A 57,384-nucleotide genomic window follows, 5' to 3' on the forward strand; every position below is an offset into this window, starting at 1 on the left:
CTCACCGACGACCAACGCGACACCGTCGCGGCCCTGCTCAACACGCACCACGAAACGTCCTGACAACCCATCTCCCTCAGCGACACTGCGGCGGGCGGGCACCCGCCAAACGGGTGCCCGCCCGTCGTGCCTGCTGATCAGGTAGCGGTCTTCCACCACACCCGTTGCTCCGCCGGGTAGCGGTGGCCTTTCGACGGTGACCGGCGAACCCGCAGCTGGCCGCAGGCCCGGGGCGAGAACAGCAACCGCACCAGCTCCCGGCGGGCAGGCATCGGAGCCGCCGTCCACTGCCGGACCACATCGACACCCGGAGTCATGAAATCGCGTAGCGGAGCAGGGGTGGTCAGTTCCGCCTCCCGCGCCTGCGCCGTCTTCAGCCGGGCCAGGATTGCCGGTTCCGCCCGGGCAGCGAGGGTCACCGTGATCTGGCCGGCTCCTACCTGGTCGGCCAGGTCGTCCAGTTCCGCCTGGATCTCGGCGACCTGATCCCGCACGGCCAGCAGCGCGGCATCGTCGTCACCGCCGATGTTCAGCCACGCGAGGTTCTCCGGGCGGGACAGGTAGTCGATGACGGCCGCCTCCGCGAACGTGTTCAGCTCGTCGTAGCTGATCCGGATGCAGCCCTTGCGGTGGCAGACGTACTCGCGGCCCCGGTCACCGGAGCGGGCGGCGATCGGGCTGTCGCAGACATCGCACACGCCGATCATCGACAGCAGATGCACCGCCCGGCCCGGCCTGGTCGTGACCCGCTCCGGTGCGGTCAGCCTGCGCCGCACCGCCAGAAACACGGCTCTGGTCACCAAGGCGGGCCACACTGCCGGAGTGAACGTCGCGTTCGGCGACAGCGTGTGCCCCGATGTCCGTCCCGGGTCGTGGACCCGTTGGCCGCTGTAGGCCGGGTTCATCGCCAGCGACCGCAGGTGCTGCGAGCTGAACACCAGCCCGGTCCGTGTCCGGATACCGCGTTCCCGGAAATCGCGTTCCACCGAGCGGAGAGAGTGCCCGGCGTGTAGCCGCTCGAACAGCTCCCGCACCACCGCCGCCTCCGCGGGCTGTTCGATCTGCTCGACCAGCTTGCGGGTCACCGGGTCATAGCGGCGCTGATAGCCATACGGACAGCGTCCCGCTGGGCGTCCGGCCGCCGCTGTCGCGGCTGCCGCCCGGCGGGTCCGCTTCGACGTCTCCGCCGAGGCCAACTCGCTCTTGACCGCCAACTCCAACAGATCAGCCCGGTCGTACGGGTTGGCCGGATCGAACAGCCGCTCATAGGTGAAGATGAAAATCTTCACCGCGCGGTCCTCACACAACTCGATCAACCGCACCCACTCGTTGGTACGCCGCGAGCCCCGCGACCCCTCCCACAACACCAGCAAGTCTGCGCCGAACCGGCCCGCCTCCAGATCGGCGATCAGCCGGTCGAAACCCTCCCGAGCCTTCGCCGCATACCGCGACGCCGACCCGACATCCCGGTACGGCGCGCCCAGCGTCCAACCCCGTTCGGCCGCGACGCCGAGGTGATCGTGGTGTTGCTCCTCCGGGGACCGCTCACGCCCAGACCTGTCCTGACTGACCCGCAAGTATTCCCGGCCTGTCACCGCCGGGCTGGTGCTGACAGCTGGCATACATCGACCGTACCAACTACGGAAGCACTGGCAACACCGTGCTGCTCTGCCGTCGGCATCACCGGCTTCTCCACCACCCCAGCGGGGAGTGGCAGATCCGCTTCGGCTCCGACCGCCGCCCCGAGTTCATCCCGCCGGTGACGATCGACCCTGCCCAAGTGCCGCGGCGCAATCTCTGCCACGCACCCCCTTAGACGCTGCGGTCTCCGCTGACACGGGCAGCTCTGGCGAGCTGACGTACTGTCCGGTGCGCGGACCCGGGCTCGGGCGCGGTGCTCGGACTCGGGCGCGCTGCGCCGGCGCCTGGGCGAGCAACCTCAGCGCATAGGGCGCGTCGTGTCGCAGATAGCGTCCCGCCAGCCGCCGCGGTTCGGTGCCGAGGCGATGCGCCCACTCCAGCCCCGTGCGCTGCATCCACCGCGGGGCCCGCTCCACATCGCCCGCGACGAAGTTCACCGCCGCCCCGCAGCCGATGAACCACGACTGCGGCAGCTCGGCCCGCAGGCGGGTGATCATGCGCTCCTGCTTCGGGTAGCCCAGCCCGACGAACACGAGGTCCGGGCGGGCGTCGACGATCTTCGCGCAGAAGTCGGCGTACGCCTGGGGATCCTGATCGAAGCCGAACGGGGGGCAGGCCGTCCCGGCGACGCGCAGGCCCGGGCATCGCGCGAGGAGCCGGTCGGCCGCGCGGGTGGCCCCGTCGGCCAGGGCGTCGTCGGCTGACGGGGCACCGCCGAGGACGAAGATCGAACGACCGTCGAGGCCGAGGCCCGCCGAGAGCGACCAGATCAGGCTGCTGCCGGCCACCCGCTCGGGCAGCGGTGTCCCGCGCAGGCGGCTGGCCCAGATCAGGGGCATGCCGTCGGCGACGATCAGGTCGGCGTCGGCCAGGTGGCGGCGACACTCCTCGTCCTGTTGCGCACGTCGCAGAATGTCGATGTTCGGGGTGACGATCCGGCCGCCGCGGCCGCGGGCGAGGGCGTCGCGGACGACGGCCACCACCTCCGCCTCGGTGATCCGATCGATGCCGGTGCCGTCGAGCTGGACCCGGTCGAAAGCCTCGACTGTCACGCAACGCCTCCTTCACGCTTGTTGGCTCGTTATAGGAGCGAAACGAGCGAAGGTGGGCCAAAGTGGCACGTGTGCTATTTCTGGGTGGATTAGGACGAAGCGGGACAACGCTCGTCGAGCGCCTGCTAGGCGAACTACCCGGGGTATGCGCACTGGGAGAGGTCGTCCACCTGTGGCAACGCGACCTCCGCGACGACGAGCGGTGCGGCTGCGGCGCCCGCTTCTCGGCCTGCGCGTTCTGGCGCCGGGTCGGGCAGTACGCGTTCGGCGGCTGGCACAACGTCGACGTCGACCGGGTGCACGCCCTGCGCGACGCCGTCGAGCGCACCCGCCACATCCCACGGCTCGCGACCGCGGTCGAGGCGCCCGACGAGGTGCACGAATACGCACATTTCTACGCCCGGGTCTACACCGCGGCCGCCGAGATCGCCGGCGCGAAGGTCGTGGTCGACTCGTCGAAGCACTCGGCCCTCGCGCACGTGCTGCGTTGGGCCCCCGACATCGACCTGCGCGTGGTGCATGTCGTGCGGGACGCGCGCGGGGTGGCGTACTCGTGGACCAAGACGGTGTCGCGCCCCGAGACCGACGGCGCCGACGAGATGACCCGCTACTCCCCCGGGCGTTCGGCGCTGCTCTGGAACGCTCACAACGCCGCGTTCGGGCTGCTCGCGAAGCGCGGCGTGGCCGTGCACCGCATGCGCTACGAGGAGTTCCTGGCCGATCCCCGGTCGGCACTGCTCGAGCTCGGCGACTTCGCCGGGCTGCGGCTGACCGACCAGGACCTGGACTTCCTCGGCGACGGGTACGCCGACCTGGGCGTCGGGCACAGCGCCGCCGGCAACCCCATGCGCTTCACCGTCGGCCGGCTGCCGCTGCGCCGCGACGACGCCTGGAAACGCTCACTGCCTCGCAACCAGCGGCGCCTGGTCGGAACCGTGTGCGCCCCGATGCTGCGGGCGTACGGATATCCGCTCTCCGTCACGTCCCCCGACTCGCCCCTCGAGGAGAACCGATGAACTGGCCGTCCGTCGGCGTCGTCATTCCCACCCGCAACCGGCCCGAGCTGGTGCGCAAGGCCATCGGCGCGGTCCGTGACCAGCGCTATCCGGGCGAGATCAAGATCCTGGTCGTGTACGACCAGACGGAGCCCGACTATCTGCTGGCGTCCACCGAGGGCGTGCAGGTGCTGGTGCTCACCAACTGGCGGACGTCGGGGCTGGCCGGCGCGCGCAACACCGGCATCCTCGCGCTCGACACCGAGTATGTGGCGTTCTGCGACGACGACGATCAGTGGCAACCCGACAAGTTGCGCCGCCAGGTGGCCGCGCTGCTGGCCGAGCCGGACGCCGAGATGGCGACGTGTGCGATCGAGGTCGAGTACGAGGGCAAGTGCACCCCACGGCTGGCGGGCCGCAGCCGGGTCACGGTCGACGAGCTCGCCCGCTCGCGCCTGGCGATGCTGCACTCGTCGTCGTTCCTGATCCGCCGGTCGGCGCTGGCCGCCGACGCGATCGGGCTGGTCGCCGAGGACGCGCCGGGCAGCCAGAACGAGGACTGGGACCTGCTGCTGCGGGCCGCCCGCCGCGCTCCGATCGTGCACCTCGACGAGCCGCTGGTCCGCGTGCTGTGGGGCCGCACGTCGCACTACGCCTACGAGTACGCCACGAAGATCAGTTCGCTGCGCTGGATGATGCAGCGGCACCCGGAGATCAGCGGCTGCCGGCCGGGCGCGGCCCGCGTCTACGGCCAGTTGGCGTGCTGGTCGGCGGCGACCGGCAACCGCAGTCAGGCGTGGCAGTTCAGCAAGGAGGCGGTGCGCGCGAACTGGAAGGAACCGCGGACCGCGATCGCCCTGGCCGCCATGACCGGCGCGGTGAAGGTTGAGAACGTTCTCTCCGCGCTTCACAAACGCGGGCGAGGTATCTAACTCACCCTTTCGGCCACACCCAATCACAAGGTAGTGTTCGGGCGTGTTCGAATTAGTGCGGTTCCCGGGGACGGTCCACTGATGCTGGCACAGCAGCGGCAGGCCGCCATCCTCGACCGGGTCCGGGCCGCCGGAGGTGTCCGGGTCAGCGAGCTCGCCTCGGAATACGGCGTCTCCGACATGACGATCCGGCGCGACCTCGAGTCCCTGGCCGACCGCGGCCTGCTCGCGAAGGTACACGGCGGCGCGACCACCGTGAGCCCGGGTTCGGCCCACGAGCCCGGCTTCGCGGCCAAGAGCGTGCGTCAGCGTGCGGAAAAGTCGGCCATGGCCATGCGCGCGGCGGCGCTCGTCTCCCCCGGCGACGCCATCGCGCTCTCGGCCGGCACGACGACCGCCGGGCTCGCCCAGCGCCTGGTCGACGTGCCCTCGCTGACCGTGGTGACCAACTCGATCCCGGTCGCCGACATCTTCTACCGCGCCGGGCGCCCCGACCAGACGGTCGTGCTCACCGGCGGGACCCGTACGCCCTCCGATGCCCTGGTCGGCCCGGTCGCGGTCGCCGCGGTCGGCACGCTCCACCTGGACATGCTCTTCCTGGGTGTGCACGGGATGAGCGAACGGGCCGGTTACACGACTCCCAACCTCATGGAAGCCGACGTCAACCGGGCTCTCATCGAGGCGGCCGAACGCCTCGTCGTGCTCGCCGACCACACCAAGTGGGGCACGGTGGGCATTTCCTCGATCGTTCCGCTCGACCGTGCGGACGTTCTGATCACCGACGACGGGCTGGACGAACCGGCCCGCACCCTTCTGTCCGAAACGGTCCGAGATCTTGTAGTGGTGACAGCGCAATGACGTTCAAGACCCGTGAGGCGATCCGCCTCTCCGACGGCCGCGAGTTGATCTATTTCAACGAGGGCGCGACCGACTGGGCGACCTACCCCGATACGCGCGAGCTCCCTCCCCCGCCCCCCACCTCCCAGCTCCGGTACGACCCCCTGCTCGACGAGTGGGTGGCCATCGCCGCGCACCGCCAGACCCGCACGTTCATGCCGCCGCCGGACGCGTGCCCGCTGTGCGCGACCAAGCCGTCGTTCGCCAGCGAGATCCCGGCCCCCGACTACGACGTGGTCGTCTTCGAGAACCAGTTCCCGTCGTTCAGCGACCGGGTCAAGGCCGACGAGGTCTCCGAGATCACCGGCATGGTTCCCGTACGCCCCGGCGTCGGTCGCTGCGAGGTCGTCTGTTTCACCAGCGACCACAACAGCGCGTTCGTCCACCTGCCGCCGTCGCGGGTGCGCACCGTCGTCGACGCGCTCGCCGACCGCACCGCCGAGATGTCCCGCCTGACCGGCGTGGCCCAGGTGTTCCCGTTCGAGAACCGCGGCGTCGAGATCGGCGTGACCCTGCAGCACCCGCACGGGCAGATCTACGCCTTCCCGACCGTGCCGCCGCGCACGAAGCTGATGCTGGCCGCCGCGGCTCGTTATCGCGACCGCACCGGCCGCGACCTCTACACCGACGTGCTGGCCGCCGAGCGCGCCGACGGCGCCCGGGTCATCGGCTCCAACGAGCACTGGACGGCGTACGTGCCGGCCGCCGCCCGCTGGCCGTTCGAGGTGCAGATCGCCCCGCACCGCAAGGTGCCCGACCTGCCCGCCCTGTCCGACGCCGAGCGTGACGCGTTCGGGCCGCTCTACCTCGACGTGCTGCGCCGCTTCGACGGCCTGTTCGGCAAGCCGATGCCCTACATCTCGGCGTGGAACCAGGCGGTCGTGGGTGAGGGCCGCGAGCTGGGCTACCTGCACCTGCAGCTGTTCAGCATCCGGCGCGCGGCCGACAAGCTGAAATACCTGGCCGGTTCCGAGTCGGCGATGGGCTTCTTCGTGAACGACATCGTCCCCGAGAAGGCCGCCCAGATGCTCCGCGACGTCTGAGTTCGTGCTCCGTGGCCGCCCATACTTCAGGGGTGGCCACGGAGAGAACTCGTACGGCGCTGGAACGCTTGCGTGAGCAGTCGCGTTCCGAGATAGCGACCCTCGACGCCGACCTGCACGCCCTGTTCGAGGCCTCGCGCGACGACAACGCCGACGACGAGCACGATCCCGAGGGCGCCACCATCGCGTACGAACGCGCCCAGCTCACGGCCGTCCTCGAAGCCGCCCGGGCCCAGCTCGCGGCCGTCGACGACGCGCTCTCCCGCTTGGACGCGGGCACCTATGGCCGCTGTGATTCCTGCGGCGAGCCCATCGCCGCCGAGCGTCTCGAGATCCGCCCCTTCGCCACGAGGTGCGTGGCCTGCGCCGGAAAGCGGTGACGCGCTCGCACCACTCGTACGTCTGGATGACGGAGAGGGGCGGGGGGCCCGGGACAGAGCCCCCCGCAGGAAGGGACGGCAGGCCCGGCACGCCGCGAGAACCGGCCGGCGCCTGGGACAAGGCAGCCGGACCGATGGGCGACCCCACGACGTCGCGTCCGTCATCCGTTTCTGCCCTGAGAAACGACGCGTTCCAATCAGCGGTTACGGAATCGAACATGCGTTTCGGAGCATGAAAAGGCCGCCGATCAGTTGACCGGCGGCCTTCGTCGAGCGGGAACGTCAGGCGAGCTTGCGCGCCAGGTTCTCGTCGAGCGCGTTCATGAACTCGTCGGTGGACAGCCACGGGGCGTCCCGCGAGATGAGCAGGGCCAGGTCCTTGGTCATCTGGCCGCCCTCGACCGTCTCGACGCAGACCTTCTCGAGCGTCTCGGCGAACTCGGTCACCGCGGGGGTGCCGTCGAGGATGCCGCGGTGCTTGAGGCCACCGGTCCAGGCGAAGATCGACGCGATCGGGTTCGTCGACGTCTTCTCGCCCTTCTGCCACTGGCGGTAGTGCCGGGTGACCGTGCCGTGCGCGGCCTCGGCCTCGACGGTCTTGCCATCCGGGGTCATCAGCACGCTGGTCATCAGGCCGAGCGAGCCGAAGCCCTGAGCCACGGTGTCGGACTGCACGTCACCGTCGTAGTTCTTGCAGGCCCAGACGTAGCCGCCCTCCCACTTCATCGCGGCCGCGACCATGTCGTCGATCAGCCGGTGCTCGTAGGTGAGGCCGGCCGCCTTGAACTGGTCGGCGAACTCGCTCTCGAAGATCTCGGCGAACAGGTCCTTGAACCGGCCGTCGTACGCCTTGAGGATCGTGTTCTTCGTCGACAGGTAGACCGGGTAGTTGCGGGCCAGGCCGTACCGGAACGAGGCGCGCGCGAAGTCGCGGATCGACTCGTCGTAGTTGTACATCGCCATCGCGACGCCGCCGCCCGGGTAGTCGGCGACGTGGAACTCCATCGGCGCCGAGCCGTCCTCGGGGGTGAAGGTGACGGTCAGCTTGCCGGCGCTGGGGACCACGAAGTCGGTCGCCTTGTACTGGTCGCCGTGGGCGTGGCGGCCGATGATGATCGGCTTGGTCCAGCCCGGCACCAGGCGCGGCACGTTCTGCATGATGATCGGCTCGCGGAAGACGACGCCGCCGAGGATGTTGCGGATGGTGCCGTTCGGCGACCGCCACATCTTCTTCAGGCCGAACTCCTCGACGCGGGCCTCGTCGGGGGTGATGGTCGCGCACTTGACGCCGACGCCGTGCCGCTTGATCGCGTTGGCCGCGTCGACGGTGACCTGGTCGTCGGTCTCGTCGCGGTACTGGATCGACAGGTCGTAGTACTCGAGGGGGACGTCGAGGTAGGGCAGGATCAGCTGCTCCCGGATCTGCTTCCAGATGATCCGGGTCATCTCGTCGCCGTCGAGCTCCACCACCGGGTTCGTGACCTTGATTTTCGCCATGCGGCCGGCGCTCCTCTCCCGAAAGCCAATCTTTACAGTACGAGCGTACTGCAGGACTCCTCACGTCCGCCGAGCGGCCCCCGAGCCGCCCCTGAGCTGCCCCGCGCTGCCCCGCGCTGCCCCGCGCTGCCCCGCGCTGCCCCGCGCTGCCCCGCGCTGCCCCGCGCTGCCCCGCGCTGCCCCGCGCTGCCCCGCGCTGCCCCGCGCTGCCCCGACCAGTCTGGCGCGCGACCCGGTCCCGTACACGAAAAAGGCCGGGACCGACGGCCCCGGCCTTTCCCTGGTGCTTTACAGGCTGGCGACGTCCGCCTGCTTGGCGCGGACGGCCTCGGCGGCCTCCTTGAGACCGGCGATCTCGGTGTCGGTGAGCTTGTCCTCGACGACCTTCTTGATGCCCTCGGCGCCGATCTGGGCCTCGACACCCAGGTAGACGCCGGAGATGCCGTACTCGCCGTCGACCCAGGCGCAGACCGGCAGGACCTCGCCGGAGTCTTCGACGACGGCCTTGGCCATACGGGCGGCCGCGGCCGACGGGGCGTAGTAGGCCGAACCGGTTTTGAGCAGCGCGACCACCTCGGCGCCGCCGTTACGGGTGCGGACGACCAGCTCCTCGATCTTCTCGGCGGGCAGCAGGTCGGACAGCGGCTTGCCGTCGACGGTGCAGCGCGACGGGACCGGGACCATGGTGTCGCCGTGCGAGCCGAGGGTCAGCGCCTTGACGCTCTTGACCGGCACCGCGAGGGTCTCGGCGATCGAGTTGGTGAAGCGCGCCGTGTCGAGCACACCGGCCTGGCCGAAGACCCGGTTCTTGGGGAACTGGGTGGCGAGCTGGGCGAGCGCGGTCATCTCGTCGACCGGGTTCGAGACCACGATGACGACGGCGTTGGGGGCGTACTTCGCGATGTTCTCCGCGACCTGACGCACGATCTTGGCGTTGACCTCGAGCAGGTCCATGCGGCTCATGCCCGGCTTGCGGGGCAGGCCGGCGGTCACGACGACGACGTCGGAACCCTCGATGGCCTCGTAGCCCTCACCGTTGGGGCCGGTGGTGACGCCGACGACCTTGGTCTCGAAGCCCTCGATCGGCCGGGACTGGTTCATGTCGAGCGCCAGGCCGGCCGGCTTGCCGTCGATGATGTCGGTGAGCACCACAGTGTCGAAGATGTCGTACTCGGCCAGACGCTGCGCGGTCGTCGACCCGTAGAAACCGGCGCCTACGACGGTTACCTTCTTGCCCATAGCTCTATCCACTCCCAGTCTCCGGGACGTTTTTCCGGACGCTATCAGTCGGTTACCGGCTTATTACCGGCCGGTCGGGTCAACGCGAAGAAGGCCACTCTCCGCCTAGGACACCTTTGCGCCGTACGCGGTCGCGAACAGCACGGCCTGGCCGATGTCTATCGTGGCGCCGGTCAGGTCGACGCCGCGCAGCTCCACCCCGTCGAGGTCGGCGCCGCGCAGGTCGGCGCCCTTGAGGACCACGTCGGTCAGTCGCGCGTTGGACAGGTCGGCGCCGCGCAGGTCGGACCGGCTCAGGTCGGCGCCCATCAGGTCGGCCTCGCGGAGCCGCAGGCCGCCGAGTTTCGTGCCGGCCAGGTTCTGCCCGCGCAGGGACACGAAACCCCAGTCGCCGCCCTCGATCTTCAGGGGGCGCAGCCCGCAGTCGAGGAACTGCGAACCCGTGAGCTTGCAGTCGATCAGGTGGGCGTCGAAGAACGAGCACCGTTGCAGCGTCGACTGCAGAATCGCGACGCGTTCGAGCACGGCCGCGTTGAAGCGGACGTTGCCGAAGGTGCAGTTGGTGAAGACGCAGCCGGTGAGCCGCGCCTCCGACCAGTCGACGTCGTGGAAGGCGCAGTCCTCGTACCGGACGCCGGAGACCTCCTCCAGCGCCCAGTCGCGGCCGCTGAAGGTGGTGTCCTGCACGAGGTCGGTCATGTGCCCGGTGTGCTCAGCCGTGGAAGAAGTGGCGGGTGCCGGTCAGGTAGACGGTCACGCCGGCCTTGGCCGCCGCTTCGATCACCTGGTCGTCGCGGATCGAGCCGCCCGGCTGCACGACCGCCTTGACACCGGCCGCGATGAGCACCTCGAGCCCGTCGGGGAACGGGAAGAACGCGTCGGAGGCGGCCACGCTGCCCTTGGCCCGCTCGGCGCCGGCGCGGTTGACCGCGAGGTGCGCCGAGTCGACCCGGTTGACCTGGCCCATGCCGACGCCGACGGTCGCGCCGTCGCGGGCCAGCAGGATCGCGTTGCTCTTCACGCTGCGGATGGCCCGCCACGCGAACGCCAGGTCGGCCAGTTCGTCGGCCGTGGCCGCCTCGCCGGTCGCCAGGGTCCAGTTGGCCGGGTCGTCGCCGGGGGCGTCGACGCGGTCGGCGAGCTGCACCAGCATGCCGCCGCCGACCTGCTTGACCTCGGCCGGAGCCGGGTCCCAGGCCGGGGCGACCAGCACGCGCAGCTTCTTCTTGGCCCGGAAGATCTCGAGGGCGCCCGCCTCGTAGGAGGGGGCGACGATGACCTCGGTGAAGATGCCGTCGAGCTGCTTGGCCATCGCCTCGGTGACCTCGCGGTTGACCGCGATCACGCCGCCGAACGCCGAGACCGGGTCGCAGTCGTTGGCCTTGCGGTGCGCCTCGGCCACGTCGGCGCCGATCGCGATGCCGCACGGGTTGGCGTGCTTGATGATCGCGACGCAGGGCTGCTCGAAGTCGTTGGCGCTGCGCCAGGCCGCGTCCGCGTCGACGTAGTTGTTGAACGACAGCTCGCCGCCGTGCACCAGCTCGGCCTGCGCGAGACCGACCGGCGCGTTCGGGTCGACGTAGAGAGCGGCGTCCTGGTGGGGGTTCTCGCCGTAGCGCAGGGTGTTCGCCCGCTTGAGGCCGATGCCGGTGAACTCGGGCCACTCGCTCGGCGCGAGAGTCGTGGCGGTCCAGTTGGCGACCGCGATGTCGTATTCGGCGATGTCGGCGAAGGCCCGGGCCGCGAGCGCCCGCCGCTGCGTCAGCGAGAAGCCACCGTTCTTCAAGGCGTCGAAGATCAGCCCGTACGACCCCGGGGCCGTCACCACGGCGACCGAGGGGTGGTTCTTCGCGGCCGCGCGCACCATCGCCGGGCCGCCGATGTCGATCTGCTCGACGCACTCGTCGACGCTCGCGCCCGACGCCACCGTCTCGGTGAACGGGTAGAGGTTGCTGACCAGCAGGTCGAACGGCTCTATGCCGAGCTCGGCGAGCTGCGCGGCGTGGCTCTCGAGCCGCAGGTCGGCGAGCAGACCGGCGTGCACACGCGGGTGCAGGGTCTTGACCCGGCCGTCGAGCGTCTCGGGGAAGCCGGTGAGCTGCTCGACCCGGGTGACCGGCACGCCGGCCGCCTCGACCTGGGCGGCGGTCGAGCCGGTGGAGACGATCTCGACCCCCGCGCCGGCGAGGGCCCGGGCCAGCTCGACGAGGCCGGTCTTGTCGTAAACGCTGAGCAGCGCCCGCTTGATCGGGCGGCGGCCCTCGTCGGAGGTCATGGCTGTCGTACCTTCCTGTTTTCGATGGTCCAGCCGTCGCGCACCAGCCGGCCGACCCACTCGACCAGTTGGGCCCGTTCGGCCACCTTGATGCGCTCGGTCAGCGTCTCTTCCGTGTCGTCGCCGTGCACGGGGACCGCGACCTGGGCGATGATCGGTCCGGTGTCGACGCCGGCGTCGACGAAGAACAGGGTCGCCCCGGCGATCTTGACGCCGTAGGCGAGCGCGTCGCGCGGGCCGTGGATGCCGGGGAACGACGGCAGCAGCGCGTTGTGCGTATTGATGTAGCGGTCGCCGAACGCGGCCAGGAAATGCGGCCCGACGAGCTTGAGGAAGCCGGCCGAGACGATCAGGTCGGGCTTGAACTCGGCGACGTGGGCGGTGAGGGCGGCGTCCCAGTCGTCGCGCGTCTCATAGGCCTTCACCGAGTCGACGAACGTCGGCACACCCACGGCGGCGGCGCGGTCGAGACCGGCGATGCCGTCGCGGTCGGCGCCCACGGCCACGACCTGGGCCCCGTAGGCGGGGTCGGCGGAGGCGTCGAGCAGCGCCTGAAGGTTGCTGCCCGAACCGGAGACGAGGACGACCAGGCGGGCGGGCGCAGGGTCGGTCACCCGGCAACCCTACCCGCGCGCCCCGGCCCGTACGTCAGCCGGGTTTGCCGCTCGTGCCGAAGAGAACTGCCCGGTTTCTGGGTTACGCTGCCGTTTCTTCGATCTCTCGCCAGCCCCGCCCTCACTTCGCAGAGGAAGAGCACTCGTGACCACTCCACCCCCTCCGCCCCCGCCGCCTCCCTATTACGGTCCGCCGGCCGGCCAGCCCGCCCAGCAGAACACCCAGGGCCTGGTCGGCATGATCGTCGGCATCCTGTCCATCCCGCTGGCCTGCTGCGGCTTCGCCGGAGTGCTCGGCATCGTCCTCGGCATCGTCGGCGGCGTCTTCAGTTGGCTCGGCCTGCAGAAGTCGAAGCAGGGGCTGGCCAGCAACCGCGGTCAGGCGCTGGCCGGTCTGATCTGCTCGGCGGTCGGCGTCGCGTTCGGCATCATCGCGATCATCCTGGTCGTCGCGTTCCGCGACTTCGATGTGCAGAACTGGATCGACCAGAACAGCAACAACTAGGCGGACAGACGTCGCTGGCGCCTCGGCGCCGGCACGTCAGCGCCCGCCGGTCAGCTTTTCGGCTTGGGCGCGAACCCCCGCGCGGCGGCGGCGCCGATGGCCGCCGAGACGCCGAGAACCGCTGCCGCGACCAGGGCCACCTGCCACGGGTCGGGGCCGACCGTGGCCAGCCGGCCGTCGCCCAGCGGGCCGCCCGAGAAGCGGGCCATCAGGCCCAGCGCGATGCCGGCCACCGGGCCGGCGATCAGGCCGCCGCCGAGCACCAGCGACCAGGGCGGCCGTGGTGTCGTCTCCGCCTCCCGCGCCTCACGGGTCAGGCGCAGGGTGAGCAGCCAGCCCGCGGCCAGGCCCGCAAGCACGGGCAGCGCCATCAGCAGGGCGCCGGCCACGCCCATCGGGCCGTTGGGCAGCCCGGCCAGCAGCGGCAGGGTCGGCAACGGGCCGACGGTCACCTCGGTGAGCCGCACGATCGAGCCGGTGCCGAGCGCGAAGCCGGGGCCGAGCAGATAGGCCGAGGCCCAGACGGCGCCGTTCACGCCGTAGGCCAGGCTGACGAGCGTGATGCCCGCCTGGCCGGCCACTCCGGTGCGGTAGGCCGAGATCATGTCGGCGGCCTGGCCGCCACCGAGCGCGACCGACAGTCCGGTCACCGCGGCCCCGGCCGCGAGCACCAGGAACGCGGCGATCACGCCGGTGCGTACGCCGTGGCGCAGCGGGGCGGGCAGTCGCCGGGCCCAGGAGCTGAGCGCGTCGGTGCCGCGCAGCGAGCCGATCAGCGCGCCCGCACCGCCGATGAGGAAGAAGTCGAGCGCGGCCCGGCCCGCGATGATCTCGGTCCCGCGGCCGTCGACGAGCACCGCGACGACCGAGCCGAGCAGCGAGTAGCTGAGGGCGATCGAGAACGCCACCGACAGCGCGCGGACGGTCGACCCCGAGCGGCGGGCGCCCACGGCCCGGGTGACGTGCAGGCCGGCCCGGTTGAGCCGCCAGACGATGAGGATGCTGAGCAGCAGCGGGGTGAGCCCGAGCGAGCCGATCGAGGTGCCGATCGGCACGCCGTGGCCGAGCAGCCAGCCGGCCGCGCCCGCGTGGGCGGCGCCGGCGAGTCCGCCGCTGCCCTCGAGGCTGCGGGCCAGGCCGATGACGGCCGCGACGGGCAGGTAGGACATGAGGGCGGCCCAGATCGTGGCGAACGCGACGGCCACCGGCAGCGGGGCGCGGCTGCGGGGGCGGGATTGCGCGGGCGGGCGGCGCTGGCTGGGCAGCCGGATCGTCTCGCGGTCGGCGAGCACCTTGTCGTCGACGAGGACGGTGCGCTGCTCCACCGCTTCGGTGGGGCGTTCGGCGGTGACCGGCTCGGTGGCGCGTTGCACCGGTTCGGAGGCGCGCTGCGCCGGCTCGGGGGCGGCGACCTGCGCCGCCTCGACGATCGCGAAGGCGTCGTCCGAGTCGTCGGGCCGGTCGGGTGTGCTGGGCATCGCCGCCTACCTTTCCACGCTCGGGCCGGGTGGGCGACGCAGATACGACGGCGCGCCGCCATTCAGGTCGCATTGACCCGGACGACGGCGCGCCGATCGGGGATTACTTGCTCATGACCTCGCGCATGAGCCGGGCGGTCTCGCTCGGCGTCTTGCCGACCTTGACGCCCGCGGCCTCGAGGGCTTCCTTCTTGGCGTCCGCGGTGCCCGCGGAACCCGAGATGATCGCGCCGGCGTGACCCATGGTCTTGCCGGGCGGGGCGGTGAAGCCGGCGATGTAGCCGACGACCGGCTTGGTGACGTTCGCCTTGATGAACTCGGCGGCCCGCTCCTCGGCGTCGCCGCCGATCTCACCGATCATGACGATCGCGTCGGTGTCCGGGTCGTCCTGGAACGCCTTCAGCGCGTCGATGTGCGTGGTGCCGATGATCGGGTCGCCGCCGATGCCGACGGCGGTCGAGAAGCCGAAGTCGCGCAGCTCGTACATGAGCTGGTAGGTCAGCGTGCCGCTCTTGCTGACCAGCCCGATGCGGCCGCCCGGGGTGATGTCGGCCGGGATGATGCCGGCGTTGCTGGCGCCCGGCGACGCGATGCCCGGGCAGTTCGGGCCGATGATCCGGGTCTTCTGACCGCGGTCCACGTTGTAGGCCCAGAAGGCGGCCGAGTCCTGCACCGGCACGCCCTCGGTGATCACCACGGCGAGCGGGATCTCGGCGTCGATCGCCTCGACGACCGCGCTCTTGGTGAACGCCGGCGGCACGAAGATGACCGACACGTCGGCGCCGGTCTCCTTGATGGCCTCGGCCACGGTCGCGAAGACCGGCAGCTCGGTGCCGTCGAAGTCGACGGTCGTGCCCGCCTTGCGCGGGTTGACGCCGCCGACGACGTTGGTGCCCGCGGCGAGCATCCGGCGGGTGTGCTTCGAGCCCTCCGAGCCGGTGATGCCCTGGACGATGACCTTGGAGTCTTTTGTCAGCCAGATAGCCATTGGTTCACTTCCCCGCAGCCGCGAGCTCGGCGGCGCGCTCGGCCGCTCCGTCCATCGTGTCCACCCGCTCGACCAGCGGGTTGTTCGCTCCGTCGAGGATGGCCCGGCCGGCCTCGGCGTTGTTGCCGTCGAGGCGTACCACGAGCGGCTTGGTGACCGACTCGCCGCGCTCGGCGAGCAGGGCGAGGGCCTGGATGATGCCGTTGGCCACCGCGTCACAGGCCGTGATGCCGCCGAAGACGTTCACGAAGACCGACTTGACGGCGGGGTCGCCGAGCACGATCTCGAGGCCGTTCGCCATCACCTGGGCGCTGGCGCCGCCGCCGATGTCGAGGAAGTTGGCCGGCTTGACGTTGCCGTGCCGCTCGCCGGCGTAGGCCACCACGTCGAGAGTGGACATGACCAGGCCGGCGCCGTTGCCGATGATGCCGACCTCGCCGTCCAGCTTGACGTAGTTGAGGTTCTTGGCCTTGGCCGCCTGCTCCAGCGGGTCGACCGCGGACTGGTCGACCAGCGCCTCGTGGTCGGGGTGCCGGAACGCCGCGTTCTCGTCCAGCGTGATCTTGGCGTCGAGCAGGAGCACCCGGCCGTCGCCGACCTTCGCGAGGGGGTTGACCTCGACCAGGGTGGCGTCCTCGGCCACGAAGGCCTGCCAGAGCTTCACGGCGATGTCGACGATCTGGTCGGCGACCTCGGCCGGGTACTGCGCCGCGGCGACGATCTCGCGGGCCTTCGCCTCGTCGACACCCTTGCTGGCGTCGATGGCGATCTTGGCGACCCGGTCGGGCTGCTCCTCGGCCACCGTCTCGATCTCCATGCCGCCGGCGACGCTGGCGATGCACAGGAACGTGCGGTTGGCCCGGTCGAGCAGGTAGGAGAAGTAGTACTCCTCCTTGATGTCGGCCGTCTCGGCCAGCATCACCTTGTGGACCGTGTGGCCCTTGATGTCCATGCCCAGGATGTCCGTCGCGCGGGCCTCGGCCTCGTCGGCACCGTCGGCCAGCTTGACGCCGCCCGCCTTGCCTCGGCCGCCGACCTTGACCTGCGCCTTGACGACGACCTTGCCGCCGAGGCGCTCGGCGATGGCCCGGGCCTCCTGCGGGGTCTCGGCGACGCCACCGCCCAGCACGGGCAGCCCGTGCCGTTCGAAGAGGTCGCGCCCCTGATACTCGAACAGGTCCACGTGTCTCCTTTCGCTCGCGACGCCAAGCGCCGGCAAGCCGTACCGTTGCGTCCCGACCTAACGTGCGCGGCGGCCCTGACGGCGTCGCCGGCGTGAAGAATGTCCGGCCCTGCGGGCCTTCATTCGCAGACTAGCGACCGGGGCTACCGTCCCGTAGGCGCGGGTGCACGGTGTGCAAGACCGCACACCAGACGTACGTGCAGAAACTCCCGTACTTCGCGTAACCCCGTTCCGGGGGTCTCGTTGATTGTGATGTCGGAGCGCTGAGAAGCGCCGGCATGCAGGCGGCCGATGCCCTGTCGGTCGAGGGGTGGCGGCGGGGCATCGTGCATAGAGAGGCCGGACGTGTGAGGGGTGCGTCCGGCCTCTCCCCCTGCCGTTCAGCCGGTAATTCGCTGGTCAGGCCACCGGTGATGCGACATTGGCGCGAACCCATTCGATGATGGACGCGGTAGTCGCTCCCGGCGTGAAAATGCGCGCGACCCCGAGCTTTTCCAATTCGGCGATGTCGTCGGCCGGGATGATGCCTCCGCCGAATACGACGATGTCGGCCGCGTCACGTTCCGCGAGCAGTTCGACAACGCGCCGGAACAATGTCATGTGCGCGCCGGACAGAACGGACAAACCGATTGCGTTCGCGTCTTCCTGGATGGCCGTCTCGACGATCTGCTCCGGCGTCTGATGCAGGCCCGTGTAGACGACCTCCATACCGGCGTCGCGCAGCGCCCTGGCGACCACCTTGGCTCCCCGGTCGTGGCCGTCCAGCCCCGGCTTCGCAACGACCACCCTGATCCGTGCCTGCATCCTGACCCTCCGTGCCACTGACCGCGTTGTCACCTGAACGAACGGTAACCTGCCCGGCGGTCGCGGGGTAGCCGACCGCCGGAATGCGACGTCACCGCGAGTGACAACAAATGTATTCTGAGTCACATTACTTTCTGTTTTTCGAGCTATTACCCGGCGTGTTCGAGGCGCCACTCCGGGAAAGGTAGTGAATTCGGACAATCACAGCGCAATGTGGACCACGAACTGTCAGCGATTTGGCGCTGCGGACTTGTGACCCGGCAGCCGTTTGGCTACCGTGGCTCCCGGCTGCCAACCAGTTAAAGCTGATCTGACAGCCCGGCCGGACACGGAACACCCGAGAATTAGGGCCCGTGAACGCCGCCGATTTGCCACCGACGGAGGGTTGTTCGTGCGCCAGCGCTTGTCGTCTGAGCCCGATCGTTATCGCGGTCGCCGCCGCGTACCCACCCCTCCGCGCAGCCGTTACGCCATCGCCGTCACCTCGGCCTTCGTCGGGGCCGGTGTCGTCGCCCTGGGCGCCGCCTCCAACCTCCCCGACGCCAAGTCGGTCGACCCGCAGGCCCTCAAGGGTCTCGGGCAGAACCAGGTGGCCGAGGCACTCGCCGAGCGCGACGCCGACACCGGCGCCGCCTCCCGTGGCGACGACCGCGGCACCGAGGTAGCCAAGACCAAGGTCAGCGCCGAGCAGAGCGCCTCCGACGTCTGGCTGCTGCCGATGGACGACTACGAGTTCACGTCGGCCTACGGCATGCGCTGGGGCAAGCTGCACGCCGGCATCGACCTGGCCGCCCCCGAGGGCCTGCCCTACAAGGCGATCCACGGTGGCAAGGTCACCCAGGCCGGCTACTTCGGCGGCTACGGCTACGCGATCACCATCGCCGACGACGACGGCAACGAGGTCGTCTACGGCCACTCGCGCCGGCTGCTCGTCAAGAAGGGCGACGTCGTCAAGGCGGGCCAGGTCATCGGCGAGGTCGGCAAGACGGGCGCCTCCTACGGCACGCATCTGCACCTCGAGATCCACGTCGACGGCAACCCGACCGACCCGATCCCGTTCCTCGCCGAGCGCGGCGTCGACATCAAGCTGCAGGTCGAATCCCCGTACGCGGCAGCTTCCTGATCGGGTCTCTCCCGGCAGGAGCGCGGTTGCCACTCGGGTGAACCCCGCCAACCCCACTCAGGCACGACTTCGGCACGCCGACAGGCAGATGTCGGAGCTCCGTTCAGCCTGGGAGGTAGTACCGCGTGCCGCATCGAACCGAGACCCGTTCCGCCGGGCGTCACCGCCGCGGACAGGCCGGGCGACACCGCGCTTTCCGCCCTCTCTCCAGTAATCGCGTCCGCGCCGGGCTGCTGACCGTGGGGTTGGGCGCTGCCCTGGCCACGGGTGTGGCCGGAGGGACGGCTGCGGCCGACGCCGCCGCCGACAAGAGAGCCGTCTCCTTCATCGTCCCGGCTGAGCCGCCGCCGGCGCCCGATGGCCGCCCGGCGGCTGTCGGCCCGTGGAAACCCGCTGAGGGTACGGCCGTCGCCTCGGCCCGCAGGCTCAAGTCCCGCCCGACCGTCGCCCCGAAGGTCGCGCCGGTCGTTGAAGGGTGGGTCAACCCGAACCCGTCCGGACGCGTGACGTCGTGCTACGGCGAGCGCTGGGGGCGTCTGCACGCGGGTGTCGACATCGCCGGGTCCGCCGGGTCACCGATTCTGGCCGCCGGGAACGGTGTGGTGGTGCGGGCGGGCGAGGCTCAGGGGTACGGGCTGGCCGTGCTGATCGACCACGGAAACGGTTATCTCACGCATTACGGGCACATGTCGGCGATCGCCGTGCGGGACGGGCAGCGGGTCGTGGCGGGTGAGCAGATCGGGGACGAAGGGTCGACCGGGCACTCGACCGGGCCGCACCTGCATTTCGAGGTGCACCTGGGGGCGTACAAGAACCCGGTCGAGCCGACGACGTGGCTGCGCGACCGTGGTGTGACCGTTGTGGGGTGCTGACCTACAGCTTCTCGATCGGGGCGTGGCGCAGGATCAGCCACATCACCTGATCGCCGAAGTCGACCTGGGCACGCGCGCCGGCGCCCTCACCCTCGACGGTGACGACGCGGCCCAGCCCGTAGCGCTGGTGGTTGACGCGGTCGCCGGCCGAGACCTTCGGGGGTTGCTTCAGCTCGCTCGCGGTCGAGAGGCGGCTCGCGTCGATGCCCAGGCGGCTTGCCAGCTGCTGGGCCTTCGGGGTGCCGCCGGAGAAGCCGCCGCCGCGGGAACGGTCGCCCCCGCCGCGGCCACCCACGCCGCCGCCGGTGCCCGACCATGACGTGTACGAGGAGCCCGTACGCTCCCAGCGGACCAGCTCGGACGGCAGCTCGTCGGTGAAGCGGGAGGGCGGGTTGTACTGCGGCTGGCCCCAGGCGCCCCGGGTGACCGCGCGGGACAGGTAGAGCCGCTGGCGGGCGCGGGTGATGCCGACATAGGCCAGGCGCCGCTCCTCTTCCAGCTCGTTGTTGTCGCCCAGCGCGCGGGTGTGCGGGAAGACGCCGTCTTCCAGGCCGGTCAGGAAGACGACCGGGAACTCCAGGCCCTTGGCCGTGTGCAGCGTCATCAGCGTGACCACGCCCTGGTGGTCGGGGTCGTCGTCGGGGAGCTGGTCGGCGTCGGCGACCAGCGCGACCTGCTCGAGGAAGCCGGCCAGGGTGGCGGCGGGAGCCTCGTCCTCCTCGGCGGCCAGGGCCTCGACACGTTCGGTGTATTCGCGGGCGACGCTGACGAGTTCCTGCAGGTTCTCGACGCGGCCCTGGTCTTGCGGGTCGAGGCTGTCTTCCAGCTCGGAGAGCAGGCCCGAACGCTGCAGCGCCAGCTCGAGCACCTCTTCGGGCGGGGCGGTGGCCGAGAGTTCGCGCAGGTCGTCGAGGAGCTGGACGAAGTCGGCGATGCTGTTCGCGGCGCGGGTGGAGATGCCGGGGGCGTCCTTCGCGTGGCGCAGGGCCTGGCCGAACGAGAGCCGGTCACGGTTCGACAGCGCCTCGACGCAGGCCTCGGCCCGGTCGCCGATGCCGCGCTTGGGGGTGTTGAGCACGCGGCGCAGGCTGACCACGTCGTCGTCGTTGACCACGGCACGCAGGTAGGCCAGCGCGTCGCGGACCTCTTTGCGCTCGTAGAACCGGACCCCGCCGACGACCTTGTAGGGCAGGCCGACGCGGATGAACACCTCTTCGAAGACGCGGGACTGCGCGTTGGTGCGGTAGAAGACGGCCACGTCGCCGGGGCGCACGCCCTCCCGGTCACCCAGGCGGTCAATTTCGCGGGCCACCCAGTCGGCCTCGGCATGCTCGGTGTCGGCGACGTAGCCGACGATCTGCTCGCCGGCGCCCTGGTCGCTCCAGAGTCGCTTGGGCTTGCGGGACGTGTTGCGGTCGATCACCGCGTTGGCGGCCGACAGGATCGTCTGGGTGGAGCGGTAGTTCTGCTCGAGCAGGATCGTGCGGGCGTCGGGGTAGTCGCGCTCGAACTCGAGGATGTTGCGGATCGTGGCGCCGCGGAACGCGTAGATCGACTGGTCGGCGTCGCCCACCACACACAACTCGCCCGGTTCGACCTCTCCCCCGGCCTCACCCACCAGCGCTTTCACCAACATGTACTGCGCGTGGTTGGTGTCCTGGTATTCGTCGACGAGGACGTGCCGGAACCGGCGACGATAGGCCTCGGCAACGTGGGGATGCGACTGGAGCAGATGGACGGTGGTCATGATGATGTCGTCGAAGTCGAGCGCGTGGGCCTCGCGGAGGCGGCGCTGATAGAGCTCGTAGGCCTCGGCGACGGCCCGCTCGTTGGGGCCCTTCGCCTTCTCCTTGTAGTCCTCGGGCTCGATCAGCTCGTTCTTCAGGTTCGAGACCTGGGCGGCGAGGCCGCGCGCGGAATAGCGCTTGGGGTCGAGGTCGAGCTCGCGGATCACCAGCGTCATGAGGCGGCGCGAGTCGTCGGCGTCGTAGATCGAGAACGTGCTCTTCAAACCGGCGTGTTCGTGCTCGGCGCGCAGGATGCGCACGCAGGCCGAGTGGAACGTCGACACCCACATCAGCCGGGCGCGCGGGCCGACCAGATGGGCCACCCGCTCCTTCATCTCGCCGGCGGCCTTGTTGGTGAAGGTGATCGCGATGATCTGGCCGGGGTGTACGTCGCGCTCGGCCAGCAGATAGGCGATGCGATGGGTCAGCACCCGGGTCTTGCCCGAGCCGGCGCCGGCCACGATCAGCAGGGGGGAACCGGCATGGGTCACGGCGTCGCGCTGGGGCCCGTTGAGCCCTGTGAGCAGGGACTCAGGGTCGAGCCGCCGCCGCTGGGGAGCCTCGGCGGGCGGGCGCGTCGCCGGCATGGCGAACAGGGCGCCGTCGGTGGTTTCAGAAGTAGGTCGCATCGCCGGGCAAGTCTATGCCGACCCCCCGACAAGAATCGCCGGCCGCTCGACCTCCATCGATCGGCTTGAAGACACTCGTCCTTTGTCCACAGGCGGTGGCGCGACCACCGTCGATGCACCAGGCTGTCGGAGTCGACCGACCACCACCCGATCGGGGGATCGAAGACCATGCACCGTCCCCGTCCTCGCGGCCGGGCCGCCCTGCGTCACCTCGCGGTGCCGGCGCTGGCCCTGGCCGTCGTCGCCGTGCTGGCGCCGGCCCCCGGCGCCCAGCGGTCCGCGGCGGCCGCGCCGCCCGAGTTCCAGCCCGTCAGCGTCAACTACGGCCTGCCCCACGGCGCCACCGTCAAGGGCCAGTTCCTGAGCTACAACGACTTCCACGGCGCGATCGACCCGCCGAGCGGCAGTGGCGCGGTGGTCAACGCGGCCGGCACCTCCACTCCCGCGGGCGGTGTCGAATACCTGGCGACCAACCTCAAGAAGCTGCGCGCCGAGGCCAAGGCCGACGGCCGCTCGACGATCACCGTCGGCGCGGGCGACCTGATCGGCGCGACCCCGCTGGTCAGCGCCGCGTTCCACGACGAGCCGACCATTGAGTTGATGAACCAGATCGGCCTGCAGGTCAGCTCGGTCGGCAACCACGAGTTCGACGAGGGCGTCGACGAGCTGATCCGCATGCAGCGTGGCGGCTGTCACCCGGCCGACGGCTGCCAGGACGGCGACGGCTTCGGCGGGGCGAAATTCACCTACCTGGCCGCGAACACGATCAACCGCAAGACCGGCCTGCCGATCCTGCCGCCGATCGACATCAAGATCGTCAACGGGGTGCCGGTGGGCTTCGTCGGCATGACCCTCGAGGGCACGGCCGCGATCGTCAATCCGGCCGGCATCACCAAGGTGCGCTTCGCCGACGAGGTCGAGACGGCCAACAAGTGGGGCAACGTGCTCAAGCTGCTCGGCGTCAAGGCGCAGGTGCTGCTGGTGCACGAGGGTGGCTCGCAGGCCACGGCCACGCCGACCCCGGGCGTCTCCGACTGCACCGGCTTCACCGGGCCGATCGTGCCGATCGTGGCCGGCCTCAACCCCGAGTTCGGCCTGGTCGTCTCGGGTCACACCCACCGGTTCTACTCGTGCACGCTGCCCAACAAGAAGGGCACGTCGGTCGTCACCAGCGCCGGCACCAACGGCCAGCTCGTCAGCGACATCGACTGGACCGTCGACCGCCGCACCGGGCGCTTCGCCGAGATCACGGCGAAGAACGTGATCGTCGAGAACGGGGTGCCCGACGGCAACGGCGGCTGGCGGCGCGACGCGAACGGGGTCTTCCTCAAGAACCCCGACACGGTCGACGCGGCGGCCAAGAAGATCGCCGACAAATACCGCACGGCGGTCGCGCCGATCGCCAACCGCATCGTCGGGCGCATCACGGCCGACATCACCCGCACCGCGACGCCGGCCGGCGAGAGCCCGCTCGGCGACGTGATCGCCGACGCCCAGCTCGCCCGCACCGTCGGCGTGGGTGCTCAGATCGCGCTGATGAACCCGGGCGGCATCCGGGCCGACTTCGACGCCGAGCAGTCGTCCGGCGGCGAGGCGAACGGCGAGGTGACCTACGGCGAGGCGTTCACGGTGCAGCCATTCAACAACCTCGTGGTCACCCAGGCGCTCACCGGGGCCCAGCTCGACGCGGTGCTGGAACAGCAGTTCGCGGGCCAGGCCGGGCAGACGACCACGAAGATCCTGCAGGTGTCGAACGGGTTCACCTACACATGGAGCGCCTCGGCTCCGCTCGGCGCGAAGGTGTCGAACCTGGCGCTGAACGGCACGCCGATCGACCCGGCCGCCTCCTACCAGGTCACCACGAACGACTTCCTGGCCAACGGCGGCGACGGCTTCTCGACGCTGACCGCCGGAACGGGGCGGGTCACCGCACCGGGCTTCGACGTCGACGCTCTGGTGGCCTACCTCGGCGCGGGAGCACCCGTGGCCCCGGGCCCGGCCAACCGCATCAGCACCATCGCCTGAGGTCAGCGCGGTGATGGTGACGCTGTCCCACGGTTCGGGCGGTTTCCTTGCGGAGCCGTTCGCGGCGGGGGCATACTCGGCAGCGTGATTCAGCGCGCGCGATTTTTTTACTATGGCACCGGAGGTTCGGCAGCCGTAGGACGCGTCTGAGCGACAGACCTACAACAGGCCCCGGGCTTCACCGCCCGGGGCTTGTTGCTGCCCGGGCCGGGTCGACCGGGGCGCAAGCACCCGAGGAGCACGCCATGACCGCCGACACCGCCGACCGGACCGCTGACGCGGCTGACGCCGCCGACGCCGACAAGCCGCAGCAGGCCACCGGCACCGACGAGCCGCTGGCCGCCCACGAGATCCGCGCCATGCGCGAGCGGATCGACGAGATCGACCAGCAGATCATCGACCTGTGGCTGGAACGTGCCGGCCTGTCTCAGCAGGTCGGCCGCACCCGCATGGCCAGCGGAGGCACCCGCCTGGTGCTCTCCCGGGAGCGGGAGATCGTCGAGCGCTTCCGTGAGGCCCTGGGTCCCGACGGCGCGCAGGTCGCGTTGATGATCCTGCGGGCCGGTCGTGGCCCGTTGTGATCATCCGGCGCGGCTCATCACCGGGCGATGGCCTACACCTCAGTAGTGGCGGGTCGTGATCCTCGGCTCGGCGTAGTGGCAGGCGCTCGGGTGGGACGAGCGCTGCCGCAGTTCGAGGCGGGGCTCCTGGTCGGCGCAGTGGGGCTGGGCCTTCCAGCAGCGGGTGCGGAAGCGGCAGCCTGAGGGCGGGTCGGCCGGGGACGGCACGTCGCCCTCGAGCATGATCTGGTCGCGGTGGCCGCGCAGGCGCGGGTCGGGCACGGGCACGGCCGACAGCAGCGCCTGCGTGTAGGGGTGGGTCGGCTGGTCGTAGATCGCCACGTCGTTGCCGGTCTCGACGATCTTGCCGAGGTACATGACGGCGACGCGGTCGGAGATGTGGCGGACCACCGACAGGTCGTGGGCGATGAACACGTAGGAGAGGCCCAGCTCGCGCTGCAGACTCTCGAGCAGGTTGATCACCTGGCCCTGGATGGACACGTCCAGGGCCGAGACCGGCTCGTCGCAGACGATGATCTCGGGGCGCAGGGCCAGGGCGCGGGCGATGCCGATGCGCTGGCGCTGGCCGCCCGAGAACTGGTGCGGGTAGCGGTTGATGTGGTCCGGGTTCAGCCCGACGATGTCGAGCAGGTCTCGCACCGCGCGCGCCTTGCCGTACCCGGGCACCGCGTCGGGGTGGATGTCGAACGGCTCGCCGATGATGTCGCCGACCGTCATCCGCGGGTTGAGCGACGTGTACGGGTCCTGCATGACCATCTGGATGTTGCGGCGCGCGCGCCTCAGCGCCGTACCGGTCAATCGGGTCAGATCGTCGCCGCGCACCTGGATCTCGCCGCGGGTCGGCTTCTCCAGACCGACCAGGAGCTTGGCCAGCGTCGACTTGCCGCAGCCCGACTCCCCCACGATGCCCAGCGTCTCGCCCCGGCGCAGCTGCAGGTTCACTCCGTCGACGGCGCGGACCGCCCCGACCTGGGTCTTCAGGACGACGCCCTTGCTGATCGGGAAGTGCTTGACCAGGTCACGGGTTTCGAGCACGACGTCAGACACCGAGGACCTCCCGGACGAAGTGGCAGCTCGCGATCCGCTGCGGCGCGATCCGATAGGCGGGCGGCGGTTCCAGCCGGCAGATCTCCCGGGCGTACGTGCAACGGGGGTGGAACGCGCAGCCGGAGGGGATGTCCGTGAGCGCGGGCGGCAGTCCCCGGATCACGTTCAGCGGACGGCCCTTGAGGTCGAGGCGCGGGATCGATTCGAGCAGCGCCTGGGTGTAGGCGTGCGCGGGGCGGGCGTAGATGTCGTGGACCGGGGCCTCCTCGACGACCTTGCCCGCATACATGACCGCGATCCGGTCGGCCACCGTCGCGACCACGCCCATGTCGTGCGTGATCAGCATCAGGCCCATGCCGCGCTGCTGCTGCAGTTCGGCCAGCAGGTTCATGATCTGGGCCTGGACCGTGACGTCGAGGGCCGTGGTGGGCTCGTCGGCGATCAGGACCTCGGGGTCGAGGGCGAGCGCCATCGCGATCATGACGCGCTGGCGCATGCCGCCGGAGAACTGGTGCGGGTAGTCGTCGACGCGGCGGCGAGCGTCCGGGATGCGTACCTGGTCGAGCAGTTCGACGGCGCGCTGCTTGGCGTCCTTGCGGGACATGCCGCGGTGCATCCGGAACTGTTCGGCGAGCTGGAAACCGACCGTGTAGACCGGGTTGAGGGCGCTGAGCGCATCTTGGAAGACCATCGCGATGCGGTTGGCCCGCACCTTGCGGCGGTCGGCCTCGGGCAGGCGCAGCAGGTCGACGCCGCGGTAGCGCACCTCGCCGCGGGTCACGTGACCGGGCGGGGTGTCGAGAATGCCCATGATCGCCTGCGCCGTCACCGACTTGCCGCAGCCCGACTCGCCCAGCACGGCGAGCGTCTCGCCGGGGTTGAGCCGCAGGTCGACGCCGTTGACCGCGCGGGCCACGCCGTCGCGGGTGCGGAACTCGACGTGCAGGTCGCGGACCTCGAGCAGGGGCGCACGGGGGTCGACGCCGGGCAGGGCGTCCAGGTGAGCTCGAATGTCGGTCATCGGCGCCTCACCGCAGTTTCGGGTCGAAGGCGTCGCGCACCGCGTCGCCGAGCATGATGAAGGCGAGCACGGTGGCCGCCAGGAAGACCGAGGGCCAGACCAAAGGCCCAGCGGCCGTACGGGCGTACGGCCCGGCCTCGGCGATCGCGAGCCCCCAGCTGATCGCGTCGCCCTTGAGACCGACCCCCAGGTAGGACAGGGTGGCCTCGCCGGCGATGTTGATGCCGAGCAGGACGGTCAGTACGACGATGAACGGGCCGAACGCATTCGGCAGGATGTGCCGCAGCATCAGCCGGGCCGGGCTCGCGCCGAGCATCCGGGCCGCGGTGACGTAGTCCTGGTTCTTCGCCTCGATCACGGCCGAGCGCATCACCCGGGCCGCGGTGGTCCAGCCGAGCACGCCGAGGGTGACGATCACGGCGACGATCCCGTTGCTCTGCGGGTCGGCCGAGAGCCGCTTGGCCAGCACGATCGCGCCGAGCAGGAACGGGATGGCCAGCATGACGTCGACGAAGCGGGAGAGCAGGGCGTCGAGCCAGCCGCCGAAGTAGCCGGCCAGCAGCCCGACAACAAGTCCGATCAGGCCGGCGACGAGGGTCGCGCTGACGCTGACGACGATCGAGTCGCGGGCGCCGTAGACGGTCTTGGCATAGACGTCGCAGCCCTGGAAGTCGTACCCGAAGAGGGCACCGCCGGAGGCGCCGGCGTGCTTACGGGCAAGCAGGCAGTCCCGCGGGTCGACCGAGGTGAACAGCGACGGCCAGAACGCCATCACCAGGATCACCACGACCAGTACGGCGGCGATCCAGAAGACTTTGCGCGAACGCAGGTCGAGCCAGGCGTCACCGGCGAGGGTGCGGGACTTGCCCGGGGCTTCCACCGTGGAGACGGCGTTGTAGTCACTCATAGCGGATCCGGGGGTCGAGAGCGGCGTAGAGCAGGTCGACGATCAGGTTGATCACCAGGAAGACGATCACCAGCACGCTCACGAAGCCGACCACGAGCGGGCCGTCCTCCGTACGGATGCCGCGCAGCAGGTTGAAGCCGACGCCGGGGATGTTGAAGACGCCCTCGGTCACGACCGCCCCCGACATGAGGGCGCCGATGTCCACACCGATCAGGGTGATCACCGGAATCAGTGAATTACGCAGAACGTGTACGCCGATGACGCGCTTGGGGGCGAGGCCCTTGGCCCTAGCCGTACGCACATAGTCCGCGCGCAGATTCTCGGCCACTGACGTACGGGTCACCCGCAGCTCGGTCGCGACCACGAGCGTGCCCAGCACCAGCGCGGGCAGCAGGAGCTCGTAGAGGTTCGCGTCGCGCGTCGCGGTGGGCGGGAACCAGCCGAGCTGGATGCCGAAGACCAGCTGGGCCAGCGGCGCCAGCACGACGATCGGCATGGCCAGCACGAGCAGGGTCAGCACGAGGGTGGCGGTGTCGAACGCGCCGCCGCGCCGGATGCCCGAGAGCACGCCGGCGCCGACTGCGATGACGGCCGCGATGACGATCGCGAACAGGGCCAGCCGGACGGTGACCGGCCAGGCCTGGGCCAGCATCTCGCTGATCGGGCGCCCGGTGAGCGACTGACCGAAGTCCCCGGTGAGCAGGCCCGACACGTAGTGCCAGTACTGCGTGAAGAAGCCGTCGTCGAGGTGGTAGCGGGCCTCGAGGACAGCCCGTTGACTGTCGGTGATCGGTCGATCACCGGCGAGCGCCTGGAGGGGATCGTCCACGTTGGCGAACATCAGCGCGTAGACGATGAAGGTGGCCCCGAAGAAGGTGAGGACCATCTGGAGCAGGCGCCGCACGATGTAGCGGAACATTTATGTGGCCTTTTGGGCGAGGGGCACAGCGGTGGCGCCACGGTTTCACCTCAACCGTGGCGCCACCACCGTTCGAGCGGTCAGAAATGAGGATTATTCAGGCTAGCGCGACGGCCCAGGTCAAGCCCTCTGTCCACCGAAGCCTGAATAAACCTCATTAACCAGCGATATCGATCGCGTAGATGTCGACCTTCTGGAAGGGGTCCATGGTCACGTCGGTGACCCTCTCGGAGTAGCCGAACACGTTCTGGCCGAACCGCAGCGGCAGCACCGGCATGTCCTTGACCAGGATGTCCTCGGCCTCGCGCCACAGCTTCACGGCCTGGGCGGTGTCCGTCGCCGCGGAGCCCTGCCGGACCAGGCTGTCGAACGTGCTGTTCTTGTAGCCGTAGTAGTTCGACGAGCCGTCGCTGGTGAAGAGCGGACCGAGGTAGCTCTCCATCAGCGGGTAGTCCATCGTCCAGGCCAGACGGATGAGGCCGACGTCCTGCTTGGCCCGCACCTTGTCGAGCAGGGTCTTGAGCTTCGGCTCGCCCACGCCGGTGCAGTTGATGCCGAGGGACGCCTTGATCTGGTTGCACATCGCGTCGACCCAGGCCTTGTGGCCGCCGTCGACGTTGTACGTGATCTTGATGTCCTTCGGGCCGTCGGCCGCCGTGTAGAGCTGCCGGGCCTTGGTGGGGTTGTACTCACACGCCTCGCCGCAGGCGTTCGGGCGGGCCCCGTTCACGACGGGCGACACGAAACCGTTGGCCGGCGTCTCGGCTCCGAGGAAGACCTGGTCGGTCATCTCCCCGCGGTTGATCGCCATGGACAGGGCACGGCGTACGTCCGGGTTCTTGTACTTCTGCTCGTAGACCGGGAAGCCGACGAAGTGGAACGCCGAGCTGGGCGACTTGCCGAGGCGGTTACCGAGGTCACCGGAGGCCGAGCCGAGGCTCTCGATCGGGATCTTCGTCTCGACGTCGAGGTTGCCCGCGACCAGGTCGGCGTACTGGGCGCCGAGGTCCTGATAGATCTTCCAGGTGATGGCGGCGACCTTGGGCACCGTGCCCTTGAAGTCGGCGACCTGCTCGACGACGATCTTCTCGTCGTGCTCCCACTTGCCCTTGATCTTGAAGGGGCCGTTGCCGATCGGCGCCTCGCCGAAGTCCTTCTTGAGCTCGCCCTCACCCGAGAAGGCGGCCTTGGGCAGCGGGTAGAACGCGTCGTAGCCCATGACGGACGCCCACCCGGCGAAGCCCTCGGTGAGGGTCACCCGGAAGGTCAGGTTGTCGACCTTCTTGAGCCCGCGCATCTCTTTGGCCTTGGGCTCGCCCGGCTTCTGGGGGCCGTCGCCGTCGGCGTCCTTGCCCTGCAGGTCGGCGTAGCCGTCGATGCGCTTGAAGAAGTAGGACGCGTCCTGGGCGTGCGGCCCGTAGGCGCCGTAGTTCCACGCGTTGACGTAGTTGTCGGCCGTCACCGGCTCGCCGTTGCTGAAGGTGAAGCCCGGGCGCAGCTTGACCGTCCAGACCCGCTTCTGCTTGTCAGCGGTGATCGACTGCGCGGCGACCGGGTAGGGCGCGCCCTTCGCGTCGAACCGCACCAGCGGATAGAACAGCGAGGCAAGCACCTGAGAGCCGTTCGCCTCGACAGTGTTGGACGGGACCAGGCTCGACGGTTCGACGATGCCGATGCTGATGCTGTTCGGCAGAGATTCGGTGTCCTCCGAGGTGCTGCCGCTGCAACCGGCCGCCAACAAGACGATGGCGGCCGCTCCGGCCGCCATCTTCCACGGGCTTTTCCCAGGCATGTGGGGGGTGCCTCCTTCAGGGCGCTCACGGGGGTCGTGTGAGACGCAGCAACTGTGACACAGAGCCAATGGCTGCCAGAGCCCCGTTATCAAGCCGATATTAGCCAGACCCCAGGTGGGAGCCGCTTCCCCGGCCAGACAGAAGCGCCTGAGCTGCAACGATGTCAGGCGGTACGCGAACGGCGACTAACCGCAGCGGGACCGTCCTGAGTGCTCAGACGAGGCGACGATCCGCCGCCCATCGTGACAATTCGTAACGGTTGCTCATCTGGAGCTTGCGCAGGACATTCGAGACGTGGGTCTCGACGGTCTTGATCGAGATGAACAACTCCTTGGCGATCTCTTTGTAGGCGTAGCCCCGGGCGAGCAGGCGCAGCACCTCGCGCTCGCGGTTGGTGAGCTGATCGAGCTCGGGGTCGGCAACCGGCACGTCGGGCCGCGAGGCGAACGCGTCGAGCACGAACCCGGCCAGCCGCGGGCTGAAGACGGCGTCGCCGTCGGCCACCCGGCGGATCGCCGCGGCGAGCTCGTCGGGCGAGATGGTCTTGGTCACGTAGCCGCGGGCGCCGGCCCGGATCAGACCGATCACGTCTTCGGCGGCGTCGGAGACCGACAGGGCCAGGAAGCGGACGTGGGGGTGGCTGCGGCGCATCGAGTCGAGCACGGCGCGGCCACCGCCGTCGGGCATGTGCACGTCGAGCAGCACCACGTCAGGCTCGATCGCGGCGATCTTGCTGACTGCCTCGGCCACCGAGCTCGCCTCGCCGACCACCTCGACGTGCGCACCCAGCTCGGCCCGGACACCGGCGCGGAACATCGCGTGGTCGTCGACGAGGAAAACGGTCAGCCGCCGGTCGGTCGGGCTGGTCTCGGGCTCGGTCATCGTGCTGCCTCCTTAACGGCCGACGCGCTGTCCCGCGACGGGGACATGGTCAGCCTGACCTCTGTGCCGTCGCCGGGAGCGCTACGGATCTCCGCCTTGCCACCGTGGCGCTGCATGCGCCCGATGATGGAGCCTCGCACGCCGTGCCGTGATTCCTGCACGCCGGAGAGCTCGAAACCGACACCGCGGTCGCGCACGAAGACACTGAGTTCCCCGTCCGACCGCCCCGCCACCGCCCCTGACCCGGCCGAAGACTCTCCCTGCTCGACCTCGGCGTAGAGCGAGACGGTCTGCACGCCGGCGTGGCGGGCCGCGTTGACCAGCGCCTCGCGGGCCGCCGCGACCAGGGCCGCGACCCGCTCGTCGCACTCGGTGTCGCCGACCACGACCGTCTCGACGGTGATCGCATAGGTGTCTTCCACCTCGGCGGCGGCCTGCTCGAGGGCGGCGGCGAACCGCTCGGTCGGCGAGGCGGCCGGCTTGTAGAGCCAGTTGCGCAGGCTGCGCTCCTGACCCCGGGCGAGCCGCTGCACCTCTTTGATGTCGGTCGAGTTGCGCTGGATCAGGGCGAGCGTGTGCAGCACCTGGTCGTGAATCATGGCGGCCAGCTCGGCCCGTTCCTGCTCGCGGATGCGGCCCTCGCGCTCGGTGCGCAACTGGTTGAACATGCGCCACAGCAGCGGCGCGGCCACCACGCCGACGCCGAGCAGGCCGACCAGGGCGAAGATGACCCCGTTGACCACCGAGGTGAGGCTGTCGGCCGGGGCGTAGACCGCGACCACGCCGATGATGCCGGTGGCGACCAGCACCCCGCCGCCGATGAAGCGGAAGAGGAAGAAGCGGCGGTCGCTCTCGGCCACCACGGCGGCCAGCCACGGCTGCTGCGGCATCGAGCCGCCCAGGTGACGGCGGGACGGGTCGGACTGGTGCCAGATGATGCCGGCGCCGACCGCGACGACCGCGATGAGCCAGCCCGCCGTGCCGGCGACGTTGTCGTCGAAGACCAGCGTCTGGAGCAGCACGACGCCGAGGCCGATGGCGGCGAACGGGAGCAGCATGCCCAGCTCGCGGCGCTGGGGCGGGTCGGCGGTCGCCGCCTCTTGCGGAAGCACGGCCCAGAAGGCCGCGTAGAGAAGCAGGCCGAGGCCGTTGAAGCCGAGCAGCACCACCAGCGCGATGCGCACGACCAGAACCGGAACGCCCAGGTGCCGCGCGAGACCGGACGCGACGCCCGCGATGACGCGGTGGTCGCGCGGCCGGTAGAGCCGGCGCGTGGGCGGGGTGGCGGCGGTGATGGTTCCTCCTCGGTCCGTGTCCTTCGATCGTCACACGTTCCGGCCGCCCGGACCACGGGGAACTTCCCCTGGTATCGGCCGGCCGGATCTCAGGGTGGCCTCAGGGTCGCCGCCGGAAGCGGCTCGGGTGTCCGGGCGGAGAGGATCGGTGTCATGAACGACGAAGCTGCCGAATCGCGGGGCCCGTCCAGTCCGTCGCAGGACGTGCCGGCGTCCGCCGCCGCCGACGCACCCACCCCGCCGGCGGATTCCGCGCCGCCGCGCCCCGACGCCACGCCGCGCCCCGACGCCACGCCGCGCTCCGATGCCACGCCCCCGCGCTCCGACGCCACGGCCGGCGCGGGAAGCCCGCCGCCCGGCAACCCGCCGCCCTGGTTCGCGCCGCCCGGTGGTGGTTCGGCCGGCGATCCGCCGCCACGGCCGTCGTTCTCCCGCGACAAGCTGGTGCGTCCCCGTCAGGGGCGCTATCTGGCCGGTGTCTGTGGCGCGCTGGCCCGCGCGACGAACACCGACCCGGTGCTGTGGCGCGTGCTGCTCGTCGTGCTCGGTGTGCTCAGCGGCGTCGGCGTGCTGCTCTACCTGATCGGCTGGCTGGTCATCCCCGTCGAGGGTGAGACCGCCTCGCCGATCGAGTCGCTGCTCGGCAAGGGCCGCTCCGGCATGGCGCCGATCACGGTGATCCTGCTCGGCGGCGCGGCCGTGCTGTCGTTCGCCTTCATCGTTCAGGACGGCATGCGGGCCAGCCTGCTGGCCTGCGCGATCATCGTGGGTGCGGTCCTGCTCATCAAGCGCGGCGGCAACCCGCAACAGCAGTCGGGCGGGTCCGGGGCGTTTCCCGCCTCCGCTCCGCCCGGCCCGTTCGAGCCGGGCGCGTTCGACCGCACCGCCCCGTACGACACCGCCCCGTACGACACCGCCCCGTACGACACAGCGCGGTTCGACACAGCGCCGTTCGACACCGCTCCGTTCGACACCGTTCCGCCTGCCACGGAGCCCGCGGCGGCCACGGCCGCACCGGCCACCCAGCCGATGACGCCTCCGGTGGTTCCGCCGGTGGTTCCTCCGGTGGCCTCGCCCGCCGAGCCGCCGCCGGCCTACACGCCGCCGCCCGGCGGCTACCGGCCGCCGTTCGCGCCGCACGGGCCCTACGCCCGCCCCACGCCCGTCACCTATCCCCCGGCGCCTCCGGCCGCGCCCAAGCCGCCGAAGCCGCCCCGCGAGCGTTCCAAGCTGGGCCGTCTGACGTTCTTCGCGCTGATCATGGTGCTCGGCGTGATGGCCGCGATCGACACGGCCGGCGCGAGCATCGCGGTCTCCGCCTACTTCGCGGCCGCCCTGGTCACGATCGCGCTCGGCCTGATCGTCGGCGCCTGGCTCGGCCGGGCCCGCGGGCTGATCGCGCTGGGCCTGATCGCCTCGATCGGCCTGCTCGTCTCGACCGGCGCCGAGCGTTGGGGCAGCGAGGTCGGCAACAGCGTCTACCGGCCGGCCACGCTGGCCGGGGTCGCCGACCGCTACGACTTCACCGCCGGCAATACGACGCTCGACCTGCGCCAGGTCGACTTCGCCGGCAAGGAGCAGGCGGTCACCGTGACCATGAAGTTCGGCCAGATCCGGGTGCTGGTGCCGGCGAACGTCGACACCACGACCTCGCTGCAGATCTCCAACGGCCGGGCCGTGGTCTTCGGCAAGGAGTTCACCGACCGTCAGGCCGACGGGCAGAGCCTGACCGACCTCGGACCCGACGGCGCCGGTGGCGGCACCCTCAAACTCGACCTGCAGATGGACACTGGCAACGTGGAGGTTCACCGATGAGGCCGCACCGCACCGATGGCGTCTCGCTCAGCTTCGGCGTGCTGTTCCTGCTGGTCGTGGCCTGGTGGGCGGTGTCACGCGTGGTCACCCTGCACCTGCCCGCGGTGGGCTGGCTGGTCGCCGGCGGTCTGATCGTCTTCGGCGTGATCGGCCTGATCGGGGCGCTGCGCTCGGCCCGTCCGACGCCCGAGCCCGCCGCCCCGGCTCCCGAGCCCCCGGCCGAGCCCGAGCTGCCGGGCGACCTCACGCCCGAGGTGCACGCCTCGATCATGCGCGAGCTGATGGACGACACGGTCGACCGCATCACGAAGGAACACCCCGGCCTGTCCACCGAGCAGCCCCGCAAAGACTGAGGTGAGCCGCACCATATGCTCGACGGCATGACTCCTCCGTTCCCCGCCGTGTCCCGTGCGCCGATCGTCGGAGTGGGCGCCACGGCCGCCCGTGCCCTGACCGCCGAGTTCGCCCGGCACAACGCGGCGTCGTCCGCGGTCGTGGTGGGCGCCGACCACGCCTCGCCGGTGGTCGCGAGCGTCGTCGAGGCCCTGCTCCCGGGCGACCGCCTGACCCTGGTCGCCGGCGAGCGCAGCACGGCCGACCTGCTCCGCGACCACATCGACGGCCTCGGCAGCTGGATCGCCGACCGCGTGCACGTGGTCGAGTCGCTCGACGAGGCCGAGCCGGCCGACACGGTGATCGTCGCCGAGCCGCTGACCGGCACCGCCGCCGACGTGCGCGATCTGCTCGACCGTCTGGGCAAGCACCTCACCGACGGCGGTGTCGTCACCCTCGCCGTCCCGGCGACGCCGGGCCGCACCGGTGGCGCCGCGGCCGAACTGTTCCGGCAGGGCGCCCTCTTCGGGGTCGGCTCCGACCTGGTCGTCCGCAACCAGCCGCCGCTGCGCGTGCACAAGCTGCGCTTCACGCCGGCCGACGCCCGCACAGCGAGCAAGCTGGCGCCGGCCTACCGACCGTCGAGCGTGCCCGTCACCCGCGGCATGCACATCGACTCCAACGGTGTCGCGGCCGCGGGCATCGCGCTCGGCCTGGCCGCCGTGGCCCGCGTCGTGCGGCCGAAATCGAAGCTCTGGCTGCTGCCGGCGCTCGCGGCCGCGCCGGTCGCCGCGTTCTTCCGCGACCCCGAGCGCGAGCTTCCCGACGACCCGGCCGCGGTCGTGGCCGCGGCCGACGGGCGGGTGCTGTCGATCGAGCGGATGACCGACGAGCGCTTCGGGCCGGGCGAGTTCCTGCGCATCGCGGTGTTCCTGTCCGTGCTCGACGTGCACGTCAACCGGGTGCCGGTGGCCGGCCGGGTGACCGACTACTTCGTCGAGGACGGCGGCTACGCCAACGCGATGACCGCCGCGGCCGAGCACAACGTCGCGGCCTACACGGTGCTCGACACTGAGCACGGCACCGTCGCGGTCGCCCAACGGACCGGTCTGATCGCTCGGCGCATCGTGCAGCGCACCCCGGTGGGCACGTTGGTGGCGCGGGGCGAGCGCATGGGCCTGATCCGCTTCGGCTCCCGCACCGACGTCTACCTGCCCGCCGACAAGGCCGAGGCCCTGGTCAGCGTCAACGAGAAGGTGGTCGGCGGGTCGTCCGTCATCGCCCGCTGGCTGTAGGACGCGAAAAAGGCCGTCCCCGACCGGGGACGGCCTTTTTGCGTTTGTCAGGCGGCCGGCTTGCGCACGACCCACATGATCGGGCCGCTGATCAGGTAGGCGGCCACGACCAGGACGAAGGTCAGGCGGGCGTCGACCAGGGCACCGACGATCGGCAGCAGCCAGAGCCACGGCGGCAGCTTGATCAGGCGGGCGAGCTTGGCGTAGGGGAAGCTCGAGACCATCGCGAACGCCAGCAGCGCCACCCCGCCGAGGACGATCACGCCCGGCAGGGGCAGGTCGATCAGCACGGTGAGGGCCAGCACGGCGGCCGCCATCGTCGTCGGGACGCCGCTGAAGAAGCGGCCATCCTTCGGCGAGACGTTGAAGCGGGCCAGCCGGATCGCGGCGCAGGCGGCGACCAGCGCGCAGGCCACTGCGGCGGCCGGGGTCGGCACACTGTGCGCCAGCGACGCGTAGACCACGATGGGCGCGGCCAGGCCGAAGGAGCACATGTCGGCCAGCGAGTCCATCTGGGCGCCGAACGGGCTCGACACGCCCAGCTTGCGGGCGAGCGCGCCGTCGAGGCCGTCGAAGGCGACGCAGGCGACCAGGAAGGCAGCCGCGAGTCGAACCTCGTCGTGCATCGCCAGCAGGATGGCGAACAGGCCCAGGGCCAGACTGGCCAGCGTGCAGGCCTGCACGATCGCGAAGCGCACCTTGCGGGCGGTGGTGTGCTCGCCGGGAAGCAGGGAGACCTCCACCGACTCCTCGACGGGGGCGGGGATCGCCAGATGCGGCGCGACGACCGGGCCGATGGGACGGCCGGGTTCGGCGCCGGTGTAGATGACCTCGGCCCGGGTGGCAGTGGCGGCTCGGCCGGACTCGGCGTTGCGGCGCCCCACGCGCACCATCAGGGCCTGCCGTGCGAGGGTTCCGCCGCGGCGCAACCGTCCTGCCCAACGACGACCGGCGGGACGGGGGCTATCCGTCGTGCGACGCCGGCGCCACGGGGTTCTCGGCACGTGCTTCCTCCAGGGGAGTAGGTGGTCCACCGTTGCGGTGGGTTGTGCCCCGGTAGCCCGCCGCACATGCGGACCGGGGAAATTGCGGTGTACACCATCGCACAGCAAGACGACCTTGGCGAGAAGCCGCATCGACCGACGTTGGTGACGACCTCCTCCGGTTCCGGTAGCCGGGCGGTGAGGACAGGCCCTTTCCCGCGCCTCTCCCTGGGGCGATTTTACCTCGCCGGTTCCGCTTCGATCCGTTCTACGCCCTGCAGAGCCAGTTCGGTGAGCCGCAACGACCTCACCTCGGCGAGCGTGAACCAGCGCGCCTCGGCGGTGGACCCACCGGCTTCCTCGCTCACCACAGGTTCCGTCGGCCGGTCGACATAAACCCTGAACAGGACACGGATGACGTGCCAGTCGATCGGGGAACCCTCCGGACCGACGGCGCCCGGGTCGTAGCGGTGCGAAACCCCGATCAGGCCGGTCACCCGTCCGTGTTGCGAGGTTTCCTCGGTCAGCTCACGGGCGAGCGCGACCTCGGGTGTTTCGCCGTGGTCGGTGCCCCCGCCCGGGAGGTGCCAGCGGCCGGCCCCGGGATAGCCCTCGGCGATGCGGGCGAGCAGGACGCGGCCGTCCGGGTCGGTCGCCGCGGCGTACGCCCCGAAACGCTGCACCCGCTCGGGGCGGAACAATTCCTCGCCATCGTCGGGTTTGTCCGATTCGGCGGGCGCGAAGCCCAGCATCGCGGCCGTGAAGGGCATCAGCGGCAGCTCGGCCAGCCGGTCGGCAGCCACCCACTCGACGGACTCGGTGGTGCCGGCCGCCTCGAAGCGCAGCGACCCGCCGTTCGCCGACACGTCGTAGACAACTCTGTCCGTGTGCTCCAGCTCGCCGGTGGGCAGCCGGAAGACGTCGGCGGTGACGGTGCGCAACGCGTCGACGGTGACAGACAGACCGGTCTCCTCGGCGAACTCGCGCACGACCGCGTCGTCGGGGTGCTCGCCCTGCTCGACGCCGCCGCCGGGCAGGGTCCACAAACCGGGGAACGAGCTGAGCGGCGAGTTCCGGGCGAGCAGCACCCGCCCGGATCGATCGCGACAGATCCCGTACGCCCCGACTCGTCTGATCTTCACCGGGCCTAGATTAGCCGCGCCTTCCGCAGCGCCTCGGCCGTCACCTCGGTGAGCTCGTCCTCCGGCAGGTCGGCGACCTCCTTGACCGGCACCCAGCGGGCCTCGGAGGTGGAGCCGCCGACGTCTTTGACGGCGACCTCGGTGGGCGCGTCGACGATCACCCGGTAGAAGGCGCGTACGCCGTGCCAGTCGATCGGGTAGCCCTCGGGCCCGAGCGACGCCGCGTCACGGTGGCTGGCCACGCCGAGCAGCTCGATCAGCCGGCCCTCCTGACCCGTCTCCTCGACCAGCTCGCGGATCAGCGCCGTGCCGGGCTGCTCGCCGTAGTCGGTGCCGCCGCCGGGCAGGTGCCAGCGACCCTCGCCCGGATAGCCCGGGGCGATGCGGGTGAGCAGCAGCGTGGTGTCCTGCGGGTCGGTGGCGATCGCGTAGGCCGCGAAGCGCTGGGCCCGGTGCAGCCCGTCCGGCCCGGGATAGGCGTAGAAGGACGGGAAGTCGGGCGCCTCCTCGGGCCGCAGGTCACCCGCGGCCGCGTCGAGGCCGAGCGCGGCCGCGGTGAACGGCCGCAGTTTCAGGCGCTCGGCCTCCTCGAGGGTGTGCCAGCGGGCCAGGTCGGTGGGGTGCCCGACGCGGTCCACCAGATTGCCGCCACGCAGCGAGACCGAGTAGATGAGGCGGTCGGTGTGGATGGTGACGCCACGGTGCGGCAGCGAGCGCATATCGGCCAGCACGTCGCGGAGCCCGGTGACGGCGACGGAGAGGCCGGTTTCGGCGGCCGTCTCGCGCACGACGGTGTGGTTGGGGTCTTCGCCGTGGTCCACGGCGCCGCCGGGCAACGACCAGACGCCCGGCGTGCCGGAACGACTGGAGGCGCGCACGAGCAGCACGCGGCCGTCGTCATCGGTGGCGACGGCGTAGGCGGCGATCCGGCGGAGCGGTTCTAGTGCGGGGGTCACAGGGCGGCATTCTGCCCGGAATATGTTAACTCCAGAAAACGTCTGTCGGATTCCTGACAGGTGGTTAGCGCTGCGTAACCGCTGATCAGAGCCGTTGCCAGCACATGGCGCTCGTGATCCACTACAAAGCGTAATGCCGAAATCAGGGTCGGTATCCGGGTGCTCACCGAGGTTGACAGGGCCCTCACGCGGACACCATTACGGCATGACTCACGACGCCGAAGCCCCTTACAAGCAGCTGCGCCGTCCCCTCGACGACCGTCTCGCGGCGGGCGTCTGCAGCGGCGTCGGCCGTTATTTCGACATCGACCCGGTGCTCGTGCGGGTGGCGTTCGCCCTGCTCGCGGTGATCACCTTCGGGACGGCCCTGGTGGCGTACCCGATCATGTGGTTCCTGATGCCCGAGGAACCCGCGCCGGCCCCGCCGGTGTGGCGCGACCCGAGCGACCCCACCTGGGGCCGCCCGGTCAGTTAGGCGCCTATTCCCACTCGATGGTGCCCGGGGGCTTGCTCGTAACGTCGAGGACGACCCGGTTCACCTCGCGCACCTCGTTGGTGATGCGCGTCGAAATCTTGGCGATCAGGTCGTAGGGCAGGCGAGACCAGTCGGCGGTCATCGCGTCCTCGCTGGAGACGGGGCGCAGCACGACCGGGTGGCCGTAGGTGCGGCCGTCGCCCTGCACACCGACGCTGCGTACATCGGCCAGCAACACGACCGGGAACTGCCAGACGCCGCGGTCGAGACCGGCCGCCGTCAGCTCCTCGCGGGCGATCAGGTCGGCCGCCCGCAGAATGTCGAGCCGGTCGCGGTCGACCGCGCCGATGATGCGGATCGCCAGGCCGGGGCCGGGGAACGGGTGGCGCTGCACCATCTCTTCCGGCAGGCCCAGCTCGGCGCCGAGGGCGCGCACCTCGTCCTTGAACAGGGTGCGCAGCGGCTCGATCAGCGCGAACTGCAGGTCGTCGGGCAGGCCGCCCACGTTGTGGTGCGACTTGATGTTGGCCGTGCCGGTGCCGCCGCCCGACTCGACCACGTCGGGGTAGAGCGTGCCCTGCACCAGGAACTCGATGTGCCGCTCGGCGTCGAGCTCGCGGGCCGCGGCCTCGAACGTACGGATGAACTCGCGGCCGATGATCTTGCGCTTCTGTTCGGGGTCGGTGACGCCCTCGAGGTGACCCAGGAACACGTCGGCCGCGTCGACGACCTTGAGCCGGATGCCGGTAGCGGCGACGTAGTCCTTCTCGACCTGCTCGGCCTCGCCCGCGCGCAGCAGGCCGTGGTCGACGAAGACGCAGGTGAGCTGGTCACCGATCGCCTTGTGGACGAGCGCGGCGGCGACCGCCGAGTCGACCCCGCCGGAGAGACCGCAGATCACCTGCTTGTCGCCGACCTGCTCGCGGATCGCGGCGACCTGGTCCTCGATGATGTTGCTCGGGGTCCAGGTGGGCTCGAGGCCGGCGATGTCGTAGAGGAAGCGCTTCAGCATCTCCTGCCCCTGCTCGGTGTGCGCCACCTCGGGGTGGAACTGCACGCCGGCCCGGCGGGCGGTGAGATCTTCGAACGCGGCCACGGGAGCGCCCGGGGTCGACGCGGTGACCGCGAAGCCCTGCGGGGCGACCGCGACGCTGTCGCCGTGGCTCATCCACACCGGCAGGTCGTCGGGGAGCTCGCGCAGCAGCGTGCCGCCCTGAGCGGTCAGGTGGGTGCGCCCGTACTCGCGGGAGCCGGTGTGGGCGACCGTGCCGCCCAGCGCCTGGGCCATGGCCTGGAAGCCGTAGCAGATGCCGAAGACGGGCACCTCGTTGTCGAACAGCGACGGGTCGAGAACCGGGGCGCCGGGCTCGTAGACGCTGGACGGGCCACCGGACAGGATGATCGCGGCGGGGTTCTTGGCCAGCATCTCGGCCACGGGCATCGAGTGCGGGACGATCTCGGAATAGACCCGCGCCTCACGCACACGGCGGGCGATCAGCTGGGCGTACTGTGCGCCGAAGTCGACGACGAGAACCGGGCGGGGAGTACTCACCCGCCGAGTTTACCGGTAGCGGCGTACGCCTTCCCGGGCCGGTCACAGCGAAGGAGCCGGCCACGAGGGCCGGCTCCTTCATTGTCGATCAGATGGTTCAGCGGGTGTAGCTGTACTTCGTCGAGAGCTTCGTGTTCCCGGCCTTGTCGTAGCCGCGAACCTGAACGGTGAAGCTCTTCGCCGCGTTCGCGGTGTTGATGACGAACGAGCCGGTCGCCGTCTTGGTCTGCGAGACCTTGCCGTTGATCAGCAGCTCGTACTTGTTCATGCCGAACTGGTCAGAACCGGTGTACTTGACCGTGATGTTGCCCTTGACCTTGGACCCGCTCTTCGGCGCCGAGGTGATGCTGGTGGCCGGCGCCACGTTGTCGATGATCACGTTGACCGAGGAGGTCTTCAGGTTGCCGGCCTTGTCGTAGATCCGCAGCTCGACCTTGGTGTTGCCGTTGTAGCCGGCCGAGTTGAAGGAGACGCTCCACGGGGCGACGCTGTCGTAGCCCTTCGAGACGCCGTTCACGTACAGCGACACCATGCGGATCCCGGACCGGTTGTCAGTCAGGTTGACCGGGGTGACCGCGACGGTGCCCCGCCGGTAGTACCCGTTGCCCGGAAGGATGTAGGACAGGCTGGGCGCCACCGTGTCGGTCGGCACGTTCAGCGAGGCCGGAATGTCGATCAGGCCGTAGTTCACGCCGCCGTTGGTCAGCTTGTGCTTGCTGGCGCCGGCGTAGATCGAGCTGGCCAGCGACCATCCGCTGTAGCTCGGGTTCCGCGACTTGATCAGTGCAGCCGCACCGGCCACGATCGGGGCCGCGAAGGACGTCCCCTCCGTACCGGTGTTGTAGTTGCTGTTCCGGTCCATGCTGAGCACGGTGCCCGGGGCGGCCACGTCGACCCACACAGAGCCAGGGGCGTTGTAGGACGAGTAGTACGACCGGGTCGTCGTGCCGTCGGTGCAGGACGGGTCCGACTGCCAGTTGTAGCAGCGGTCGCTCGACGCGACGGTGAGCACGTCACCGTAGGCCGCCGGGTACTGCGGCGTGGTGTTGCCGCGGTTACCGGCCGAGGCCACGACCAGGGCGCCGTTCACGTTGGCGTACGCCACCGCGTCGGCCAGCACCTTGCTCGACTCGGGGCCACCGAGCGAGAGGTTGAGGATCCGGGCGCCCCGCTGGACGGCCCAGATGATGCCCTGAGCGACCTCGCTGTCCCAGCCGCCACCGGTGTTGTCGAGCACCTTGACCGGCAGGATGTTGCAGTTCCAGCAAACGCCGGCCATGCCCTTGCCGTTGTTGCCGCGAGCGGCGACGAGGGCGGCGACCGAGGTGCCGTGACCGTAGTCGTCCCAGGCGCTGTTGTCCTTGTTGACGAAGTCGTACCCGGGCAGGACCGCGCCGGCCAGGTCACCGACGGCGTTGACGCCAGTGTCGATCACCGCGACCGTCACCGCCGAGCCGGTGGTGGTGTCCCACGCCTGCGGGGCACCGATGGTGTACATCTCGTTCTGCTTACTGAAAGCCGGGTCGTTCGGAACCCCGAACGCCTGCTTGCGCACATCCCGCTCGACGTACGACACGTTCGGGTCGTTACGCAGGGCGGACATCAGCGCGGCGCTACGGCCCTTGGAGACCGTGACCCGCGACGCGTTGATCTCGGACAGTGCCGTCTGCGAGACACCACCGCCGACAGTCACCCGCGCACCGGCGCTGGAGAGAGTCTTGGTGGCGACGGTACGGTTGGCACCGTCCTTGTAACCGACGACGAGCTGAACGGGCTCGTTCGCGGTGGGGTTCTCGGCGGCCAGGGCCCAGGTGGAAGCGCTCGTCATCGAGGCGATGACAGCGGTGGAGATGAGACCGACAGCAATCCGTCGGTTGGTGGGCTTCATTGAAGCGTCTGCCTCCCCCGTAGATATGCGGCGGTCAGCGTAAGGCACAACCGGCGATTGCGATCACCCGTTTCACATCGCGAGATCTTGAGGCATTGAGCTGGAGATCAAGCTCGCTTACTGTTCCGCCATGCGGAACAAGAGGATGGGTCTGGGGATCGTGGGCGCGGTGGTCCTCGTTCTTCTCGCCGGTGGCGGCATCGCGTGGGCCGTCCGATCCGGGGGCGGCAAACCGGCGGCGGCACCGCGGATCCCGGCCGCTCCGTCCGCCACCTTCGCCGAGCCGGCCCCGACCACCCCACCCCCGTCGCCGGGCGCCGACATCACCGGGCCGCTCGACCTGATGATCGTCGGCGTCGACACGCGCGTCTCGATTCCCGGGTGGGAGCCGCACGCCGACGCGATCATGCTGCTGCATGTCGAGCCGGGGCTGCAGAAGGCCTATCTCTACTCGCTGCCGCGCGATCTGCGCGTGCCGACACCCGGGTCCGGCACCCACAAGATCACCGAGGCGATGAGCCGGGGCTCGCGAGTGGGCGAGGGCGAGGAGCCGAGCGTGCAGAAAGGCTACGAGCTGCTGCGCAAGGCCGTGGTCGCGTACACCGGGATCAAGCAGTTGCAGGCCGGCGCGGTGCTCAACTTCGGCGGGCTGGCGCGGCTGACCGACGCGCTCGGCGGTGTCGACCTGGTGATCGACCAGACGGTGAAGTCGCGGCACCGCAAGCCGGACGGTTCGATGCGCCCGCTGTCGGGCGGCGACTACCGCGGACCGCAGGCCGTCTACCTGCCGGGCAAGCGGCACCTGGTGGGGTGGCAGGCGATCGACTACGCCCGGCAGCGTTACGGGCTACCCAACGGCGACTACGACCGGCAGCGTCACCAGCGGCAACTGGTCACGGCGTTGCTGAACAAGGCTCTCGACGAGGGACTCGGCGACTCACCGGACAAACTGGACAGTGTCCTCAAGGCGCTCGGCGACACGTTCGTCTACCTCGGCGGACGCACTCCGCTCGAGTACGCGTACGCCCTCCGGAACCTCACCCCGGACAAGATCACTCGGGTCAGTCTGCCCGGCCGCGGTGTCGGCTCGGGCGGCGATTATCTCGGCGAGCAGCTCACCGCCGAGGGCAAGGGCTTCATCAAGGCCGTCGCGCAGGGTAAGGCGGCCGCCTATCTGGCCGCCCACCCCAAACTCGTCGACAAATGACCGTCAGGGCTTCGCGGGTTTGCCCGTCGTGAACAGCCAGGACCGGAAGAAGTCGTCGAGCTGCTTGCCCGAGACCTGCTCGGCCAGGGCGATCAGCTCGTCGGTGTTCGCGTTGCCGTTGCGGTGCTCGCTGGTCCATCGGGTGAGCAACTGGTCGAACGCGGCGTCGCCGATGGTCTTGCGCAGCGCATAGACGGTCATCGCGCCGCGCTGGTAGACGGCGTCGCCAAAAATGCGGGCGGCGCCGGGGTTGCCGGTCTCGACGGGCTGGTTCCACGGGTACGAGGCGTACGCCCGGTCGAAGTTCTGCTGCACCGAGCCTCGGCCCGACTTCTCCGACCACAACCACTCGGCGTACGTCGCGAAGCCCTCGTTGAGCCAGATGTCCTGCCACTTCTCGATGGCCACGCTGTCGCCGAACCACTGGTGCGCGAGCTCGTGGGCGACCACCGACTCGTTCGGGCCGGCCGTGAAGAACCCGGGACCGTAGACCGGGCGGCTCTGCGTCTCGAGGGCGTAGCCGATGCGCCGGTCCTCGACCGCGACGCCACCGTTCGCGGCGAACGGGTACGGCCCGAACTTCGTCGCCAGGAAGTCGGTGATCTCGCCGGTCTTGGCCAGCGACCGCTCGGCCGGGCCGTTCGCCGGGAACGACTCGGGGACCGCCAGCACCATCGGCTTGCCGGCGTGCGTGGTCGACGTGACGCGGTATTGCCCGATCACGACCATCGACAGGTAGCTGGCCATCGGCGAGTTCTCCGACCAGACCCAGGTCGTCCAGCCGTCCGTGGTGTCGCTGGGGCCGGGCACGCCGTTGCTGATCGCCTCGACGCCCTCGGGCACGGTCATCGCCAGCTTGAAGGTGGCCTTGTCGGACGGGTGGTCGTTGACCGGGAACCAGGTGCTCGCCGACTCGGGCTGGCCGAGCGCGACCGCGCTGTCCCCGCTCTCCAGCCAGCCGCCGTCGCCGAGGGCGGAGTTGGCGAGCTGGCTCGGCTCGCCGCCGTACTTGATCACGACGGTGAACCCGCGGCCGTTCACGATGCCGGCGGTGGGGGTGATGACGAGTTCGGTGCCCTGGGCGGCCGAGGTCGCGGGACGGCCGTCGACCGTCACGTCCCGCGCGGTCAACTTGGACAGATCAAGGTTGAACCGGGACAGGTCCTGAGTGGCCGTCGCGGTGATCGTCGCCGTGCCGTCGAGCCGGTCGGTGCGCGGGTCGTAGCGAACCTGCAGATCGTACGACGCCACGTCGTAGCCGCCGTTGCCGTATGTCGGGAAGTACGGGTCGCCGGCGCCGGGCGACCCCGGCGCGAAGGACGGAGACGGCGCGGGTGGTTCCTCCTTCTCGGGGGAGGAACAACCCGCGACGATCAAAACCCCACTGATCAGCCCGGCAATACCTGCACGCCTCATAGGCGCGAGGTTACTTGTCCAGGACGAGCGCGACCTTTTGGAACTCTTTGACGTCGCTGTAACCACATTTGGCCATCGCGCGCTTCAAGCCCCCGAAGAGGTTGAGCTGACCGTCGGCCCGGTCGGCCGGACCGTAGAGCAGCTCTTCGAGGGTGCCGTCGGGCTCACCGGCGATGCAGAAGCCGCCGCGCGGAAGCTGCGGGTGGCTCGCCGACGAGTGCCACCAGGCCCCGCCGGCCGGGGAACCCTCGGCCAGTGAGAGCGGCTCGCCCAGCATCACCGCGTCGGCGCCGCAGCCGATCGCCTTCGCGATGTCGCCCGAGGTGGAGATGCCGCCGTCGGCGATCAGGTGCACGTAGCGGCCACCGGTCTCGTCGAGGTAGTCGCGGCGGGCGGCCGCGGCGTCGGCGATCGCGGAGGCCATCGGCACCCGGATGCCCAGGACCGTGTCGGTGGTCGACCACTCGTCGGCGCCCACCCCGACGATCACGCCGGCCGCGCCGGTGCGCATCAGGTGGAGCGCGGTCTTGTAGTCGGTGCAGCCGCCGACGATCACCGGCAGGTCGAGGTCGGCGATGAACTCCTTGAGGTTCAGCGGCTCGTCCGTCGTGGACACGTGCTCGGCGCTGACCAGGGTGCCCTGGATGACCAGCAGGTCGACGCCGGCGTCGAGCACGACCGGGGCGAGTGCCAGCGTGTGCTGCGGCGACACCCGCACGGCGACGGTGATGCCGCCCTCGCGCATCGTGCGCACCCGCTCGGCGATCAGCTCGGGCCTGATCGGCTCGGAGTAGACCTCCTGCAGGCGCCGGGTGGCGTCGGCGTCCTCGTCGAGCGAGGCGAGCTCTTCGAGGATCTTGGTCGGGTCCTCGTAGCGCGTCCAGAGGCCCTCGGCATTGAGCACGCCCAGGCCACCGAGGCGGCCCAGGGCGATCGCGGACTCGGGGCTCATGGTCGCGTCGGACGGGTGCGCGACGCAGGGGATGCGGAAGGGGTAGGCGTCGACGCGCCACTCGGTGGACACGTCGTCCACGTCGCGGGTGCGCCGGCTCGGGACGATGGCGATGTCGTCCAGGTGGTACCCACGCTGAGCGGTCTTGCCCAGACCGATCTCCACGACGTCACGCATTGCGGCAGTCTCCTAGCGGGAGTGGTAGTTCGGGGCCTCGACGGTCATCTGGATGTCGTGCGGGTGGCTTTCCTTCAGACCGGCAGCGGTAATCCTGATGAGCTGGCCACGCTCCTGCAAGTCGGGGATCGTCTCGGCGCCGGCGTAGCCCATCGCGAGCCGCACGCCCCCGACGAGCTGGGCCACGACGCGCGAGAGCGGGCCGCGGTAGGGCACCTGACCCTCGACACCCTCGGGAACCAGCTTCTCCTCGGGGACATCGTGCTGGAAGTAGCGGTCCTTCGAGTACGACTTCGCCTGGCCCCGCGACTGCATGGCGCCGAGCGAACCCATTCCACGGTACGACTTGTACTGCTTGCCGTTCACGAAAATGAGATCGCCGGGGCTCTCCTCCGAGCCGGCCAGCAGACCGCCGAGCATGACCGTCTCGGCCCCGGCCACGATCGCCTTGGCGATGTCGCCGCTGTATTGGATACCGCCGTCGGCGATCACCGGGACGCCGAACGGGGCACAGGCCCGCTGCGCCTCCATGATCGCGGTGATCTGCGGGACGCCCACGCCGGCCACGATGCGGGTGGTGCAGATCGCGCCCGGGCCCACGCCCACCTTGACCGCGTCGGCGCCGGCCTCGGCCATCGCCTTGGCGCCCGCGTAGGTCGCCACGTTGCCGCCGACGATGTCGGTGACGGTGTCGCGCTTGAGCCGGGCGATCATGTCGAGGACCTGGCGCTGGTGACCGTGCGAGGTGTCCACGATGATCACATCGACGCCGGCGTCGATCAGGCCGCGGGCGCGCTTGTAGGACTCGTCGCCCACACCGACCGCGGCGGCGACCCGCAGGCGGCCCTGGTCGTCCTTCGTCGAGTTGGGGAACTGCTCGCTCTTGACGAAGTCCTTCACCGTGATCAGGCCGCGCAGCCGGCCGCTGTCGTCGATCAGCGGCAGCTTCTCGATCTTGTGCTGCTGGAGCAGGGCGAGCGCGTCGTCCTTGCTGACGCCGACTGGGGCGGTGATCAGCGGCATCTTGGTCATGACGTCGCGGACCTTGGCGCCGTCGTCGGTCACGAAGCGCATGTCACGGTTGGTCACTATGCCGACGAGGGTGCCGTCGGAGTCGGTGACCGGCACGCCCGAGATGCGGTAGCGGCCGCAGAGCTGGTCGACCTGACGCAGCGTGTCGTCGGGGCTGCAGGTCACCGGGTTGGTGATCATGCCCGACTCGGAGCGCTTCACGAGGTCGACCTGGGCGGCCTGATCCTCGGGGGAAAGGTTGCGGTGCAGCACGCCGATGCCGCCCTCGCGGGCCATGGCGATCGCCATGCGCGCCTCGGTGACCGTGTCCATCGCCGCGGACAGCAGCGGGATCGTCAGCGTGATGTTGCGGGTGAGCCGTGTATTGGTGTTGACCCGGCTCGGCACGATGTCCGATTCGCCGGGCTGTAGAAGCACGTCGTCGAAGGTCAGACCGAGCGGAACCGTGCGGGCCGAGTCAGTTTCCACGGAGTATCCCTAAAGCCGGAAGACGAATGATTCATCGTACCCATCCCGGAGACGCTGCCTCGCGCGACGGACAGCACGTGCGGGCCAGCACACATCGCTCGCGGGTGAGTACGGTAAGGGGGTGCAAGAAGAGCCGATCGACCCGTTCAACGGCGACCCCACCGACCCGGCCGCCGGACTCGACGACCTCGACGACGACGTCGAGAACGAGCCGCTGACCGACGCCGAACGGCAGGACGTCCTCGAGGACCTCTCCGACCTGGAGATCTATCAGGCGCTCCTGAGCCCGACCGGCATCCGCGGCCTGGTCATCGAGTGTGAGGACTGCCACGAGCCGCACTACTTCGACTGGGACCTGCTTCGCGGCAATCTGCGCCATCTGCTCGACAGCGGCCGTCCGAGGGTGCACGAGCCGGCCTACGACCCGGACCCCGATCACTACGTCACGTGGGAGTACGCGCGCGGCTACGCCGACGGCGTCCACGACACGTTGACCGAGGGCAACGAGGACGAAAAAGACTGACGGGGGGCCGAGGCCCCCCGTCAGATCTAAGCGACCAGCCCGGCTCTGAAGCCGGCTGCTACCGCGTGGGCGCGGTCTCGCGCCCCCAGCTTCCGGAAGAGCCGCCGTGCGTGTGTCTTGACGGTGTCCTCCGAGACGAAGAGCTCCCGCCCGATCTCGGCGTTGCTCTTGCCGTCGGCCATTCCCCGCAAGACCTGCAGCTCGCGCTCGGTGAGCGTGAGCCGCCGTCCCGCGGGCGCCGGATCGGCCACCCCGACCTGAGCCTCGTTGCCCGGCCACGCCACCATCGGCCGGCCGGTCGCCGGGTCGATCGGGGCGTCGCCACGCTGGGCCGGAACCATCGGCGCGTTCGGGCCGAGCATGGCCGGCACGGACGCCGCGTTCGGCGAGCCCATGGCCAGGCCGTTCTGATAGGCGGCACGGGCCGCGGTGGAGTTGTTGTTGCGCGCCCCACCGGCGACGGTGGCCGGCTGGGCGTTCGCCCCGTTGATCGGCATGCCCTGCGGGCGCACCGGGAGCAGAAGCAGGAGCAACGCCTTGGCGACGACACTGACCAGGTCGTGCTCGACGCCGCGGATCACGCCGCGGGCCCCGGCGGCGACGGCCGCCGCGGCCACCCGGGGGTCTTCGGCGCCGAAGAGCACCAACTGTGCCTGCGGCGCGCGGGCCAGGACGCGACGGGTGAAGCCGACGCTGTCGGGACGAGTCACGGCGGTGTCAGCCAGGACCACTTCAGCCGGCCGTTCAGCCAGGCGGATCATGGCCTCGGTCTCGCTGACCGCGGTCCGGACGACGCCGGTCATGCCGAGCCGGGCCGCGGTGGACGCGACGGTCTGGGCCGCCAGCGGGGTACGGACGCACACGAGGACGGTACGCACAGTGATCCTCCTTCTCTCTCAGAGGAGATCACGCGAGGGCCGCAGCATTACGCGCTTTAGATGGAAAAAATGGGAAAGATCGGTATGACTTGCCAGCCCGATGTCATGCGGCTTCAGAAGACATCGACATGTTGCGTGTGAGCCGGGGATCACCGGGGTAACACCGCGGCAGGCCTGAGCAAGGGCCCTCATGACGACACTCCGCGGTGCCGCGCGGGAGGAGGGTGTTTCATGTCGAACGTTCGCAGACTGCCCGGGCCCATCGCCGATCTTTGGGACTGGCAACGCCTCGGCTTGTGCCGTGGCCGCGACAGCGCGCAGTTCTTCCACCCCGACGGTGAGCGCGGTTCGTCCCGCAACCGCCGGGAGGCCAAGGCCAAGACGATGTGCGGCGCGTGCCCGGTACGGGCCGAGTGCGCCGCCCACGCCCTCGCGGTGCGTGAGCCGTACGGGGTCTGGGGAGGCTTCAGCGAAGCGGAGCGGCTGCGGCTGCTCGCCGTCGGCTGGGAGGACCTCGCCGACCGTCATCACGGACGTGTCGACCTTGCCCGACTCGAGGCCCGGCTGGGCCGGCCCCACAAGTCGGCCGTACCGGCGCAGCGACAGGCGCCGGCCGCCTGACGACGCCGGTCACCCGGCATCACCATGACGATCCGGTCCCCGTTCAGGGGCCGGGTCGCGTTGTTGGACGGCTCTTCATCAACCGCATCGGTGGACATGCAAGCCACCGTATGAGCGACTTGCGTAATCACAACGGACCGCTAGTGCGGCCTTCAACTAAACGGCACTCACCCGATTTGCACGGAAATCGAATGCCAGCCGGAGGCCCCGTCCGGCGCTGGTGGAGCCGGAGTGCTCGTCTGCGTCTGACCCGTGCCGTCGGTCGCGCGCACCCGCAAGCGGTGCTCCCCAGCGGTCGCCTGCCACGGCCAGCTCCACTCCCGCCACGTGTCGCTCGAAACCGTGGCCGCCAACGTGGCTGAAGCCCACGGCTCGTCGTCCACCTGCACCTCGACCTTGGTGATCCCGCGGTGCTGGGCCCAGGCCACCCCGCCGACCAGCACGGTTCCCGGCGCCCGGGTCTTGCCGTCGCGCGGCGTGTCGATCCGCGATTCCGTCTTGATCGGACCCTGCTGTGACCACCCGCGCGGCACCCAGTAGGCGTCGAACGCTGAGAACGTGCTCAACTCGATCTCGGTGATCCACTTGCAGGCGCTGACATAGCCATACAACCCGGGCACCACCATGCGCGCCGGGAAGCCGTGGTTCACCGGCAACGGCGTCCCGTTCATGCCGACCGCGAGCAGCGCGTCCCGCCCGTCCATCAGCACCGACGTCGGGCTCCCGCAGGTCCAGCCGTCCACCGAGCGCTGCACCACCTGATCGGCGCCCGGCAGGGGGCCCACCTCCTCCAGCAGCTCGCGGATCGGCGTACCCAGCCACAGCGCGTTACCGATCAGGTCGCCGCCGACCTCGTTCGACACACACGCGAGCGTCACGTAGCGCTCGATCATCGGTCGAGCCAGCAACTGATCCCAGGTGATCGTGATCGGGTTGCGCACCATCCCGTGGATGCGCAACTGCCACGTCGACGGATCGACCTGCGGCGGGATCAGCGCGGTATCGATGCGGTAGAAGGTCTTGTTGGGCGACACGTAGGGCGTCACGCCGGGCACCTGCACCCCCGCGGGCAGCGGCGGCGCGGTCTGCCTCGGCGCCGGAAGCACCACATCGTCACGCGCCGATGTCACGGCCTGTCGCGACGAGAGCCAACGCCCGCCGAACCCCGCGACCAGTGCCCCGCCGACGGCGATCGCCAGTCCTCTCACGAAACCCCGACGACCGATATCGTACGAGTCCTGCCCTGTACTGGGCCGAGCAGTTGAAGCACCGTCGTGGTCCGGGCCGTCCGCCCGCTGCGGCCCCGAACCGGTGGCTGAGCTGCGGCTCGCCCCGCCCACCCCGACCAGTTCACGCAGCGGCATGGTCAACGGCGGAGCCCCCGCGAGCCCCAGCAACCAGCGCAGCACCCCCACCGCCAGGGCCGCCCCCACGACCGTCGGCAGCCACGCGAAGACGCTCGCGTCGTGGCGGGTCTGCGCGGCGACGACCCCGATCACGGCGAACAGCCCGATGCCCGCGAGGCTCAGCCGCCACGACCGCGGGGCGGCGGCGCCCACCCCGAACGCATAGATCGCCAGCAGGATCGCCGTGCCCACGATCAGCGCCGTCTTGTCGTGCACCCCGAACAGACTGATGCCGAAGTCCTTGACCCCGGCCGGCACGTTGTCGACCACGACGCCACCCACCGCGGGCAGCGGCGCCGACAGCGGCCCCGTCGCGACCGCCACCACCTCGGCCGCGCCCACGGCGACGGCGGCGGCCGCCACCCCGGCCAGGCCGGCGCGCATCGAAAGACTCACGTCCCCATCCTGCTCCGGCGGGCGGCCCGGCGCGACGCCGATCGGGACCGGGTGGGCAAGACCACCGCTACCGGAAGTAGCGGCGGCCGGCGTGGGCGGCGAAGAGGACGGCGGCCACCGCGACCGCCGTGAGCAGCGGACTGTCGCCCTGGTCGCCGAACGACTTCTTCAGGTAGACCAACCAGACCGCGAACGCCATCGCCACGAGCGCCGCCAGGCCCCAGAGGGTGTGGCTCGACGGCGGGAAGAAAGCGGACAGGCGCGAGCGTAGCCGCGGGCGTGATCGGGCCGGCGCGACGACCGGGTCCGGACGGGGGATCTCTTCGGGGTCGCGGGCCGGCTGGTCGACCCGGACGGCGGCCGCGACCCCGGCGTCGATCTGCCGCGCGACGGTGTCGGACCTCGCCCACAGCGTCGGCTCGACGTAGACCACGATGCCGTCGTGCCCGACGAGGTATCGGGCTCCGTCGGGCCAGGCTCGCAGGATCACGCAGTCGGCGAACAGGACGGTCGCGCGGCCGTTCCCCAACGAGACGGTCACGCCGTCGGGGCCGACGGTCATCCGGCCGTCCGGCCGGTCCAGCGACCGGTACTCGGTCCCGGCCACGGTGTTGTCGGAGTTGCCGGGCGCGGCGGTCAGGCCGGCCCACTGGGCGTCGGTGCGCGGGCTCATCAGCAGGCCGGTCTTACCGGCCGCCACCGCCACCTCGGCGACGTCGGCGGGCGTGACCGCCTTGAGCCGGGCGATCGCCTCGTCGGCGCTGAGCACCTCGCGTCCGGCGAGCAGGTTCAGGGCCTGCCCCGGCAGGCGCGCACCCTGCTCGTCGGCGTGCCGCAGGCCTTCGGTCTGCTTCTTGATCACGGCGGCGACGTCGGCCTCGTCGACCCGGCCGACCCGCAGGGCCGCGAGCACGTCGACGAACCCGCCGAGCACCGCGCCGTGCTTCTCGGGCAGGGAGTCGGCGACCGCGGTGACCAGCGCACGGTCGGCGCCGACCGGCTCGTACGACGTGTTCGCGGCGTACGAGAATCCACCCTCCTGCCGCAGCTCGCGGAACATCACCCGCTCGAGCACCCCGGCGAAGATCTGCGAGCGCGCCGCTCGGGGCACCACGGCGTCCCAGGCCAGCGCACCGGACGAACCCGGGAACCAGGCCGGCGTGACCGGCAGCGCCGACGACGGCGCCGGGAACGGCCGGCGGACCCCGTCGGGCAGGTCGAGCCGCAGCCCGGCCGGCACGCCGTCCCCGGCCACCCAGAGCACGGCATTGTCCTTGGTGAAGTAGCGCGTCACCCAGTCGCGCAGATCGTCCTCGGTGATCGCGGGCAGGCCCCATTCGGGATAGCTGGGCATGCCGTAGTCGCGGGCACCGTGCCGCCACAGCGCCATCTGATCGGCCGGGCCGCTGCTGCGCCCGTTCGCCTCGACCTGCAACAACTCCTTCTCGACGGCGAGCCGGTGCATGGGCAGCTCACGCAGCGAGGCGCAGACGCCGTTGAGGAAGGCGGCGAGCTCGTCCTCCGAACCCTGCATGTGGAAGTACGTGTACTCGACGCCGGTCGCGCCGTTGTAGTGGTAGTCGGCGCCGCCGGCCGAATACAGCGCCAGGTGTTCGACCAGGTGGGTGATGCCGCGCCGGGCCAGTGGCTCGTCGGCGAAGCCGACCCGGAAGGCCAGCCCGGCGTGGGCCGGCCCGGCGGTGGGGGCCAGTAGGGCCGGAACCCCGTCGACCTCGATCTGCTCGGTCATCGCGCTCCCCCGCTCATCGCCCGCCGACGGTGCATGTCGAAGATCTCGCCCTCGTTGTCGCCGAGGTAGCCCCACGGCATACGGGTGGCCCGGTGCTCCAGCATCCGGAACATCGCGGCCGCGCCTCGCCGGTCACCGCTCAGGCTGTAGGCGAAAGCAAACGTGTTCGCCGCCTGCACCCAGCCGTAGTCGCGGCCGAAGGCGGGGTGCAGCACCGATCGGCGAGCCGCCTCGTCGAGCTCGGCCTGCGCCGGAGCGCCCTTCAGATAGGCCGTACCGGTCCCGGCGGGCAGCGCGGCCCAACGCTCGATGATCGCCTGGGCGACCAGCATGCCCTGCACCGCACCGGGCGGCGCGGCCAGCATCGCGTCGCGGCACCACGGGTGCAGCTGCTCCCAGCTTCCGCTCCACTTGGGACAGAGAGTCTGCAGGAACTGGGTCTGTGCGGGCAGGTGGTGCGGGTCGAGGGCGGCGACCCGGTCATAGCGACGGCGGGTCTCGGCCAGCCCCATCTGCAACCCGCGGGCCGTGATCAGGCGGGCCGTCCACAACGCCGGGTCGCGCGGGTTGCGGGCGACCGCGTCGATCAGCACCGCCTCGGCCTGCCGCAGCCAGTCGTGGAATTCGGCGAACTGATTGCTGGTCACGTGCTCGGCGGCGGCGCCCGAGCGGATCTCCCAGCCGATGTCGATGAGCCGGTTGGCCAGCATGACCGCCGCCGCCGAGTCGCCCGGATCACGCTCGAGCACGTCGCGCAGCATGTCCTCGACACCCGGCGTCTCGGCGCCGGCGTCGAGCACGGTCGTCCGCCCGGCCGGGGTCAGGCCGTCGACGATCCGCCGGATCTCGGCCCAGTCACGCGTGGCGAGCTTCTCCCGCACCACGGCCACCTCGGGATAGGCCGCGGCCGCGTCGAACGAGACGGTGTCGGCACTCATGGCGCGGAGCATAAACGATCTTGCAAATTCGCATGCGCCCATGTCGCGGCGTTGACCGCGCCACCGATCCGGCCCGACGGCCGGCGACGGCCTTGACCACGACGAGGCCGTTCCGCGAACCACGGAACGGCCTCGACTTCGGTTGTGGACGGGCGTGATCCCGTACGGTCTCAGTTGATCAGTGGGTCTTCGAGGAGGTGTTCGAAGGCCAGCTCGGCTGCACCGATGAGGGCCGCGTCGTTGCCCAGTTCCGGGGTGCGCAGGCGAATGTGCTCGCGGCAGGCCGGAAGGGCGATGGCGGTCAGGCGGCTGCGGATCTGGGCGGCGGCCACCAGGTAGACGTCGCGCAGCGTGCCGCCGAAGATGACGGCCTCGGGGTTGAAGATGTTGACCAGGTTGCCGACTCCGAAGCCGATCCACTCGCCGACCTGGCGCACCGCGAACTGGGCCTGACTGTCGCCGCGCATCGCTGCCTCGACGACGTCCAGCACTGCCCCGCGTCCCGACTGCTCGGCCCGCCCCGCGTGCTTGAGCAGTGCGTATTCGCCGATCTCGGTCTCCCAGCAACCCCGCGAGCCACAACTGCACTCGCGACCATAGGGGTTGACCACCATGTGCCCGACCTCGCCGCCGTAGCCGCCGTGGCCCGCGACCCGGCGACCGTCGGCGATGATGCCGGCGCCCACCCCCACGTCGCCGTAGAGGTAGATGACGTTGTCGCAGCCGGCCGCCGCACCCCGGCTGTGCTCGACCAGCGCGGAGACGTCGGCGTGGTTGCCCATCGTCAGCCGCCCCCGGGCCTCGTCGCCGAGCTCGGTGCGCAACGCCGCCCCGACCGGCTCCTCGACCCAGCCGATGGTGGGGGCCAGGCGAACCATCCCGTCCACCCGGCGCACCATGCCCGCCACAGCCACGCCGGTGCCGACGTAACGGGCGTCGTCGGGCACGTCGGCCCGCATCTCACGGACGAACCCGGCCAGCGGCTGCACCGCGTCGAGCACCTGCATGCCGCGCGGCCGGTGAGCCTCGCGGCGGTCCAGGATCCGCCCGCCCAGCCCGACACGAGCCGCCCGCAGGCGGTCCACCTCGATGCTGAGCGCGTAGGCGAAGACCCGGGACGACTCGGGCCGGACGACCAGCGACGGTCGCCCGGCCCGGCCGGTCTCGCGTGGTGCCGCCTCGGTGACCAGCCCTGCGGTGGTCAGGTCGGCGGTGAGGGCCCCGATGGTGCTCCGGTTGAGTCCGAGCCGGCTGGTGAGCTCCGCCCGGGAGGTCGCTCCGTGCACGTGTACGTACCGGAGCAGCGTCCCGAGGTTGTGCCGGCGAACCTCCTCCTGGCTGGGGCCGGCTCGCATCAGCGTGCCGTCCCCAGAACCAGGTGGATCCCGTTCATCGGTTGCCGGTTGCGGCCGCTCTACGCCGGGCCAAGGCGTCGACGCTGGCGGCGATCAGCAGGATGGCGCCGGTGAAGATGTACTTCTGACCGGCGCTGAAGCCCAGCAGACCCATACCGTTGTCGATGACGGCGATCACCGCGCCACCGATGACGGCGTTGATGATCTTGCCCTTGCCGCCGAAGAGGCTGGTGCCGCCGATGACGGCCGCGCCCACCGAGTAGAGCAGGATGTTCGATCCACCGGTGTTCGGGTCGACCGACGAGGCGCGGCTGACCGCCACGATGCCGCCGATCGCGGCCATGAACGAGCCGATCACGAAGACCGAGATGCGGATCCGGTCGACCGGGATACCGGCGCGGCGGGCCGCCTCGGTGTTGCCACCGACCGCGTAGACGTGCCGGCCGTAAGCGGTGCGGCCCAGCACGAACGTCCACAGGATCAGGAAGAACGCGATGATCGGAACGATGATCGGAACGCCCTTGAGGGAGTTGATCGCCGGGTTGACCGCACGTTCCTGGGTGAGCACCGCGGTAGCGGCGATGATCAGCACGCCGAGGGCGCCGATGCGCACCAGCACGATGCCCATCGGGTCGGTGACCAGGCCGCGCTTGGCCCGGCCGCGCACCCGGTTGAACTGCACCGCGGCGTAGCCGAGGACGGAGGCGACCGCGAGGATCCAGCTCCAGGTCACCGAGAGGTTGTTGTTGTTGATCGCGTTGAAGACGCTGTCGCGGGTCGAGATGTTGGTGCCACCGCCGAGCAGCACCAGCAGCAGGCCCTGGAAGCCGAGGAACGCGGCCAGGGTGACGACGAACGACGGAATGCCGACCTTCGCGACCAGGAAGCCCAGGATGAAACCGATCACCACGCCGGTGATCAGGGCGACCGGGATGGCGGTGTACCACTGCCAGCCGTGGTTGGTCAGCAGGATGGCGACGACCGCGCCGCACACGCCGGAGGCGAAACCGGCGGACAGGTCGATCTCGCCCAGCAGCAGGACGAAGATCAGGCCCATCGCGATGAAGACGACCTGCGCGCCCTGGTTGAACAGGTTCGCGAAGTTCAGCGGGCTGAAGAACGTCTCGCGGGCGATGCCGAAGATCAGGCCCAGCACGATGAGGCCGAGGATGGCCGGCAGCGATCCGAGGTCACCGCCGCGCACGCGACCCCAGTAATCATGGATGAAGCTGCGGACGGTCGGCTTGACGACCTTGACGCCGCCGGCCGTGGTGGTCGTAGTGGTGGTCACTTTTCGCCTCCCGGCGTGATGTCGACGACGTCTCCGCCGAAGTCCGCGGGCTTCTCGGGAGGCAGGCCGAGGTTGCCGCTGCGGCCGCCGGTGATGAGCTCGACGACCTGCGAGTGGGTCACGTCGGTGGT

The 57,384-nt window shown here is 70.3% G+C and carries 51 protein-coding genes (1 of these 51 only partly in view); 17 read left to right on the forward strand and 34 right to left on the reverse strand.

What is annotated here, in order from left to right; translation table 11 throughout:
- Positions 1-137: 137 nt before the first annotated feature.
- Positions 138-1,622, reverse strand: a complete 1,485-nt coding sequence (locus EER30_RS07880; protein WP_127499685.1) for a recombinase family protein — start codon at positions 1,620-1,622, stop codon at positions 138-140.
- A gap of 126 nt (positions 1,623-1,748) precedes the next feature.
- Positions 1,749-2,693: a WecB/TagA/CpsF family glycosyltransferase gene (locus EER30_RS07885; RefSeq protein ID WP_127499686.1), complete on the reverse strand. Its 945-nt coding sequence runs from the start codon at positions 2,691-2,693 to the stop codon at positions 1,749-1,751.
- Positions 2,694-2,755: 62 nt separating this feature from the next.
- Here EER30_RS07885 and EER30_RS07890 point away from each other — a divergent pair, with 62 nt between their 5' ends.
- The 5 genes from EER30_RS07890 (at position 2,756) to EER30_RS07910 (ending at position 6,940) form a co-directional block, all read left to right on the forward strand.
- The gene (locus EER30_RS07890) at positions 2,756-3,709 is read left to right on the forward strand and encodes a sulfotransferase (protein WP_127499687.1); all 954 of its coding nucleotides are present in this window, start codon (positions 2,756-2,758) and stop codon (positions 3,707-3,709) included.
- The gene (locus EER30_RS07895; protein WP_127499688.1) at positions 3,706-4,620 is read left to right on the forward strand and encodes a glycosyltransferase family 2 protein; all 915 of its coding nucleotides are present in this window, start codon (positions 3,706-3,708) and stop codon (positions 4,618-4,620) included. The genes EER30_RS07890 and EER30_RS07895 overlap by 4 nt, the downstream gene beginning before the upstream one ends.
- 81 nt (positions 4,621-4,701) lie before the next feature.
- Positions 4,702-5,478, forward strand: a complete 777-nt coding sequence (locus tag EER30_RS07900) for a DeoR/GlpR family DNA-binding transcription regulator (protein WP_127499689.1) — start codon at positions 4,702-4,704, stop codon at positions 5,476-5,478.
- Positions 5,475-6,560 carry a galactose-1-phosphate uridylyltransferase gene (gene galT / locus EER30_RS07905; protein WP_127499690.1) on the forward strand — a complete coding sequence of 362 codons (1,086 nt, stop codon included), beginning with the start codon at positions 5,475-5,477 and terminating at the stop codon, positions 6,558-6,560. Before EER30_RS07900 ends, galT begins: the two co-directional genes overlap by 4 nt.
- Positions 6,561-6,592: 32 nt before the next feature.
- Positions 6,593-6,940, forward strand: coding sequence for a TraR/DksA family transcriptional regulator (locus EER30_RS07910; RefSeq protein ID WP_127499691.1), 348 nt, complete (start codon positions 6,593-6,595; stop codon positions 6,938-6,940).
- Positions 6,941-7,222: 282 nt separating this feature from the next.
- Here EER30_RS07910 and EER30_RS07915 read toward each other — a convergent pair whose 3' ends face one another.
- The 5 genes from EER30_RS07915 to purN form a co-directional block, all read right to left on the reverse strand.
- Positions 7,223-8,437, reverse strand: a complete 1,215-nt coding sequence (locus tag EER30_RS07915; RefSeq protein ID WP_127499692.1) for an NADP-dependent isocitrate dehydrogenase — start codon at positions 8,435-8,437, stop codon at positions 7,223-7,225.
- 288 nt (positions 8,438-8,725) lie between these two features.
- A complete protein-coding gene (mdh, locus tag EER30_RS07920) occupies positions 8,726-9,676 on the reverse strand; it encodes a malate dehydrogenase (RefSeq protein WP_127499693.1) in 951 nt (316 codons plus the stop codon).
- Between the two features lie 105 nt (positions 9,677-9,781).
- On the reverse strand, positions 9,782-10,375 hold the full coding sequence (locus EER30_RS07925; protein WP_127499694.1) for a pentapeptide repeat-containing protein: 594 nt from the start codon (positions 10,373-10,375) through the stop codon (positions 9,782-9,784).
- Between the two features lie 13 nt (positions 10,376-10,388).
- Complete coding sequence (gene purH / locus EER30_RS07930) at positions 10,389-11,951, reverse strand: bifunctional phosphoribosylaminoimidazolecarboxamide formyltransferase/IMP cyclohydrolase (RefSeq protein ID WP_127499695.1); 1,563 nt, start codon at positions 11,949-11,951, stop codon at positions 10,389-10,391.
- Positions 11,948-12,565 (reverse strand): phosphoribosylglycinamide formyltransferase, encoded by a 618-nt coding sequence (purN, locus tag EER30_RS07935; protein WP_127499696.1) that lies wholly within the window; start codon positions 12,563-12,565, stop codon positions 11,948-11,950. Before purN ends, purH begins: the two co-directional genes overlap by 4 nt.
- Before the next feature lie 145 nt (positions 12,566-12,710).
- Here purN and EER30_RS07940 point away from each other — a divergent pair, with 145 nt between their 5' ends.
- Entirely contained in the window at positions 12,711-13,070 is a 360-nt protein-coding gene (locus EER30_RS07940) for a DUF4190 domain-containing protein (protein WP_205650140.1), read from the forward strand.
- Positions 13,071-13,120: 50 nt separating this feature from the next.
- On the opposite strand, the gene EER30_RS07945 is transcribed toward EER30_RS07940, so the two are convergent.
- The 4 genes from EER30_RS07945 to icmB form a co-directional block, all read right to left on the reverse strand.
- Positions 13,121-14,548 (reverse strand): cell division protein PerM, encoded by a 1,428-nt coding sequence (locus EER30_RS07945; protein WP_127499697.1) that lies wholly within the window; start codon positions 14,546-14,548, stop codon positions 13,121-13,123.
- A 103-nt stretch (positions 14,549-14,651) separates the two neighbouring features.
- Positions 14,652-15,536 (reverse strand): succinate--CoA ligase subunit alpha, encoded by an 885-nt coding sequence (sucD, locus tag EER30_RS07950; protein ID WP_127499698.1) that lies wholly within the window; start codon positions 15,534-15,536, stop codon positions 14,652-14,654.
- A gap of 4 nt (positions 15,537-15,540) precedes the next feature.
- Complete coding sequence (gene sucC / locus EER30_RS07955) at positions 15,541-16,719, reverse strand: ADP-forming succinate--CoA ligase subunit beta (protein ID WP_127499699.1); 1,179 nt, start codon at positions 16,717-16,719, stop codon at positions 15,541-15,543.
- Between the two features lie 399 nt (positions 16,720-17,118).
- Complete coding sequence (icmB, locus tag EER30_RS07960) at positions 17,119-17,523, reverse strand: coenzyme B12-dependent isobutyryl CoA mutase small subunit (protein WP_127499700.1); 405 nt, start codon at positions 17,521-17,523, stop codon at positions 17,119-17,121.
- 391 nt (positions 17,524-17,914) lie between these two features.
- Between icmB and EER30_RS07965 the strand changes: the two genes are divergently transcribed.
- Together EER30_RS07965 and EER30_RS07970 are read left to right on the forward strand one after the other, a co-directional pair.
- The gene (locus EER30_RS07965; protein ID WP_127499701.1) at positions 17,915-18,646 is read left to right on the forward strand and encodes a M23 family metallopeptidase; all 732 of its coding nucleotides are present in this window, start codon (positions 17,915-17,917) and stop codon (positions 18,644-18,646) included.
- Between the two features lie 125 nt (positions 18,647-18,771).
- Positions 18,772-19,518, forward strand: a complete 747-nt coding sequence (locus EER30_RS07970; RefSeq protein WP_127499702.1) for a M23 family metallopeptidase — start codon at positions 18,772-18,774, stop codon at positions 19,516-19,518.
- Position 19,519: 1 nt separating this feature from the next.
- Here the strand turns inward: EER30_RS07970 and pcrA are convergent, their stop codons facing one another.
- Positions 19,520-21,892, reverse strand: a complete 2,373-nt coding sequence (gene pcrA, locus EER30_RS07975) for a DNA helicase PcrA (RefSeq protein WP_240669938.1) — start codon at positions 21,890-21,892, stop codon at positions 19,520-19,522.
- 210 nt (positions 21,893-22,102) lie between these two features.
- On the opposite strand from pcrA, the gene EER30_RS07980 reads away from it, so the two are divergent.
- Together EER30_RS07980 and EER30_RS07985 are read left to right on the forward strand one after the other, a co-directional pair.
- Positions 22,103-23,959 (forward strand): bifunctional metallophosphatase/5'-nucleotidase, encoded by a 1,857-nt coding sequence (locus tag EER30_RS07980; RefSeq protein ID WP_127499704.1) that lies wholly within the window; start codon positions 22,103-22,105, stop codon positions 23,957-23,959.
- A 245-nt stretch (positions 23,960-24,204) separates the two neighbouring features.
- The gene (locus EER30_RS07985) at positions 24,205-24,540 is read left to right on the forward strand and encodes a chorismate mutase (protein ID WP_127499705.1); all 336 of its coding nucleotides are present in this window, start codon (positions 24,205-24,207) and stop codon (positions 24,538-24,540) included.
- 39 nt (positions 24,541-24,579) lie between these two features.
- Here the strand turns inward: EER30_RS07985 and EER30_RS07990 are convergent, their stop codons facing one another.
- The 7 genes from EER30_RS07990 to EER30_RS08020 form a co-directional block, all read right to left on the reverse strand.
- Positions 24,580-25,587 (reverse strand): ABC transporter ATP-binding protein, encoded by a 1,008-nt coding sequence (locus EER30_RS07990; protein WP_127499706.1) that lies wholly within the window; start codon positions 25,585-25,587, stop codon positions 24,580-24,582.
- Entirely contained in the window at positions 25,580-26,608 is a 1,029-nt protein-coding gene (locus tag EER30_RS07995) for an ABC transporter ATP-binding protein (RefSeq protein ID WP_127499707.1), read from the reverse strand. Before EER30_RS07995 ends, EER30_RS07990 begins: the two co-directional genes overlap by 8 nt.
- A gap of 7 nt (positions 26,609-26,615) precedes the next feature.
- Positions 26,616-27,515, reverse strand: a complete 900-nt coding sequence (locus EER30_RS08000) for an ABC transporter permease (protein ID WP_127499708.1) — start codon at positions 27,513-27,515, stop codon at positions 26,616-26,618.
- On the reverse strand, positions 27,508-28,434 hold the full coding sequence (locus tag EER30_RS08005) for an ABC transporter permease (protein ID WP_127499709.1): 927 nt from the start codon (positions 28,432-28,434) through the stop codon (positions 27,508-27,510). The genes EER30_RS08000 and EER30_RS08005 overlap by 8 nt, the downstream gene beginning before the upstream one ends.
- A gap of 157 nt (positions 28,435-28,591) precedes the next feature.
- The gene (locus tag EER30_RS08010; protein ID WP_240669883.1) at positions 28,592-30,226 is read right to left on the reverse strand and encodes a peptide ABC transporter substrate-binding protein; all 1,635 of its coding nucleotides are present in this window, start codon (positions 30,224-30,226) and stop codon (positions 28,592-28,594) included.
- A 214-nt stretch (positions 30,227-30,440) separates the two neighbouring features.
- On the reverse strand, positions 30,441-31,109 hold the full coding sequence (locus EER30_RS08015) for a response regulator (RefSeq protein ID WP_127499710.1): 669 nt from the start codon (positions 31,107-31,109) through the stop codon (positions 30,441-30,443).
- Complete coding sequence (locus tag EER30_RS08020; RefSeq protein WP_127499711.1) at positions 31,106-32,404, reverse strand: ATP-binding protein; 1,299 nt, start codon at positions 32,402-32,404, stop codon at positions 31,106-31,108. The genes EER30_RS08015 and EER30_RS08020 overlap by 4 nt, the downstream gene beginning before the upstream one ends.
- A gap of 153 nt (positions 32,405-32,557) precedes the next feature.
- Here EER30_RS08020 and EER30_RS08025 point away from each other — a divergent pair, with 153 nt between their 5' ends.
- Genes EER30_RS08025 through EER30_RS08035 form a run of 3 tightly spaced genes read left to right on the forward strand, consistent with a single transcriptional unit; the run spans position 32,558 to position 35,847 of the window.
- The gene (locus EER30_RS08025) at positions 32,558-34,219 is read left to right on the forward strand and encodes a PspC domain-containing protein (RefSeq protein ID WP_127499712.1); all 1,662 of its coding nucleotides are present in this window, start codon (positions 32,558-32,560) and stop codon (positions 34,217-34,219) included.
- A complete protein-coding gene (locus EER30_RS08030) occupies positions 34,216-34,572 on the forward strand; it encodes a hypothetical protein (protein ID WP_127499713.1) in 357 nt (118 codons plus the stop codon). The genes EER30_RS08025 and EER30_RS08030 overlap by 4 nt, the downstream gene beginning before the upstream one ends.
- Before the next feature lie 27 nt (positions 34,573-34,599).
- Complete coding sequence (locus tag EER30_RS08035; RefSeq protein WP_127499714.1) at positions 34,600-35,847, forward strand: phosphatidylserine decarboxylase; 1,248 nt, start codon at positions 34,600-34,602, stop codon at positions 35,845-35,847.
- 47 nt (positions 35,848-35,894) lie between these two features.
- Here the strand turns inward: EER30_RS08035 and EER30_RS08040 are convergent, their stop codons facing one another.
- The 3 genes from EER30_RS08040 to EER30_RS08050 all read right to left on the reverse strand — a co-directional run bounded on the left by EER30_RS08040 (position 35,895) and on the right by EER30_RS08050 (position 38,928).
- Entirely contained in the window at positions 35,895-36,851 is a 957-nt protein-coding gene (locus EER30_RS08040; RefSeq protein WP_432417521.1) for a CDP-alcohol phosphatidyltransferase family protein, read from the reverse strand.
- Between the two features lie 218 nt (positions 36,852-37,069).
- The gene (locus EER30_RS08045; RefSeq protein WP_127499716.1) at positions 37,070-37,972 is read right to left on the reverse strand and encodes an NUDIX hydrolase; all 903 of its coding nucleotides are present in this window, start codon (positions 37,970-37,972) and stop codon (positions 37,070-37,072) included.
- Positions 37,973-37,977: 5 nt separating this feature from the next.
- Positions 37,978-38,928 carry an NUDIX domain-containing protein gene (locus tag EER30_RS08050; protein ID WP_127499717.1) on the reverse strand — a complete coding sequence of 317 codons (951 nt, stop codon included), beginning with the start codon at positions 38,926-38,928 and terminating at the stop codon, positions 37,978-37,980.
- 205 nt (positions 38,929-39,133) lie between these two features.
- Between EER30_RS08050 and EER30_RS08055 the strand changes: the two genes are divergently transcribed.
- Positions 39,134-39,403: a PspC domain-containing protein gene (locus EER30_RS08055; protein ID WP_127499718.1), complete on the forward strand. Its 270-nt coding sequence runs from the start codon at positions 39,134-39,136 to the stop codon at positions 39,401-39,403.
- Between the two features lie 4 nt (positions 39,404-39,407).
- On the opposite strand, the gene guaA is transcribed toward EER30_RS08055, so the two are convergent.
- The gene (gene guaA / locus EER30_RS08060; RefSeq protein WP_127499719.1) at positions 39,408-40,955 is read right to left on the reverse strand and encodes a glutamine-hydrolyzing GMP synthase; all 1,548 of its coding nucleotides are present in this window, start codon (positions 40,953-40,955) and stop codon (positions 39,408-39,410) included.
- 97 nt (positions 40,956-41,052) lie between these two features.
- Positions 41,053-42,783, reverse strand: a complete 1,731-nt coding sequence (locus EER30_RS08065; RefSeq protein ID WP_164842257.1) for a S8 family serine peptidase — start codon at positions 42,781-42,783, stop codon at positions 41,053-41,055.
- 190 nt (positions 42,784-42,973) lie between these two features.
- Between EER30_RS08065 and EER30_RS08070 the strand changes: the two genes are divergently transcribed.
- Entirely contained in the window at positions 42,974-44,050 is a 1,077-nt protein-coding gene (locus EER30_RS08070) for an LCP family protein (protein WP_127499721.1), read from the forward strand.
- 3 nt (positions 44,051-44,053) lie between these two features.
- Here the strand turns inward: EER30_RS08070 and EER30_RS08075 are convergent, their stop codons facing one another.
- The 3 genes from EER30_RS08075 to guaB are packed head-to-tail and all read right to left on the reverse strand — an operon-like array spanning position 44,054 to position 48,095.
- Entirely contained in the window at positions 44,054-45,466 is a 1,413-nt protein-coding gene (locus EER30_RS08075; protein ID WP_127499722.1) for a M1 family metallopeptidase, read from the reverse strand.
- 10 nt (positions 45,467-45,476) lie between these two features.
- Entirely contained in the window at positions 45,477-46,595 is a 1,119-nt protein-coding gene (locus EER30_RS08080) for a GuaB3 family IMP dehydrogenase-related protein (RefSeq protein WP_127499723.1), read from the reverse strand.
- A 12-nt stretch (positions 46,596-46,607) separates the two neighbouring features.
- The gene (gene guaB, locus EER30_RS08085) at positions 46,608-48,095 is read right to left on the reverse strand and encodes an IMP dehydrogenase (protein ID WP_127499724.1); all 1,488 of its coding nucleotides are present in this window, start codon (positions 48,093-48,095) and stop codon (positions 46,608-46,610) included.
- A gap of 121 nt (positions 48,096-48,216) precedes the next feature.
- Between guaB and EER30_RS08090 the strand changes: the two genes are divergently transcribed.
- Positions 48,217-48,618: a DUF5319 domain-containing protein gene (locus tag EER30_RS08090; RefSeq protein WP_127499725.1), complete on the forward strand. Its 402-nt coding sequence runs from the start codon at positions 48,217-48,219 to the stop codon at positions 48,616-48,618.
- A 26-nt stretch (positions 48,619-48,644) separates the two neighbouring features.
- On the opposite strand, the gene EER30_RS08095 is transcribed toward EER30_RS08090, so the two are convergent.
- A complete protein-coding gene (locus EER30_RS08095) occupies positions 48,645-49,496 on the reverse strand; it encodes a response regulator transcription factor (RefSeq protein ID WP_127499726.1) in 852 nt (283 codons plus the stop codon).
- Positions 49,497-49,727: 231 nt separating this feature from the next.
- On the opposite strand from EER30_RS08095, the gene EER30_RS08100 reads away from it, so the two are divergent.
- A complete protein-coding gene (locus EER30_RS08100) occupies positions 49,728-50,117 on the forward strand; it encodes a WhiB family transcriptional regulator (protein ID WP_127499727.1) in 390 nt (129 codons plus the stop codon).
- Positions 50,118-50,284: 167 nt separating this feature from the next.
- On the opposite strand, the gene EER30_RS08105 is transcribed toward EER30_RS08100, so the two are convergent.
- From EER30_RS08105 to EER30_RS08130, 6 genes are all read right to left on the reverse strand, one after another.
- Positions 50,285-51,919 carry a molybdopterin-dependent oxidoreductase gene (locus EER30_RS08105; protein WP_432417522.1) on the reverse strand — a complete coding sequence of 545 codons (1,635 nt, stop codon included), beginning with the start codon at positions 51,917-51,919 and terminating at the stop codon, positions 50,285-50,287.
- Positions 51,920-51,986: 67 nt separating this feature from the next.
- The gene (locus tag EER30_RS08110; protein WP_205650141.1) at positions 51,987-53,669 is read right to left on the reverse strand and encodes a M16 family metallopeptidase; all 1,683 of its coding nucleotides are present in this window, start codon (positions 53,667-53,669) and stop codon (positions 51,987-51,989) included.
- Entirely contained in the window at positions 53,666-54,607 is a 942-nt protein-coding gene (locus EER30_RS08115; protein ID WP_240669884.1) for a hypothetical protein, read from the reverse strand. Before EER30_RS08115 ends, EER30_RS08110 begins: the two co-directional genes overlap by 4 nt.
- Positions 54,608-54,777: 170 nt before the next feature.
- Complete coding sequence (locus tag EER30_RS08120) at positions 54,778-55,962, reverse strand: ROK family transcriptional regulator (protein WP_127499729.1); 1,185 nt, start codon at positions 55,960-55,962, stop codon at positions 54,778-54,780.
- 34 nt (positions 55,963-55,996) lie between these two features.
- Complete coding sequence (locus EER30_RS08125) at positions 55,997-57,253, reverse strand: sugar ABC transporter permease (protein ID WP_127499730.1); 1,257 nt, start codon at positions 57,251-57,253, stop codon at positions 55,997-55,999.
- Positions 57,250-57,384 carry the 3' portion of an ATP-binding cassette domain-containing protein gene (locus EER30_RS08130; RefSeq protein ID WP_127499731.1) on the reverse strand. It continues 681 nt past the right edge of the window, so 135 of the gene's 816 nt are visible here — the last part of the coding sequence; the start codon falls outside the window, past its right edge; the stop codon is at positions 57,250-57,252. The genes EER30_RS08125 and EER30_RS08130 overlap by 4 nt, the downstream gene beginning before the upstream one ends.

Origin of the sequence: Actinoplanes solisilvae, from assembly GCF_003999975.1 — a bacterium.
Classification (GTDB): Bacteria; Actinomycetota; Actinomycetes; order Mycobacteriales; family Micromonosporaceae; genus Actinoplanes; species Actinoplanes solisilvae.

Excerpts from the sequence above, each read along its gene's own strand:
- EER30_RS07880 (WP_127499685.1), bottom strand. The coding sequence starts at position 1,622 with ATGCCAGCTGTCAGCACCAGCCCGGCGGTGACAGGCCGGGAATACTTG.
- EER30_RS07895 (WP_127499688.1), top strand. The coding sequence starts at position 3,706 with ATGAACTGGCCGTCCGTCGGCGTCGTCATTCCCACCCGCAACCGGCCC.
- EER30_RS07900 (WP_127499689.1), top strand. The coding sequence starts at position 4,702 with ATGCTGGCACAGCAGCGGCAGGCCGCCATCCTCGACCGGGTCCGGGCC.
- galT (WP_127499690.1), top strand. The coding sequence starts at position 5,475 with ATGACGTTCAAGACCCGTGAGGCGATCCGCCTCTCCGACGGCCGCGAG.
- EER30_RS07915 (WP_127499692.1), bottom strand. The coding sequence starts at position 8,437 with ATGGCGAAAATCAAGGTCACGAACCCGGTGGTGGAGCTCGACGGCGAC.
- mdh (WP_127499693.1), bottom strand. The coding sequence starts at position 9,676 with ATGGGCAAGAAGGTAACCGTCGTAGGCGCCGGTTTCTACGGGTCGACG.
- EER30_RS07925 (WP_127499694.1), bottom strand. The coding sequence starts at position 10,375 with ATGACCGACCTCGTGCAGGACACCACCTTCAGCGGCCGCGACTGGGCG.
- purH (WP_127499695.1), bottom strand. The coding sequence starts at position 11,951 with ATGACCTCCGACGAGGGCCGCCGCCCGATCAAGCGGGCGCTGCTCAGC.
- EER30_RS07945 (WP_127499697.1), bottom strand. The coding sequence starts at position 14,548 with ATGCCCAGCACACCCGACCGGCCCGACGACTCGGACGACGCCTTCGCG.
- sucD (WP_127499698.1), bottom strand. The coding sequence starts at position 15,536 with ATGGCTATCTGGCTGACAAAAGACTCCAAGGTCATCGTCCAGGGCATC.
- icmB (WP_127499700.1), bottom strand. The coding sequence starts at position 17,523 with ATGCAGGCACGGATCAGGGTGGTCGTTGCGAAGCCGGGGCTGGACGGC.
- pcrA (WP_240669938.1), bottom strand. The coding sequence starts at position 21,892 with ATGCCGGCGACGCGCCCGCCCGCCGAGGCTCCCCAGCGGCGGCGGCTC.
- EER30_RS07980 (WP_127499704.1), top strand. The coding sequence starts at position 22,103 with ATGCACCGTCCCCGTCCTCGCGGCCGGGCCGCCCTGCGTCACCTCGCG.
- EER30_RS07985 (WP_127499705.1), top strand. The coding sequence starts at position 24,205 with ATGACCGCCGACACCGCCGACCGGACCGCTGACGCGGCTGACGCCGCC.
- EER30_RS07995 (WP_127499707.1), bottom strand. The coding sequence starts at position 26,608 with ATGACCGACATTCGAGCTCACCTGGACGCCCTGCCCGGCGTCGACCCC.
- EER30_RS08000 (WP_127499708.1), bottom strand. The coding sequence starts at position 27,515 with ATGAGTGACTACAACGCCGTCTCCACGGTGGAAGCCCCGGGCAAGTCC.
- EER30_RS08005 (WP_127499709.1), bottom strand. The coding sequence starts at position 28,434 with ATGTTCCGCTACATCGTGCGGCGCCTGCTCCAGATGGTCCTCACCTTC.
- EER30_RS08010 (WP_240669883.1), bottom strand. The coding sequence starts at position 30,226 with ATGCCTGGGAAAAGCCCGTGGAAGATGGCGGCCGGAGCGGCCGCCATC.
- EER30_RS08015 (WP_127499710.1), bottom strand. The coding sequence starts at position 31,109 with ATGACCGAGCCCGAGACCAGCCCGACCGACCGGCGGCTGACCGTTTTC.
- EER30_RS08025 (WP_127499712.1), top strand. The coding sequence starts at position 32,558 with ATGAACGACGAAGCTGCCGAATCGCGGGGCCCGTCCAGTCCGTCGCAG.
- EER30_RS08030 (WP_127499713.1), top strand. The coding sequence starts at position 34,216 with ATGAGGCCGCACCGCACCGATGGCGTCTCGCTCAGCTTCGGCGTGCTG.
- EER30_RS08035 (WP_127499714.1), top strand. The coding sequence starts at position 34,600 with ATGACTCCTCCGTTCCCCGCCGTGTCCCGTGCGCCGATCGTCGGAGTG.
- EER30_RS08055 (WP_127499718.1), top strand. The coding sequence starts at position 39,134 with ATGACTCACGACGCCGAAGCCCCTTACAAGCAGCTGCGCCGTCCCCTC.
- EER30_RS08065 (WP_164842257.1), bottom strand. The coding sequence starts at position 42,783 with ATGACGAGCGCTTCCACCTGGGCCCTGGCCGCCGAGAACCCCACCGCG.
- EER30_RS08070 (WP_127499721.1), top strand. The coding sequence starts at position 42,974 with ATGCGGAACAAGAGGATGGGTCTGGGGATCGTGGGCGCGGTGGTCCTC.
- EER30_RS08075 (WP_127499722.1), bottom strand. The coding sequence starts at position 45,466 with ATGAGGCGTGCAGGTATTGCCGGGCTGATCAGTGGGGTTTTGATCGTC.
- EER30_RS08080 (WP_127499723.1), bottom strand. The coding sequence starts at position 46,595 with ATGCGTGACGTCGTGGAGATCGGTCTGGGCAAGACCGCTCAGCGTGGG.
- EER30_RS08100 (WP_127499727.1), top strand. The coding sequence starts at position 49,728 with ATGTCGAACGTTCGCAGACTGCCCGGGCCCATCGCCGATCTTTGGGAC.
- EER30_RS08110 (WP_205650141.1), bottom strand. The coding sequence starts at position 53,669 with ATGACCGAGCAGATCGAGGTCGACGGGGTTCCGGCCCTACTGGCCCCC.
- EER30_RS08115 (WP_240669884.1), bottom strand. The coding sequence starts at position 54,607 with ATGAGTGCCGACACCGTCTCGTTCGACGCGGCCGCGGCCTATCCCGAG.
- EER30_RS08120 (WP_127499729.1), bottom strand. The coding sequence starts at position 55,962 with ATGCGAGCCGGCCCCAGCCAGGAGGAGGTTCGCCGGCACAACCTCGGG.